General features: G+C 51.6%; 32 protein-coding genes, 1 tRNA gene and 1 pseudogene. 17 read left to right on the top strand and 17 right to left on the bottom strand.

The features are described from left to right. The first annotated feature begins 232 nt into the window (after window positions 1-232). The 11 genes from JW953_21675 (at window position 233) to JW953_21625 (ending at window position 16,922) form a co-directional block, all read left to right on the top strand. Complete coding sequence (locus tag JW953_21675; GenBank protein MBN1995313.1) at window positions 233-1,075, top strand: toll/interleukin-1 receptor domain-containing protein; 843 nt, start codon at window positions 233-235, stop codon at window positions 1,073-1,075. A 4-nt stretch (window positions 1,076-1,079) separates the two neighbouring features. Continuing rightward, window positions 1,080-2,111, top strand: a complete 1,032-nt coding sequence (locus JW953_21670) for a hypothetical protein (GenBank protein ID MBN1995312.1) — start codon at window positions 1,080-1,082, stop codon at window positions 2,109-2,111. Beyond that, window positions 2,108-5,482, top strand: a complete 3,375-nt coding sequence (locus JW953_21665) for a hypothetical protein (protein MBN1995311.1) — start codon at window positions 2,108-2,110, stop codon at window positions 5,480-5,482. The genes JW953_21670 and JW953_21665 overlap by 4 nt, the downstream gene beginning before the upstream one ends. Next, window positions 5,463-6,776 carry a winged helix-turn-helix domain-containing protein gene (locus JW953_21660; protein MBN1995310.1) on the top strand — a complete coding sequence of 438 codons (1,314 nt, stop codon included), beginning with the start codon at window positions 5,463-5,465 and terminating at the stop codon, window positions 6,774-6,776. Before JW953_21665 ends, JW953_21660 begins: the two co-directional genes overlap by 20 nt. 428 nt (window positions 6,777-7,204) lie before the next feature. Next, a complete protein-coding gene (locus JW953_21655) occupies window positions 7,205-8,470 on the top strand; it encodes a DEAD/DEAH box helicase family protein (protein ID MBN1995309.1) in 1,266 nt (421 codons plus the stop codon). Window positions 8,471-8,688: 218 nt separating this feature from the next. Further along, the gene (locus tag JW953_21650; GenBank protein MBN1995308.1) at window positions 8,689-9,759 is read left to right on the top strand and encodes a hypothetical protein; all 1,071 of its coding nucleotides are present in this window, start codon (window positions 8,689-8,691) and stop codon (window positions 9,757-9,759) included. Continuing rightward, entirely contained in the window at window positions 9,756-13,187 is a 3,432-nt protein-coding gene (locus JW953_21645; GenBank protein MBN1995307.1) for a hypothetical protein, read from the top strand. Before JW953_21650 ends, JW953_21645 begins: the two co-directional genes overlap by 4 nt. Continuing rightward, a complete protein-coding gene (locus JW953_21640; protein MBN1995306.1) occupies window positions 13,184-14,734 on the top strand; it encodes a radical SAM protein in 1,551 nt (516 codons plus the stop codon). The genes JW953_21645 and JW953_21640 overlap by 4 nt, the downstream gene beginning before the upstream one ends. Before the next feature lie 683 nt (window positions 14,735-15,417). Continuing rightward, the gene (locus JW953_21635; GenBank protein ID MBN1995305.1) at window positions 15,418-15,642 is read left to right on the top strand and encodes a hypothetical protein; all 225 of its coding nucleotides are present in this window, start codon (window positions 15,418-15,420) and stop codon (window positions 15,640-15,642) included. A 266-nt stretch (window positions 15,643-15,908) separates the two neighbouring features. Then, window positions 15,909-16,145: a hypothetical protein gene (locus JW953_21630; protein MBN1995304.1), complete on the top strand. Its 237-nt coding sequence runs from the start codon at window positions 15,909-15,911 to the stop codon at window positions 16,143-16,145. A gap of 30 nt (window positions 16,146-16,175) precedes the next feature. Beyond that, window positions 16,176-16,922, top strand: a complete 747-nt coding sequence (locus JW953_21625; GenBank protein ID MBN1995303.1) for a hypothetical protein — start codon at window positions 16,176-16,178, stop codon at window positions 16,920-16,922. Between the two features lie 109 nt (window positions 16,923-17,031). On the opposite strand, the gene JW953_21620 is transcribed toward JW953_21625, so the two are convergent. The 5 genes and pseudogenes from JW953_21620 to JW953_21600 form a co-directional block, all read right to left on the bottom strand. Next, on the bottom strand, window positions 17,032-20,265 hold the full coding sequence (locus JW953_21620) for a cyclic nucleotide-binding domain-containing protein (protein ID MBN1995302.1): 3,234 nt from the start codon (window positions 20,263-20,265) through the stop codon (window positions 17,032-17,034). Between the two features lie 376 nt (window positions 20,266-20,641). Beyond that, window positions 20,642-20,872: pseudogene (locus JW953_21615) on the bottom strand (hypothetical protein). Between the two features lie 762 nt (window positions 20,873-21,634). Next, a complete protein-coding gene (locus JW953_21610; GenBank protein MBN1995301.1) occupies window positions 21,635-22,657 on the bottom strand; it encodes a hypothetical protein in 1,023 nt (340 codons plus the stop codon). Window positions 22,658-22,660: 3 nt separating this feature from the next. Further along, window positions 22,661-23,764, bottom strand: a complete 1,104-nt coding sequence (locus JW953_21605) for a hypothetical protein (GenBank protein MBN1995300.1) — start codon at window positions 23,762-23,764, stop codon at window positions 22,661-22,663. A 126-nt stretch (window positions 23,765-23,890) separates the two neighbouring features. Continuing rightward, window positions 23,891-23,973, bottom strand: a tRNA-Leu gene (locus JW953_21600). 102 nt (window positions 23,974-24,075) lie between these two features. Here JW953_21600 and JW953_21595 point away from each other — a divergent pair. The 3 genes from JW953_21595 to JW953_21585 all read left to right on the top strand — a co-directional run bounded on the left by JW953_21595 (window position 24,076) and on the right by JW953_21585 (window position 26,951). Further along, a complete protein-coding gene (locus tag JW953_21595; GenBank protein ID MBN1995299.1) occupies window positions 24,076-24,660 on the top strand; it encodes a sigma-70 family RNA polymerase sigma factor in 585 nt (194 codons plus the stop codon). Window positions 24,661-24,686: 26 nt separating this feature from the next. After that, window positions 24,687-25,862 carry a zf-HC2 domain-containing protein gene (locus JW953_21590; protein MBN1995298.1) on the top strand — a complete coding sequence of 392 codons (1,176 nt, stop codon included), beginning with the start codon at window positions 24,687-24,689 and terminating at the stop codon, window positions 25,860-25,862. Window positions 25,863-26,033: 171 nt separating this feature from the next. Beyond that, window positions 26,034-26,951 (top strand): response regulator, encoded by a 918-nt coding sequence (locus JW953_21585; protein MBN1995297.1) that lies wholly within the window; start codon window positions 26,034-26,036, stop codon window positions 26,949-26,951. Between the two features lie 6 nt (window positions 26,952-26,957). Here the strand turns inward: JW953_21585 and JW953_21580 are convergent, their stop codons facing one another. The 5 genes from JW953_21580 to dnaA all read right to left on the bottom strand — a co-directional run bounded on the left by JW953_21580 (window position 26,958) and on the right by dnaA (window position 32,345). Further along, window positions 26,958-27,251 carry a hypothetical protein gene (locus tag JW953_21580; GenBank protein ID MBN1995296.1) on the bottom strand — a complete coding sequence of 98 codons (294 nt, stop codon included), beginning with the start codon at window positions 27,249-27,251 and terminating at the stop codon, window positions 26,958-26,960. Between the two features lie 51 nt (window positions 27,252-27,302). Then, the gene (locus JW953_21575; protein MBN1995295.1) at window positions 27,303-28,496 is read right to left on the bottom strand and encodes an SAM-dependent methyltransferase; all 1,194 of its coding nucleotides are present in this window, start codon (window positions 28,494-28,496) and stop codon (window positions 27,303-27,305) included. A 3-nt stretch (window positions 28,497-28,499) separates the two neighbouring features. Next, complete coding sequence (locus tag JW953_21570) at window positions 28,500-29,885, bottom strand: L-seryl-tRNA(Sec) selenium transferase (protein MBN1995294.1); 1,386 nt, start codon at window positions 29,883-29,885, stop codon at window positions 28,500-28,502. Between the two features lie 3 nt (window positions 29,886-29,888). Further along, window positions 29,889-30,266: a hypothetical protein gene (locus tag JW953_21565; protein MBN1995293.1), complete on the bottom strand. Its 378-nt coding sequence runs from the start codon at window positions 30,264-30,266 to the stop codon at window positions 29,889-29,891. Window positions 30,267-30,980: 714 nt separating this feature from the next. Further along, entirely contained in the window at window positions 30,981-32,345 is a 1,365-nt protein-coding gene (gene dnaA, locus JW953_21560; GenBank protein ID MBN1995292.1) for a chromosomal replication initiator protein DnaA, read from the bottom strand. Between the two features lie 689 nt (window positions 32,346-33,034). Between dnaA and JW953_21555 the strand changes: the two genes are divergently transcribed. Next, window positions 33,035-35,557 carry a hypothetical protein gene (locus JW953_21555; protein MBN1995291.1) on the top strand — a complete coding sequence of 841 codons (2,523 nt, stop codon included), beginning with the start codon at window positions 33,035-33,037 and terminating at the stop codon, window positions 35,555-35,557. A gap of 74 nt (window positions 35,558-35,631) precedes the next feature. On the opposite strand, the gene lon is transcribed toward JW953_21555, so the two are convergent. The 7 genes from lon to JW953_21520 form a co-directional block, all read right to left on the bottom strand. Next, entirely contained in the window at window positions 35,632-38,112 is a 2,481-nt protein-coding gene (gene lon / locus JW953_21550) for an endopeptidase La (protein MBN1995290.1), read from the bottom strand. 102 nt (window positions 38,113-38,214) lie between these two features. Beyond that, entirely contained in the window at window positions 38,215-39,303 is a 1,089-nt protein-coding gene (gene ychF / locus JW953_21545) for a redox-regulated ATPase YchF (protein MBN1995289.1), read from the bottom strand. Between the two features lie 212 nt (window positions 39,304-39,515). Next, window positions 39,516-39,728 carry a cold shock domain-containing protein gene (locus tag JW953_21540; GenBank protein MBN1995288.1) on the bottom strand — a complete coding sequence of 71 codons (213 nt, stop codon included), beginning with the start codon at window positions 39,726-39,728 and terminating at the stop codon, window positions 39,516-39,518. Window positions 39,729-39,868: 140 nt separating this feature from the next. After that, window positions 39,869-41,086 (bottom strand): GNAT family N-acetyltransferase, encoded by a 1,218-nt coding sequence (locus JW953_21535; GenBank protein ID MBN1995287.1) that lies wholly within the window; start codon window positions 41,084-41,086, stop codon window positions 39,869-39,871. 39 nt (window positions 41,087-41,125) lie between these two features. After that, window positions 41,126-41,683 (bottom strand): LOG family protein, encoded by a 558-nt coding sequence (locus tag JW953_21530; protein MBN1995286.1) that lies wholly within the window; start codon window positions 41,681-41,683, stop codon window positions 41,126-41,128. 49 nt (window positions 41,684-41,732) lie between these two features. After that, complete coding sequence (gene pheA / locus JW953_21525; protein MBN1995285.1) at window positions 41,733-42,566, bottom strand: prephenate dehydratase; 834 nt, start codon at window positions 42,564-42,566, stop codon at window positions 41,733-41,735. Further along, the gene (locus JW953_21520) at window positions 42,563-43,198 is read right to left on the bottom strand and encodes a metallophosphoesterase (GenBank protein MBN1995284.1); all 636 of its coding nucleotides are present in this window, start codon (window positions 43,196-43,198) and stop codon (window positions 42,563-42,565) included. Before JW953_21520 ends, pheA begins: the two co-directional genes overlap by 4 nt. Before the next feature lie 233 nt (window positions 43,199-43,431). Between JW953_21520 and JW953_21515 the strand changes: the two genes are divergently transcribed. Next, entirely contained in the window at window positions 43,432-43,686 is a 255-nt protein-coding gene (locus JW953_21515) for a Trm112 family protein (protein MBN1995283.1), read from the top strand. 208 nt (window positions 43,687-43,894) lie between these two features. Next, window positions 43,895-45,325, top strand: a complete 1,431-nt coding sequence (locus JW953_21510) for a hypothetical protein (protein MBN1995282.1) — start codon at window positions 43,895-43,897, stop codon at window positions 45,323-45,325. Window positions 45,326-45,434 lie beyond the last annotated feature (109 nt).

Below are 45,434 nucleotides of genomic sequence, written 5' to 3'. Positions count from 1 at the left end.
GTACCCGATCTCGCAAATCCCGTCTTTATAATTCTCGTAGTCCTTGATGAATCTTATTACTGAACATAATAATCTAACATTGTCAAAATAGGATCTAAATAGGATGCACTATCAGGAAAGGGCTTGTTTTGCCCACGGCGGTTGTAGAAAAAGTGGCGATCTTGAATTTACTGTTTTGATATTGACAAGTTATCGAGTGTAGCTGACTGCAATATTCTTGGAGAAAAAGACTATGCTTAAGATTTTTTTATCGTATGCTCGCGCGGATGGTAACCCTGCCGCTACTCGCCTTCGTACCGAATTGGAACGCGCTAATTTTTCTATTTGGCGAGACATAGAAGATATGCAAGGCGGATTGGGGTGGAAAGAGCAACTTCGCGCAGCGCTGCGAGAAATAGATGTCGTTTTGGTTTTGCTGACCCCGGCATCGGCAGCATCTCCCTACGTGACCTGGGAATGGGAGAATGCGTTGACCTTACAAAAGCGTGTCATCCCCTTGCTCATTTCGCCCTGCGAAGTTCCATCTGATTTGAAGCGTTTACACTATCATAACCTCAACCAGCCTGACAATTACGCATTAGGGCTAATGGCTCTGGTGCGTGACTTGAACAATGTCTCGGCGGTTATAGAGCCTGATATACCTGATGAAGTAGTTCCTGTTGATCCAACGGTGAATATGCAAGGTGGTTTTTATCAGCCAAACTGGAAAGTTGAAAGGGATGTGATTCAGGCTCAAAGGGATGTCATTATAGTTGGTCGAGATATTTCTCAAGAGAATGAAGCTTTGGCTCAAGTATTCGCCGACCTGATGAAAAATATTAAATTGCTGCCGGCTGACGACCAGGCAGCAATTACCCCAATAGCCGAGCAGGCTCGCACTCAGGCAGAGAAAATCCAAAAAGGCGACGAAAGTCCTGAAACACAAACAGCTTTGGAAAAACGACTAAAAAACCTGGCGGCAATGGCCCCAGATATAGGCGAGGTCATCATTGCCGCCCTGGCCAGTCCGGCCGCCGGCATTGCCTTGACTATTCAAAAAATAGCCCAAAAAGTGCAGGAACAATTAAAGAATTAAGCTTATGACATCTCAAGACTCCTGGTCAGAAATCAAGAAACGTTTGTCACAACTTCATGCAGATAGTTCCCTAATTCCCTTTTATCCCTTCCTGGACAAGTTACAAGTTTGGGTAGAGGCACAGGTCTATCCTGAAAATATTTTTAATGCCCTTATATGGCTTATCCAGGAAATGAGTGTTCAAGTTGAACATGGTCTCTCTATACATGATGTACTGGACCAGGTTATTTCTGGTGGATTTACACAACCAGATTGGAGTCCAGAAAATGTACATCAATATCAGACCAATGGCCATATTTTCCAGTTTGTATTTAGCAATTTTCGTGATGAAATTGAACCACACAAGCCTGACCCCGGCATTCCGGTGCCGATTGTATTGTTAGTAATGAATGACTCCGATATTGAAGATTTGGTTACGGAAAAAACTTTGTTCAAGCAACTGCAAAAGGTACTGAACAAGAACGGCATAACTGACTGGACACAACGTTATCGAGACAAACCTGAAGCCTGGCAGCCTTTCAGCGGAACTGATGGCGCGGAAAGCATTACTCACCTGGTGGCCGAGTCGCTTGAGCAGGCCGGGAATAAGATGCACCCCTTCATTCCCGTTTTTCACGATATCCGCAAACTCAATGATACCGGTAACCGGCATTATCTCAGAACGTTACGACAGGAAGGGTGCATAGTGATTATGGATAGCATCTCGATACGCCACCCGGCGATTTTTGAAGCATTTCAACAATCAATGCTCGATGCTTACCCAAAAACCTCTGTGGTAACTATAGCTCCCTTCCATACCATGTTTGAGGTAGTGCGCAGCATGACCGTCGTTTTTCGGTTACGTATTTCAGATATGGAATTTGTCAAACGCAACAGGGATTACGCCGAAGATTTTAGTGCGTGCCGGGAGATTTGCGAGAAGGAAGAATTTCAACATTGGTTGGCGGACCGATTGAGAATAATGTATCCGGAAATAGTTGGGCCAACGGGTATTCGGGCGTATATGCATGAAGGATTGACCGGAGTAGGTCAATGATTTATACGTTTTACTCCTTCAAAGGCGGCGTAGGACGTTCCATGGCCTTGGCCAATGTGGCTGAGTTGTTGTATCGTCGAGGTTTCAAAGTCTTGATGGTAGACTTTGACCTGGAAGCGCCCGGCCTGGAAGGTTATTTTGAGGTGCCAGAAGCGCAGAACAAACCCGGTGATATTCTAACGCGGCGCGGCGTTATTGACATGCTGGTTTCTTATAAAGAGTTGCGTTTATTATCATCCCCCCTGCCCCTCTCCCAAACATTGGAACCGCCAACTCCCCAAAGGCAAAAAGATTTTCCTTTTCCGGTTGAACCCATTACCAATTTTATTACGCCTATTTATCAAGAAAACGAAATTGGCGGGAGGCTATCTATAATTCCGGCCGGTCGTCGCGCCGGCTCTGAATTTACCAATTACGCTCAACGGGTGCGTTCTTTTGATTGGGACGACTTTTATACGAATTGGGATGGCGAGCAATTCTTTGAATGGTTTCGGCGCGAAACGGAAAGGCAGGCCAATGTGGTGCTGATTGACAGCCGCACCGGCGTCACCGAAATGAGCGGCGTTTGCGCTTACCAGCTTGCGGATGTGGTGATTATGTTTGTCACCCCCAATCAACAAAATCTCGACGGCACGTTGATGATGGCCCGCAGCCTGGCCAACCCGCAACTGGTCAGCGAGGGACGCCAGGGAAGACCCCTTTCACTACTATTTGTGCCGAGCCGGGTGGAACAAGGCGAGAAACTTTTACTCGATGAGTTTGAAGAACAATTCAACCGCGTCCTGAACAGTTTTATCGCGCCCCGGTTCAAGTTTGAAAAGAGCGCATTTATTGACTTGAAAATACCCTATGTGCCATACTATGCTTACAAAGAGAGCGTGGCCACGCGTGAACCTGAACGAGCCAGTGAGTCAGGCCTGGTTGAGGCCTTTGAAAAACTGGCCTCTATTCTCCTGCCATTTACTCCTGAAACTTTTTCGCCAAGTTTATTTGCTGGACGCCAGCGAGAATTGGATGACCTGATTCGTTGGGTGACAGATCCCTCCGGCGTCCGCCGGTTAAGGACTATTGCCGCTCCCCCTGGTTATGGTAAGACTTGGCTGCTGCGTGAGCTAGAAAGACGGCTTATAAACAGACGTGATTTATTTATTATCAGTGTCCCTGTCCCTGCCTCCAAATTAATATCCAGAGTACAGATGGTTGAGTGGTTATCATTTGTGGTTAGAAATGCGCAAATAGTTTATCCTACGGTGCGTGACATTGGTCAATTTTCCCCAGAAATTATAATTTCTAACCTGCTTGAAGATTTAACCCAAGCCAGTCCCCCTTTACATCCTATTCTGCTAGTGGATGGGTTCGATGAATTACAATACAACGAGCGTCGAGAATTGGAAAAGTGTTTGTTAGATCAGTTCTGGCTTAATCCCGCAGCGCGGATAATTGTTTCCCTCAGAGATGAATCCGTCCTGGCCAGCACTAATCTCCGGCGTGGCGAAGAGCGAGTGCTTTTAAGGCCATTTTCTGAAAAAGAGGGGCATCAACAACTTGAAGAACTTCTGGACCTAAAAGTCAAAGACTCTAAATATCAAGAAATCCTTAAACTTATTGCTCCTTATACCCTCAATATTCCGGGGCTTAATGCCATCTTAGTCGAGAGAATTCAAGAAAATATAAAAAACAATCGCCAGCCAATATTAACTGCCGCCGATTTAAGGGCATGTTGGCATGAACTTATTGGCCCGGAATTGAACCGTCAGCCGGAAGCTATTGAATTCATTGAACGAGATATACAGGCCATTATCGCCCTACCACAAGATTCCTGGACTTTCGAAACCTTTGCTGTGCAAGGTAAATACCTCCAACGTGACGCGCTCAATCATATACAAATGCTGATGGCTCTAGGTATTGTTTGTCACGCTGGCGGTCAAAAATATACGGTCATTGACGGGCTAAGACAAATACTTCAGGCTGAACAAAGGCTCAAGGAAACCGAGAGAGAATACGATTTAGATAATATTCGCGTTCTATTAACTGAGAATTTCACAGATATAGAATTAGGCCGTTTCTGTCTTGAGAGACCTGAATTCAGGATTTTCTATAATGAATCCTGGCCGGAAAAATACAAACTCGCGTCAACCGATGTTGTTGACTCGGAGGCAATTTCCTCATCTAGGGGTATGAGCAAAACCGAGTTTGCCGATACTATTGACCAGCTTATAAAACATGCCAGCCGCAAAGACTACTTGGACATTCTCCTTGACTGGGCCAAAAAACCTAAACCGGATATATCAGCTATTTCACCTTTACGTCTGCCGCAACTATCCTGGAAACTTGACCTGTTTAAACCCCGGCCTATTCTACCAGATTGTCAGATTAGCCGGACACTTAAAGGTTATGACCCCTTTCCCAACCACCAAGCCGAACACGAATTAGCCTTTTTGTTTGGCGAAGTGGGTGGCTTTTGGAGCGACCGCGGCCACCCGGCCTATGCGGCGATTTCGGCCAACTTTTCGCCCGAATTAATTCTGGGGGAAAGCGGCAGCGGCAAAACCGCTTGCGCTTACGCTCTGTCCCAGTTGGGCGACGTTGAAGGCAAACCATTGGCCAAAACCTTACCCATTTATCTGAGGGGGGAACAGGTTGCCCTGCGCGATATCCACAAAGAAGTAGCCCTGGCCCTGTTCAATTTTGGCCGGGCCAATCCCGCCATTTTGTTGGATTTGTCCCCAGACGAGCAAAAACTCCTGGCTCGTTTCTGGCTGAATAGCCTGGAAGCAGAAATCGTCAAGCCGCGCTTAACGCAACTTTTTGCAGCGGACCGGAATGTGACCAGAGCCATCCAGCGGATGAAAGCGGCCTCCTGGAAAAATCAAAAACAATGGTTGTTAGCGGTTCAGGATATGCTGAGGTTATTTCATTTTGACCGGGCTGTATTGGCCGTTGACTTTAATGAAGCAAAGCCCGAAGAGACATTGGTTTATCTCCAGAATATGCCGGGCTGGGCGGCGCATGCCCTTATTATCAAATTATTTCTGCCCGCCGGCCTGGCCCCGGAGATAAAGAATTTTTCCGGCAATGTGAGAATATCGCGGTTGACCTGGACCGACGATTTATTGGCCGAAATGGCCCGCTGGCGTTATGATAGCCTGGCCCGGTTGGCCGGTATTCATGGCGGCCCCGACTTGCTTTTTGACGAGGGCGTTTATGTGCAATTCATCCAACAGGCCAAAGGTAATCCACGTTGTTTGGCCCAGTTGTGGCGATTCTTATTTGACGACCATCTTGCACATAGCCCGGAGCGGCCCACTTTCTCGGCCGAAAATTTGGCGCAGGCCGTGGAGAAACTGAACAATGAGTCTGACCGTCGCTGAATGGCCGTTTTTATCCGAAGAACAACGCACCTCGGCACAAAATGAGCGCTGGTGGGCGGAGTGTTACGTTCCCTCGCCGGCCGACGTGACCTTGCGAGGCGTGGCCCATGTTATCGCCTTTGGCGGGCCGGGCAGCGGCAAATCGGCGGCCATAAAAGCCCTGGAAAGAACAGAGACACCCCGCCTGCTCATTGTGCGTTATCCCATTGACCGGTGGCCGGGCGGAGAGCATGCCTGGTCAAGCGACTATAACCACCTGGGACAAATGATGGCCTGCATTTCAATGGTTATCAAAAAGTTTTTAACTGCCCACCCCCACCAACTTGACCAACCCCAACTTTCTATCACTAACCGGGTATATCTGCGTTGGCTAATTGAAAAATATGGCGGCCCGCGCGCTTTTGAGCGCTGGGCCGATGAACTGAATCAGCAAGCTTTATTGAAATTACTGGAACATCCTTTTAAGGACCTATACCCAACCGACACCGAATTGCTTGACGTGCAGGGCCAAATTGAAGAGTTAGTGACCTTGAGCCGGCGAGTGGGGTTTGAGGATGGAGTGGCCGTTCTGGTGGACGTCAACGAAGCCGACCTTGACGAACCCATTTTGGCAAAGATGGCCGATTTATTTGGCTGGTTGACGCCCCTGCAATTTGAAGGATTTGCCATTAAGGCGGCCATTCCAGAGCATGCCATTGACCAGGCTAAACTGATTGATAAATCTCGCGGCCGGATTACTTTCACCTCCCTGCGCTGGCCGGCTGAAGATTGCCGGGAACTTAGTAATCGTTATGTGCAAGCCGCCACCGATAACCGCCGGCGCGCCTTAACCGACATTGCCGCGCCAGAGTTGTTAACTGCCCTGGAACATAAAATCCAGCCCATCTATGGCGGGCCTACCCCTCGCGCCTGGGTTGGGTTGACCGCCACCCTGCTCAACCAATACGCCCACAACGGCCAAAAATTAACCGGCCAAAACTATAACGACCTCGTCCACGCCTACTTTGCCAACCATGTCCATCTCAAATTGGATAGAACATGCCGGGGCGTCTGGCTGGGCGCGCAGTTTATTTCCCTGGATGAGCAGCCCTTTGCTTTTCTGGAAGTCTTATGGCAATACCGCCAGAGCGGGGACGCTAATCCTGCGTTGCTGAAGATAGCTGGCACCCAGGGCAACCTCAATACCATTGCCAGCCGTTTACGCAAAAAAATTGAGCCGGTGCCCGATAAGCCGGTCTACGTCCAAAATACGCGCAGCCAGGGTTATTGGCTGGAAAATGCTGCCGATACATAGCCTGCCAGCCCGGCGTTAGACAGATGATAGCTTGATGCCAGTTAAATGTAAGATAATGTTATGTTTGCGTATGCTAAAATAGATGATTACGTTAGACTTACGTTTTATAATGGAGATGAGAAAAATTGCGCAAAAAATATTAACCTAAAAAGCATACGCGGGCGTATGGCGCTATATCTTAACCGACACAGACCTTAATGGAAATAGGAGGTTGGAGGCAATCTATCCTCCTATTTTCTGTGTTTTATAGTCACCCAATTTATTTGGCTCATTTGTCAAATATGCGCAGTTGCTGCGAGGGCTCCAGACCCTAAAGGTCTCAGAGACCTTTAGGGTCTTTGTGATATGCCCGCACACTTCTTACACATGTGCCTTTGTTATACCATAGGTGCGTCTCTGTAAGAGTCTTCCGAGGAGGAGGAGAGGAATTGGCCAACAATAGTCTATCGGAATATGCTGCGTCCATGAAAAAGTCTAACAACCCCCGGCTCACTTATCTCTTGGATACCCTGGAGTTATCGCATGACCCCTTTGCCGGCCCGGTGGCAGAGCAGGAGTTGCGCAGCAGCGAAAAACAGCCCCATTTTTTTGCTTATTATACAGACCCCCACGATCCAAAATTCAACAAACCCCTCCCCCAGGCTTTACGCGAAGCGCGAAACGGCCTGATATTTGGCCGGCCCGGCAGCGGCAAAACCACCCTTCGCTACACCCTGGAGGCCGAGTGTCGCTCCGTATATGACCGGACCCTGGTAGTTACCTATGAATTGAGCCACAAACCAACGCAACAACTGACGGCTGAACAACATTGGACGAACATAGCCAAGGAATTGGCGCTGGACCTGTTTATTCAGGTTCTTGAGCAGCTTGACGCCCTTGAGCCGCCCACCGAGACCCAAAAAAAACAATGGCAGGCGCAACTGGCCCTGGTTTGGTCGCGCCTATGGCGGACGGCCGAACTCATTTTGACCGATGATTTTACCGACCGGGAAAACGGCCTGGCCAGCCTGTGGTCCCGTTTGAATCGTCCGGCGGTGCGCTACATCAAGCCATCTCTCAAAATTGTTAACTTGCTTAAAGATTGTTGGCTGCCGGAAACCGAAACTGTCTCCCCACCTCCAGGTTCTGATGCTTCCCTTACAGGGGCAGAGTTGCTCCAAACCGGCTTGCTGGCGGCAAAAAGTTGGGGGTTCAGGCAGATTTTTGTTCTGGTTGACGGCGTGGATGCTTATGAGCGCGAAATTGATAAAATATTGGGCTTGATCACGCCCCTGTTTGACCACCTGGCTCGCTGGCAAAGCCAGGGTTTGTTTTTTTATTTCTTTTTACCTGAAGAGATGCAAACACCCATCTTTAAAACCTATGAAAATATTTTCAACAGTTTATCCTATCCCCCCCTTTCTTACCTCATTCATTGGGATGATGCCGCTCTGGCCGAATTGCTGCGCCAACGCCTGCGCGCGGCGGGCAGCCATATCCCCGGCTTTAATTATCTGGCTGCGGCTGAACTGGCCGGCACACTGGAAGAAAAATTAATTCAGGCGGCCCAACATTCGCCCCGGCATTTGCTCCGTCTGGTGAGCGCCCTGATAGACGCCCATGCCCAACACGCCCCCGACCAACCCCTGCTCACCGCCGCCGATTGGCGCAGAATGAAACAATTTTGGAGCTATGACTCTCCTTTACCTGAATAACCGGGCCTATTCACGCCTCAAGGTTCGAGTCTCAGTACAAATTGGATAATGTTGAGAGAAAGTCGAGAGACTCAGAGAGGTTTTTTTGTGGTATAATAACCAGGGCGTTGTGAAAAACAATCAAGTTACAAATAAATAGGGGGAACAGACAACACAGGCCGGTGCTGACTTACTGAAGTTAGTCTAGTGTGACTGGCTTCGATTACCAGGGAGTCAAAATGTCAGAAAAATTTCGCTCTGAACTATTTGTGGGACGGGAGCGAGAACTGGAAGATCTGGTCCGGTGGGCGACGGATATCGCTGTCCCCTCCCGCCGATTAAGGACTATTGCCGCTCCACCAGGTTATGGCAAAACCTGGCTGCTCAAGCAATTGGTTTGTCGCCTGGCTGAATGGCGCGACCTGTTTATCATAACAGCCCCCACGTTGACCTTAACCTCGTATGCGGCAATCACCAAATGGCTGCTAACGGTGATAGAACAAGCCGGAACTGTTTGCGCCAAAATGAGCGCCGTCCCCCCCGATGAATCTCTGGAAGCCTGGGTTCGTCATTTGCTCGAAAATCTGACCCAAAATAGCCCCTCGTTACGCCCCATTTTAATTGTAGACGGCCTGAATGAATTAGCAGATAATGAGCGGCGAGAACTGGAAAAGTATTTGCTGGACCAGTTTTGGCTCAATCCAGAAGTACGGATTATCGTTTCCTTTAGAGAGGAATCCTATCTAATTCCCTCTAATCCCCGGCGCGGCGAAAAGCGAATTTCTCTGGAGACTTTTTCCAAAATAGAAAATAAAATATCAGCAGATGGTCACCAACAACTGCACAAACGGGCTACGATTATACCGGAAAAACTTGAAGCCCCGCTGGAGGAATTTCTTGAAATCGTAGCCCCTTATGCCCTCACTGTCCCCGGTTTGAATACCATTTTATTCCGCCGGGCCCGAGAAAATGAAGCCAATCATCGCCGTCCCATTTTAAACGCCAATGATTTAAAGGAAAGCCGGTATGAACTCATTGGCCCGGAATTGCGCCAAAAGCCAGAAACTGTGAAAACCATAGAGGATGCTTTAAGGCAGATTGTAGCCCTTCAAGAAAACTCATGGATATTGGAGAACTTTGCCGGGAATAAATATACCCAACGAGAGGCCCTCAATCATATCCAAACGCTAATGGTGTTAAGTATCGTCACCCACATCGGCGGACAACGTTATCAAATTGTTGACGGGTTGCGTGAACTGCTTTATGCCGAAAATCGCCTGAGAGAGAAGGAAAAGGAGAACAAACAATGATCACCCCCACATTCGCGGTTGCTCGCCGCACCGAGCGCATTGTTAACCGGATTGCCGAATTAAAAAAGCTGGAACAGGCTATTTGTCAACCCGGACTCGACACCCGGGTTGTGATTATCAAAGCGCCGGGCGGCCTGGGCAAAACCCGTTTATTGCTTGAAACCCTGTGGCGGATCGGCCATCACCAGAGTTTTCTATATTTATCTCCGCCCAATATTGACGAAATTTGGACAACTACAACGCCCGTTATTATCTCAAATATTGTGGACTTCAGCGATGTGCGGTTGCACACCTTTGAGCATTTTCTGCAAATCCTCCGGGATAGTTTCTCCTGGCATGAACAGGCCCAATTTCAGGCTTATGACGACGCCGTGGTTGAGTACAAGCGAAAACGTAGAGATCAAGCCGACTATTCGTCGGTGGAAGCAGCGGCGGCAAAGGCGGAGGGGGCCTTTTTTGAAGATTACCGGCAACTGGCCGGTGAATATCGTTTGGTGTGGGCGCTTGACACGGCCGAACAATTAAGTTATGCCGGCGCGTCTTGGCTATGGGAAACAGGGCTGCTCAGCCCCAAAGACATCGGTTTCAGCACCCAACAACGTTTGCTGGAATTGTTGCAACAGGGAAAGTTGCCCAATACCACTATTCTCCTGGCCGGCCGGCCTGAAGCAGAGGCTTATTTTGAGCAATTAATTGAGGCCGCCCATCATCCAGATAGCCGGTTCAGCCTGGAAACCATTGAGTTAGACGTTTTTAATGTGGAAGATGTGCAAACCTATTTAAACCAATTGGCCCAGGATTATCAGGCTCAACCCGGCTCGGACGAAGCCATTGCGGCGCATTTGCAAAACATTGCCCAAGACCAGGACCGCATCAAAGTGCTCCACCTCTATACCGCCGGACAGCCGGTGCGCCTGGCCTTGTTTGTGGACATCTTGATTGAAGGCAAAAAAGAGCCGGTGGCCTTACAAGATACCTTTGCCCAGGCCAAAGAACGGATACAAAAGGAAGGATTAGAAAAGATACAGTTTGAAATTGAAGCGGAGTTCATCCGTTTGCTTTTTGCCACAACAGATGACCTTCGTCCCCGGATAATGACCGCCCTGGTGCGCGCCCGGCACGGCCTGGATGCCAAACGATTAAACTTTATCCTGGGCAGTTTGCCCAACGCTGACCCTGCCGCCTGGAAGACTGACCCCATCTTAAACCATGAGATTGAACAGGAATTAGCCTTCGACAATCCTTATTCGTTACACCGCCTCTCTGTGGTCAAAACCAGGGCCGATGGCCGGTTGATTCTGCAGGATGAACTTTATCGCATTTATGCCGAAAATATGGCCGCTAATGAGATTGACCGGAAAGACGAAGCTCAGGCTCGTTTGCAACTTTACCGGAAATTGCAAAAATTTGCGGATTGGGAAATTGACCAATTAAATGAAATACGAACGCAAATTCGTAAGGAGGATGAACGTTCCCTGCACTGGGAATCGCCGGCCCGGGCGTTATCTATGAAACTCCGCTCTTTGGGTATAACAGAAGAACATGAACGTTTTGCTTTAGAAGAACATGTTTTGGCTGCCCGGCTAGAAAGATTACATTACGAGCTAAGGATTGACCCGGATGCGGGCTTTAATGACACTTATTACGACATAGCCGAACAAATGTCGCGGGCGAATGATTTGGAAGCCGACGTGCAGATTCAAATTGAACTATGGCGATTTCTCACAGACCCCTATACCCGCGCATTTATCAACCTGCCCCCCCGGCCAAGTATGGTCAATGACACCTCCTGGGATACCCTTGAGCGAGCCGCGATACAGGATGATGTGACCCGCTGGATCAAAAGGTTTTTCCTCACCAAACAGTATCACCGCGCCATTGAGTTTGCCGACCAGGTGGAACAAATTATTCCCGCCCTGCCGGAACCCTTGCAAAAAACCCTGGCCCACACCTTTTCCAGGGGCGAACGCATTTGTTGGCAAGAGTTTTCCCGTGTCTATCTGGGGGAGAACATTCCAGACGCTATCGCCAGACTGGAAACAACAGCCAAGCAATTGGAACGACTCTTGTCCCATAAGGGCATTCCTGAACAGGAAGAATTTAGTTTGCTAGAACACCCAGCTGAAATTCGTTTACGGCGAGTGATAGGATTAAACTATAACTTCCTCGGTTATGGCCATGTCACCCAGGGACATTATCGCCAGGCCGGCCAGTATTATGCTACAGCTTTGCGCTATTTGCGGGATACCGGGTTTTGGGCTCGACAAGCAATTACGCGCAATAACCTGTCGCGTGTGCTTTCAGAAATGGGTTTGATTAACCGGGCGGGTCGGATTTGCCGGGACGCGCTGGAACTAAGAGAAGAGTTAGGGTTTGAAAATCCTATTGCCTTTTCTCATAACACTTTGGCGGTTATTTATAACAATGGCCGGCAGCCGGAAAATGCCTGGCCGGAAGCGGCCAGAGCCGTTGTTTATTTTCGCAAATTAGAGGACCCGCGCGGGCTTGGTTTGGCGCTTACGGAGTTGTGTGAAGCTTTACGCCGCCTAACCACGTCAAAGGTGCCAAAGGTAGTGGACACGCCCGAAGAACTGTTGGATACCGCGGCTACAGCTATCGCCGAGGCAGTTGAAATTTTTGAACAATATAGCCCGGAGGTGATGCGCCGGATCGAGGCTTTGATTGAACAGGGGTGTTTATATCGTGATTACATGTATTATCTTAAAACCCACCACCCTGACCAAAGCAGCCGAATTACACAATACCGAAATCGGGCTATCAGCTTACTTAAAACAGCGCTGGAGTTGTCTACGGAGAGAGGTTTTGCCCGGCATCAACTTGATGCCCAAAATGACCTGGCCTGGACGTACTACTATGCCGGCGAAACTGAGGCAGCCGAGCAAGCAATTGAAGATACCCTGAAATTAGTTCCACCAGAGAGTCTATTGAAAAAAGATAGTTCTCCACCTTGTCCCACCGATGCTGAATCCTATATTTTTATGCAATTGGGTAAAGTATGGGCAGTAAGGGGCCGCCTAAGATTAGATCGCTTTATCAAAATAGCCGCGGCCATTAGAGCTTCGTTGGAAAATAAACAGGCCGGCCGTTTAGCGGTACGCAATGACCCACAGGCTACTAAAATGCTCGAGCAAGCGGCCGAAGCGTTTGTTTTGAGTTTGGGTTATAATCAATTATACTCAACCCGGTCTACGGTTATTTCGGTCAGTCTTGACATTTTGTACGATTATCTCAAAAAATTTAACCGGTTTGAGATGACAGATTTCTTTAAATACCAACGCCAGGCCCGGGCGGAGTATCGGATTGATGAGATAGAACCTGAAGACCCAACGGATTTGGAAGTTTTCTTACTACAGTCCTTTGGCGATTACTTTGAACCTGTTCCGGGTAGTCCCGAAGAGGTAAAATGATGAGTAAAATCGAACCGATCATCATTGTCAATCATCCTTCAACCAGGTTAGAAAATGACTGCGCCTGCCCGGATGTGCCTTTTGTGCTGAGCAGTTCCCTGACCGATAAAGTAGAAGAGGATTGTGCTTGCCCTGACACCCCTTTTAGCAGTAACCGGTTCGGATTGTCCCTGTCGGTGGATGATACCCGCAGAGGCCAGGCGCATCCAACCATTAACCAAAAACCTGTCAGGTCTGATAGGCCTGACAGGTTTAGAATTGCCCCCCAACTTTACACCGCCCCCCTGCCTCACAATTTTACCCTGGCTTTTAGCCCTTTCTCCCCGTCTGGGCCAACCGTACTGAATCAGCCAGCGCTGAAGCGACTCCAAGAATTCAGCCTGCCCCAACTGCTGGAACAAGCGGTTGATTATACGCTGGCTGAAGGCAATTTACTTATTCTGGCCGGGTCAAAGCCGGTGATGAAGTGGGGCCGCCCCACCACATTAACCGCCTGGCTACACATAACCAACGCCTGCAACCTGGATTGTGCGTATTGTTATGTGCGTAAATCCAATAGCCGCATGCCTGATGAGATTGGCCTAAAAACAATTGAGCGAATTACGCAAACAGCCGTCAAAAATAATTTTGAAACCGTTAAACTCAAATATGCCGGGGGCGAACCGGCCCTTCAGTTCCGACTGGTACAAAAACTCCATGCTTATGCTCAAGAGCTTACCACAGTTAAAAAACTTGGTTTTCGGGCTGTCGTGCTTAGTAATGGAACGCTCTGGACGCCTGAGATGGCCCGCTGGCTGGCCGATGCCGGGGTCAAGTTGATGATTTCTCTAGATGGCATCGGCGCAGCTCACGACGCGCAGCGGCCTACCCGCAATGGCCAAGGCAGCTTTGCCCAAATAGAGCATGCGGTTGACCATATTCTACTGCCGGCCGGCATTCACCCCGATATTTCTATCACCATCACTAAACGTAATGCTCTGACTGCCGCCGAGACTGTTGCCTGGGCTATCAAACGAAGTTTGCCTTTTAGTCTCAATTTTTACCGGGAAAATTTACTGTCAGCCAATAAGGCAGATTTAAGCCTGGAGGAACAACAGATAATTGAAGGCTTGCGGCGGGCTTATCAGGTAGTTGAACACTATTTGCCTGCCCGCCCGTTTTTAGGCGGCTTGCTGGACCGAGTGCAAGCTGAAGCTCATGCGCATGCCTGCGGCGTGGGTCAGAGTTATCTGGTTTTTAACCATGCCGGCCGGTTAGCGCAGTGCCAGATGCGCCTGGACGAGGGAGTTACTCTGGCCGATACAGATGACGCTTTGAAACTCGCGGCTCGCGGTCCCATTCCGGCGGTCAGCGTTGATGACAAAGCCGGCTGTCGAGATTGTCTGTGGCGGTATCGCTGCGCCGGCGGCTGCCCGTTGGAAACCTATCGAACCATGGGCAGGTTTGATGGGCCAAATCCAAATTGCCGCATCTACACCACGTTATTTCCAGAAGCGTTGCGGCTGGAAGGGTTGAGGTTGATGAAAATGGCCGGCTATTTAACCTGATGTAAGCCTTGTGTCAGCTTGACGAAATCATCAGGCCAGAGAACGGGATGGTAATGATACCATCCCGTTTTTATTTGGCCTTGATAGCGTTAGATATAACCTCTATTATAAAGGTAGGCAAAGAAATACAAAATCAACGATTATGCACGGAGGATTACCTATAAAAAATAAACCAACTAAAAAGCATCTGCACTCGATTACCACTATCTTACATAATTTTTGAGCAGACGAAAGGAGGTAAATCTACATAAAATAATCAACTATGGTTGCGCCAAAGAAAGGAGGGTAACATTTGGATCGGCTAACGCCAATTGCTTCTTAAAAGACTTGATAAGCACCTCCCCAGCAGTTTAATAGAACACAACATTTCATCAGGCAATTGGCCTCAACTACACTTAACAACCAAATAATCAAATTCCAAACCGGCGCAAGCCGGGACAAACACGCAAAAGCGTGTCGCGCACAGATACATCAAGTGCATCTCAGAAGGTGGGGGTAATGAGTTACCCCCACCTGATCGTCAAAAACTTATAAAAATTAAGTGGAGGAAAACAATGACTATAATATTACTTTCAACTATCTTAGCCCTATTTTTAGGTTTATTGGCACTCAGTTTGGTAGCGCGCCAGATAGTTGGCGAATAGCGACGATAACAGTCATCGCCGGTAATCAGGTAGTGCAATATGAGCAATTACAAAATTTTTAACAAAGGCAACAAAAAATCAAAAGCGCTGTTAGGCCGAATAGCTATCAGCAACGGTGATAGAGCACGTAAGGATAATGCCTGCCGGTTGTTAGGTGCTCTGGATTATTCTCAAGTCACCAATTGGAATAACTATCTTTATACTGAAATTCTGCGGAAAATCCGACATGCTACCCTGTCGGATCAATCCCAACTTTACGGATAGAGGAGGACAAATATGAATTGGCTTTTAAATTCAATGTTTGAGATAGTATTATTTTTAGCCGTCATTGATACCCTGATTCTACTGATGGTTTGCATAGGCATCTATTTTGTTAAACCACGATGGCCTGAATGGTGGGAAAACAATATCTGCGCTCCCTATCCCGAAACGTTTTGATTTGTCACCTTACCTAAATCCTCCCTCTACCACGCTTGATTTATTATTATCAAATAATTTTACTAACAGCCAGTTTATCAGGAGAGTGAAAAATGATAGAAAAAATCTGTGACCTTTTGAATTTAGACATAAAAGCAGGGCTTGGGCGGCGCTTATTGGAGACAGAGATCAGGCAGGATGTCAAAGACCCAACCCTTTTCTACATTCACTCTAAAGAAGATATTTCAGAGGCGTTCTCTCTGGCACACGCGCTATCGGTCCTGGCAGAAAAAGTATTAAATTTAGAAAATGTGCACTTTAAAGCAGAACGCATTCTGGCCTGTCACTAAATATTAAGGAAGTGAAAAGGAAAGAGGAAAATGAAAACCTTTATAAAGCCTAATACTCAGGTTGTTATCGGCAACAAGGATTTACCCCAGCGGGTTGTTAACGGGCCCTGTCGTATTTTTCTTGTGGGCAAACGAGTGTATAGCCAGATGAGTATCATCCCCCAAACACTTACCTTTACCAGCCAGGAGTTACCTACTGCTACCCAGATTCCAGTCATTGTCCAAATAACTTGTGATTGGTCTCGCAACCTCGCCAATCTTACCGACCAGCAACTGTACAATGCAGTAAATTTGCCCAATGAAAAACTGGAACCAGTATTACGGCAAAATCTGGAAATAGCAGCAAAACGTTATGTCAGTTCTTATCCTGTAGACGAATTGATAGCTACCCCCGAAGTGGATAAGTGGCAATTAACATTTATCAAACACAACCATCGCCATCTAACTCATTGCATGTTGGATGAAATCAATAAACGATTAGGTGGTCTTGGTTTGATTGTTAACGAGTTAAGCATTAACATTACCCTCCCAACGTACTTGCAACGAGAAATGGAAGATATATGGCGATTACAAAAACATCAGGACCATATCCCTGGCTTAACTGACCTGAAATTAGCTCAAGCCATTGCCAACAGTCAACCTATCATAAAGTTAATCATGGGTAGTCTGCTTGAAGAAAAGTTAGATGATTACGATATGTCTGGCCCCATCATCGAAGCCGCATCTATTTATCGAGAAGGGTTTAAGGGAAATGGGCATAGTAAAAAGAATCTATGAAGTTATTGCTAACCAGAATATCATAAGACTGAATACTCTACTACCCAAATCAAAACGCTGAAGCCCTTATTGACTTCAGCGTTTTGATTTTCTCCTGTTTTAAGCTGCCTTAAAAAGTCCGCTCAAAAATAACCTCAAAAGAGATGTGATAAAGAGAATTTGCCACCGGATTATCGTTGTCCGGGCAGGTCTCATTGACCCCAAAATCCGGGGTAATGCCCGTGGCAACCTCGCTGGTGCCGCCCTGTATGGAAACCTCGTAAGTGCCTTTGAACATGGCAAAATCAATGCGCCCCGGATCAAGGCTGCCTTTCAGGTCTGTTTTGGTTTCGGTTTGGCTCACAATAAAATCTGTGGCCCAGGCAATTTTAACCGGCACGCCGTTGATCCCCTGGCCGCCGGGGTCTTGCACTTTGATAAAGATGTGGTGCTTTCCCTGGTTTTCACAAGGGGTCAGTTGGCGCACGCTGACCAGCCGGAAGTCAACATCGGGCGTAGGGGTAGGTTCTGGAGTCGGAGTTTCGGTGGGCGGGCCGGGGGTGTTGGTAAAAAGCGGCCGGGGTGTATTGGTTGGTGTTGGCGTAAAAATCGGGGTCGGGGTTTCGGTAGGGGTGGGCGTATTCGTTGGGGTGGGCGTGAGGGTAGGCAGGGGAGTTTCGGTGGGGGTGGCGGAAGGGGTGGGGGTGAGGGTAGGAGTAGGCGTTTCGGTGGGGGTGGGGGTGGCCGTTTCCACAAAGGGTAGGGCGGCCATGGCTCCCACAGCCCCCTCTTGACGCATTTGATTCATAATGCTGCGCTTATCCCCGGGCAGAGCGCCTTCATCTTCAAATGTTGCGGCCAGCGAGTTGATGATCAACGACGGGGCGGAAATGCCGCACAACCAGGTCAATAGAATCAGTATCCCCAGGATGCCTATTTTGGCCAGCAGGCTGCGTTTGGCAAACCAAACCGACAAACTGGTGTTGTACCGTTTGAGTCTGCGGTTGGAGGTGACGCGAGGCTGCGACATAGCCTGAGAAGTAGAGCGGCGACTTCGCTCCACTTTTTGCGCCGGAGAGACAGACGGCGCATCCAATCTCTGCCCCGTCTGCGCCCCCGCAGATTTTTCCCGTACCGGATCGGTTCCCCGGGATACGGGCGCGGCTTCTGCGTAAGCGCCAACCGGCGCCGGCCGCGATGCTGCGCCCGGCCCTTTCCGTTTTGGTTTGGGCGGCTTACGGGCCGGTTTTGATTTGGCTTCGGTTGGCGCGGCCTCTGTAGAGAAAGGATGCGGCATGCCCCGGGTGGGATCGCCGGGCCGGGCCGGGGATTTTTTGACCTTCCGGCCGGGCTTACTTTTACGCTGCGGCTGAACTGGCCGCGAAGGTTCGGCGCGGACCGGTGGCATGGCGGCGGTATGTTGGGAGTGAACCGCTGAACCAGGTGGCCGAACCGGTGGCATAGCGGTGGTATGTTGAGAATGAACCGACGGGCCGGACGGGCGTATCGGCGGCATAGCGGTGGTATGTTGGGAGTGAACCGATGGCCCCGGGGCCGGATAGGTCCGCGACGGTAGCGCCGGTACAGGCCGCGACGGTTGAAAGCCGGCCGAAGGCCCCACCGGGCGCACCGGCACCGGCGGCATCATCACCGGCCCCCGGGTGGGGGTCATAGGCCGCGACGGAGGCGCGCCGGTTGTGGCGGGCAAAGCCCTTTGGGGAGCAGCGCCCCGCATGCGGCGCATGGTTTCTTCCAAACGTTCGCCCAGCAGGCGATTGAAAACCAGGGCCAGATTGGGGTAACGCTGCACAAAATCTTCAAATTCGGCCTTGGTCAGCACCCAAACGTTGCTATCAACCAATACGTGGGCCGTATCGGGGTGGGCTTTGCCGGAAAGCAGGGCTATTTCGCCAAAAAAGTCGCCCTGCTCGTGCATTTCCAATAAAACAGGCCCCTGCATGGTGGTTACCCAGCGTTCAATCTGGCCCTGGCCCACAAAATACATTTCATCGTTGGCCTGGCCTTCGTAATAGATGATGCTGCCGCCTTGATAACGACGCGCCTGCAAGCGCGTGGAAAGTTCATCGAGCTGCCGGCGAGACAGGCCGCCCAGCAGGGCAATTTTCTTTAAATGAGGCTCCATGGCGTAACCGCCCGAAGCGTCAAGCTGCTCCCGCACCACCCGGCCCAGGGCCACGCTTAGTTGAGGATATTTGACCAGCAAGTTGTCAAAATCGGTGCGGTATAGGCCCCACAGATTGGCGTCGGTGGCGGCATAGGTGGTAAAGGAACGAGTTTTGCCGGTGAGCAGGGCGTTTTCGCCAAAAAAATCTCCGGCCACAAACCGGCCCACCAATTCTTGGGGTTTATCCGGGCTGTCGGAAATAGCTTCAACGGTACCGCTGTCAACAATATACAGGGCTTCGCCGGGATCGCCCTGGTTGAACACAAATTCGCCGGCCGGAATGTGCCGCAGCAGCAACAGGCGGGCCACATCTTTGAGCGCGTCTTCGGCTAAATCCTCAAATAAAGGGAGCCGCTGGAGAATGGTCAGGGCATATTCCTGGTCGGCCAGGGTCAGGCTGGCGCGTAAATTTCGGCCAAGTTTGGTTTTGATGGAAGGGTTGGATTCGGCCAGCGCGGCAAAATCGGCCGGGCTGAGCTGCCAGAGCACCACCTCATTGGCGGCCTGGGCCGTATTGGAATGGGGTTTGCCGGAGATGACGGCCATCTCGCCAAAGGCGTCGCCGGAGGCAAGTTCGGTATAATCGTCATCGGTATCGCCCAAAAGCCGGACCATGCCTTTTTCCAGGAAAAAGATGCCGGTGGGGGCGTCGCCGCTGCGGTAAATGGCGTCGTTGGCAAAATAACGCTGCGGAGAGAGATGCTGGGCCAGCACGGCCCGCTCTCTATCTGATAATTCTTGTAAAAAGGGGATTTCGGCCAGTTGGCCGGTGAGGCGCGGTTGATATTGAATGATGCCCGCGCCAAAGGCAAGCCCCAGGTTGAGGCCGATTGCGGGGCGTTCGGCGATAACTTCAGCCAGGTCGGCGTTATTTAGCGACCAGACGATGACGCCGCCGGAGGCGCGAGCCGTCATGGCGTGGGTTTGGCCCAAAAAGAAATCGGTTTCGCCCACCAGGCTGCCGGGGCCAAGATTAGCCACTCCCGGCTGGTTTTCACCGGCCGAGAGTTTGACCCAACCTTCTTTTATCAGGTACAGCACGTCACTCTCGCCGCCCTTAAAAAAGAGGGTTTCGCCGGGTTTGTAGTTTTCTAAACGCATCCGTTTGCCCAGGGCGCGTTGTTCGCTGTCGGTCAGTTCGGCAAACAGGGGCGTATTTTTTATTGCTTCTTCTTTCAAGGCAAATCCTTCCTTCTACCTACGGTCCACCGGCTCCCTGCTGGAAGACAATTTGCCAGGAGGGAATAACGCCGGGGGGTAAATTGCGGCAAAGATCATTACCACTTATCGTTATTTCAGGGATCGGGCCGGCGGTTCCCACGCCAACCGGTTCTATTTGATAAGTTTCGTCCGGCTCCATTTGAAAATCGGCGTAGCCAGGGTCTATTTCGGGTTTGAAGCCGGTAAACACATTATCTTTGCCCCCGGGCCAGTTGATGGCTATTTCTACACCCGCTACACCTGCCCCTACTCTATCACGAATATAGATTCTAAGCAATCCACCAGTGGTATTATCGCACAAAACCACAGATTGCGCTACCCCAAAGGGGGCGTTGGGGCCGGGGGTGGGGGTTTGGGTGGGGGTAGCGGTGCGTGTAGGTCGGGGAGTGCGGGTAAAGGTTGGGCTGGCGGTGGCGGTTGGCGGGCGGGTGGGGGTTGGGGTGGGAGTTTTGCTTGGCGTGGGGGTTGAGGTGGGCGGGGGGGTGCAGGGAGTAGGGGTATGGGTAGGGCGCGGGGTTGGGGTGGGGGCTTGAGTGGGGGTTGAGGTGGGCACCGGGGTAGGCGTTGCCAGAAAAACAACCATGGTGCTGGATGTTTGGCCCAGGGCGTCAGCTAAAGTGACCAGGGCTATGATGTCTCTAATATCTCCGTTTTGGGCAATATACAACTCGGCTAAATGAGCCACGGCGTTGGGCGGGTCAGGATATTCAAGGGCGGCTAACCTGGCCCTGGCCTGCGCTTCATCTTGCTCATGAAAATAAGCCGCCGCAATCAAACGAAGATAAACGTCTTTGTCCTGTTGAACCAAGTCTGCCGGGCCAAGGGGCAACGGACGCGGGTCCAGCACCCAGCCGTAAGTGAGCGATAGAACCAGGCCCACCACAAAACCAAAAAGAAAGCCGCCTATCCACCACCCCCTATCATGTTTCTTTTGGGTTGAGGCCCGCTTTCTTCCGGGGAGGTTGGGCGGGGCAGCAGAGGGAGACCCCAACGTCTCGGCTTTTTCTGATATTGATTCCGCTGACGCGCTTTTTTGTTGTTTTTTTAAGTCTACATTGTCCTCCAATGGCCGGGCGTTTTAACCGATGTATCTTATGCAGAGGGTTCAATAATGTCAAATGATCTTAGTCATCAAATCAGGTGATGATTCGGTAATTCAACATGTCATTCTGAACGGAGATTGGAAGCGAAGCGGCTGAAGCGGAGTGAAGAATCTCCTTCCGGTGTTACATCAGCAAGGTAAAGGGACGCCATAAAGAGATTCTTCGGCCTACGGCCTCAGAGCATAATCAAACAATTACCGAATCGTTTCAATCAGTTCTATTTTTTAATAGGTCTTTTGAAAAGTGACTGCATACGAGTAATGCCCCGCACAAAGTTGATTGGTGTTTTTACGGGCCGTACAATCCGCGTCGTCGCCGCAGTAACCGCCCTGGCTGAGCCAGGGGTTGGGAATATCATGGTCCACTGAACTCAGTTTTTCGGTAACCTGGCTGGTGGCCGGAGAGCCGTCTTCCTTGGCGGTGACTTCCAGGGAAAAGCCGTTTTTCCACAAATCGTATTCCAATTTGCCCGGGCCTTTTTCACCGCTTTTGTGAGGAGGCACGGCCTTGAATGTGTCTTCAACCGTAACCCCATCCAGCGGGTTACCGTTAACATCCAGAATCGTGACAAAAATATTATGACTGCCCATACAGCCGCCATTTTCGTCCCGGCTTAACATTCTTTGTTCAACAATAATAAAATCAACCGGCGGTTGAGTAGGTTCCGGGGTAGCGGTCGGTTCGGGGGTATTGGTGGGGGGGCCAGGGGTGGGGGTGGGTGGTTCAGGCGTGTCGGCGGGAACGGGCGTGTCGGTGGGGGGGGCTTCGGTTGGTATCTCGGTGGGGGCTGCGGTAGGCAAGGGCGTGTCGGTAGGCAGGGGCGTGGCCGTGGGCGGAAGGGTGGGCGTGGGCAGGGGCGTGGGGCTAGATAGAGCAGCCACTACTGAAACCGTAGTTACGCCCAGGGCATCGGCCAACCGGTAGAGGTTCATGGCGTCGGCATCGTCGGCCCCGCGACCTTCTTGAATGTAACGATCCAACATAAAAGAGAGATATTGTTCTGCGTTGGGCAAGCCCAAGGTGTGAAGCTGTTGTTGGGCCAATTCCAGGTTGTTACTGCTGGCATATTCAGCAGCAATGGCTAACATTTGGGCTTCCAATTCTTGGCCGCTGATCTCCGGGGCAGAGCTATTGGCCGCAGTGGTTGAGATCAGGCTATAACCCAGGGCACCGGCGACCACCGCCACCACACAAAACAGGGGTATCACCAGGGCTATAATCAGGAGGAGAATCTTAGAATTTTTCATACATTACCACGTCCTCTGGAAGGTTACTTCCCAGGAATAATGCCCCCAACAAAGCGAGTTGTTGCCTTCACCGTACACGCCGCTGTTCCATAAAACCCGGCAGGTTGCCTCGTCCGGGCAATAACCGGCCTCAATGAGGCGCGGAATGCCGATTTCCCAATCGTTTGAACTGAGCAGTTCGGTTTGTTCGCTGGTAACGGGACGGCCGGCGGTGGGGTCATTTTTTACAAAGATCATGTAGCCATTTTTGTACAGGTCGTACACGGCCAGGCCGGGCTGGTCATCGCCCTTGTGGCCGGTGACAACCCCGGGCACAGCATTCCAGGCATCGCCCAGTTCCACCCCCTTAATCGGGTTTCCGGCGGCGTCAACCACGTTTACAAAAATGCTGTGCATGCCCAAACAGCCGCCATTTTCATCTTTGCTCAACAATCTCTGTTGGGTGATGACAAAGTCAACGGCGGGGGTGGGGGTGGGTTCCGGGGTAGGGGTATCGGTAGGGGGGGCCGGGGTATGGGTGGCCACAGGTTCAGGGAGGGCGGTTTCGGTGGGGGGTGGCTCTTCCGTAGGCGGGATGTTCTCAGCCGAAGCGCCGGCGGCGGCCTGAACCACCAGGGTTGGCGTTGCAGTTGGCACCACGGGTGTATTGGTGGGCGTGGACGTGGGCAGCGGCGTTTCGGTGGGGGTGGCGGTGGGCGTGGAAACATAGGCAATCATAGAAATGGTGCTCACCCCCAGGGCCTCGGCCAAATTGACCACATTTTTTATCTCTTCATCTACCGGGCCGCGATTGGTGCGGATCATGCGCTCGGCCACCAAAGAAACGTATTGGGCCGTATTGGGCACTTGTAATTCGGCCAAAAAGGTTTTTGCTCGCTCTACGTCTTGATGTTCGGCAAAATCGGCGGCGGTCATAACCACAATTTCTTGGGCCTGGTCCTCGGACAATTCTGAAATTTGGGCGTCAACAAAACGGGTGGGAAACAAATACCAGGTTATAATTAGCCCCACAAAAATGGCCAACAGGCAACCAACCGGCGTGATGGCAAAGAGGATAAGCAAACGGCGGTCTATTTTTACGCCGCGCTTTTTCCTGCTTCTTTTCATAAAACACCCCTATTCAAAATGAATGGCCGCTCCCCAATTTTAACACTACGCGGGAAGTGGCCTCACGGATAACCAGAGGGTGAACTAATGTTTTGGCCTGGCATATTACTATAAAAAATGCTATAATGCCGGAGGTGGGAATCGAACCCACAAGGGACTAGCCCACACGAGTTTGAGTCGTGCGCGTCTGCCAATTCCGCCACTCCGGCTCAAAGCAGAGGTAAGTATAAACCAAGCGGTCATATCCGTCAAATTGCCTAGGCCATCCGGTAGATTTAGATAAACCCAAGCCATAACAACCATTCCCTTTTATGGACGAAGCTCAGATTATCAAAGAGGCGCAACAGGGCAGCGTGCCTGCCTTTAATAAATTGGTGATGGCCTACCAGGGCACAGCCTACAACGTGGCCTACCGGGTGATCGGCAATCAAGAGGCTGCGGCAGATGCCTGCCAGGATGCTTTTCTGAAAGCTTATAAGGCCATCAAACAATACCAGGGCGGCTCATTTAAAAGCTGGCTACTGCGCATTGTCACCAACACCTGTTACGATCAGATTCGCTACCAACGCCGCCGGCCCGCCTCCTCTTTAGATGACCTGTCTGACAATCCCAACGAGCACAATCCTAAATTGACCAACGGCGGCGAGCGTCCTGAAGAGCGCGTGTTGCGGGGCGAATTGGGCGAAATGATTCAAACCGGGATAGCCCAATTGCCCGAAGACCAGCGCGTGGTCCTGGTTTTAAGCGACGTGCAGGGATTTTCTTATCAGGAGATTGCCGACATCATCGGCCAACCCCTGGGCACGGTCAAATCGCGCCTGAACCGGGGCCGCCGCCGCCTGCGCGATTTCTTGATAACGCAAAAGGAACTTTTGCCCGGCCAATACCGTCTGTAATAATAAAGTAATAGAGTTTTTAGCCAATGCCAGAGTATACTAACCACCAACCAAATATTGAAGACGCGCGTGATTTGCTTTCGCCATATTTGGATGGTGAAGTAACCGGCGAGGAGCGCGCCCTGGTTGAGCAGGCCCTGGCTACATCGCCTGAATTACGCGACGACCTGGATACGCTGCGCCAAACAATAGCGCTGGTAGCAGACCTTCCCCCCGTGGCGGCGCACCGTCCTTTTACGCTTTCTAAAGCCAGCGCGCTGGCCACATCGTCTATCCCCAGAAAATCTTTTAACTTGCCGGCCTGGCTGGGTGGTTTGGCTGCCGCTGCCGCCGTGCTGGTGTGCGTGCTGGCCGTTGGCGGGCTTTTCTTGCGTGGGCAACTCGGCGGGAACATACAACCTGCCGCAGAGATAGCGCAGTATGCGGCTGAAGAACAAGCCGCCGAGGAAGAGCCAGCAGCGGAGGAACCATCTGACCAGAACACCCCGGCCGAAGAGATTTGGGAAACGGGAGAGATTGAAAAGGAAGTTGCGGTAGAGAAGGAGGCCGAAAAGGCGGTTGAGGCTGAAGCGCCAGCTCCCCCGGCCGCAGAAGCACCCCCCGCCGAGTTACCGGCTGAAGAACCGGCTGCAGAAGAAGCTGTTGAAGCCGCCCCCGCCACAGTTGGGAAAGTGATCAAGACGGAAGAATCTCTGGTTGATGAAGCTACCCAAGATATGGCTTCAGCCGTAGGCGAGGTAGAAACATCTCCTGAAGCCAACGTGACCAGGGAGGCAGATAACGCCGAACTTATTGCCCCTGCTGTTCAGACTACGGCTACGCCTCACGCCATGCCTACGCCTACTGTCACCACTGCTGCCCTGGCCGCCGAACTGGCCGAGGAGAAAGCCGGCGACGTAGCCGAAGGGGGCGTCGAACAACCAACAGGGACCGGCAGAGCAACGACACCCCCTGCCCCCGAGTCCCAACAAGAGCAAAAAGTGTCCTTGCCTACGCCCACCCTCGCGGCCAGCCCTACGGCGCCGACCCGCCTGACGGCCATCCCGTCGGATACACCGTTGGCAAAAGTCACTGGTGTGGCAACATTTGCCCCTGAAGACACCTCCATAAAAACCCGGCCCTGGATTGCGGGTTTGGTGGTGGCGCTGGGCGTGATCTTCATCGGCTTCATCGTCTGGCTGGTCATTCGCCGGCGAAGGTGAATCATCATCCCTAAATAGTACCTCTTGTAAAATTTGTTGTGGAATTTCTACGCTTCGTCATCGTTCCCCATCAACGTTGACTTTTCTCAAGAATAACATTAAAATGGTTGATGCCCCTAAGAGGGGAAGAGCTGAGATTTAGAAAACCGCTTAGACACTCATGGAAAGAAAATGGCTGCACCAAATATCCTTGTAATTGATAGCGACGAAGGTTTTGGCAACATGCTCAAGGAGGGGCTACAAAACAGCGGGCATTACCGGGCCAAGTGCGTGCATACCGGCAGCAATGCCCTGGAAGCGGTCATAGAAGAACCCTTTGACCTGGTCATCATAGACATGGATCTGGCCGATATGTCGCCGCTAACCCTGGTGCAGGCCATCCGTGAGGCTAAAAGCGGGATGCGCATTATGATGATCCCCCTGATGGGCCAAGACTTGCCCGACCAGGTCAAATCGCTGGACATTAATGGGGTGCTAACCAAACCCTTTTTTGTGGGCGATTTACCCGATTTGATAAACCAGGCTCTTGGCCGGCGCCCCCCCCCTCCACCCATTTTTCCCGGCGCGCCCGGTTCGCCCGCAACGCAGACCCCACCCCCGCCCACCAAAGCGCCGCAAACGGCTGGAGAAAAGGAAGATCCACCGCCAGCCATTGCGGATGAGGAGGGATCAATGCCGGCCATTGCCGCTGTGCCCCAAGAAACCATTCGCTTTTTGCGGGCCAACGAAAGTGAAATTTTGCGGCTGTTGGATGACTTAAACGTGGAGGTTCGGGCCGAGGCCATTTTGCTCATTGCCGGGCGGGAATTGATTGCCCAGGCCGGAATGTTAGACCGCGACCACTGTGAGGAATTGACGCTGCTGGTCGCCCAAAGCTCGCAAGCAGCGGCCCAGGCCGCTCGCTTTTTGGGCGAACAGGGTGGTTCTTTTATCCAAAGTTTGCACGAAGGTGAGGCGTACCGCCTTTATACCTTAACTTTGGGCGAGAGAATTTTGTTATCCCTGGCGCTCAGTTCCAATGTGCCGTTGGGGATGATTCGCCATCAGTGCCGGCAGGTGGCGGAGCAACTCTCCCGGTTCATTATTTAACCCCCTCTACTCTCCCCGCAATCTGGCCCGGGCCTCGGCGCAGTGAGGACAATTATCTCCCGTGTAATCCCGGCCACAGGTGTAACAAATTTTCACCTCGCTTTCAATAAAAATCTTGCCGATAGGGGCGACAATTAGCATCAACTCCTCATGGGCGTATTGGGTCAGCCAGGCCAAAATATCGGTTTCGCCAATTTTGGCGCCCTCCGGGCCAACGGTCAGCACCCCCCGCAGAACGTGAGCGCCTATTTCCGTAGCTTCCTTGGTCAAGCGACGGGCATCACTTTTTGAGACGGGCATTTGATTGCTCCTTATTAATCCACCTTTTCAGGCTTATGGTTGCTTATGGTCTCAGAATATGGGTTTTTCTCCGGCCAAAAGTTGCTCAAGATAAGGTTCAACGCCCCAAAACTGTTTTAGGGCTTTATATTCCTGAACAAATCTGGCCTCGCCAGAGGCGGCCACTTTTACCGCCCGGATCATCAGGTTTTTAGAGGTATGCTCAGGGGAAACAAACTCCACCACCTCGGTGCGATAGCCCCTTATCCGCAAAATCAGAGCGCGGAAGGTATCGGTTAAAATGTCCCCTTGCCGCTCTTTTAAAATGCCATGCCGCATCACGGGCTTAAACGGCGCGGGCGCAGGCTGTTGGTTGAGTTGTTGTTGTAGATGGTGGTGGCAACACGGGGCGCAAAAAATGAGTTTGCTCTGCCAGGTTATCGCCCGGGCCAGGGCTTCATCTGTGGCGGTATCACAGGCGTGCAGGGCCAAAACAAGGTCAGGCGGAGTCTCAGGTTCAAAGTCCATGATGCTTGTTGTTTGAAAGGTTAAATTTGTCCAACCCAGGGCCTGGACCTGCTCAGCCTGCTTTTTCAAAAGGTCCGCTTTTAGGTCAACGCCGGTGACTTGAGTTGGCAGCCCCACCATATGATTCAGGTAATGGTAGATGGCAAAGGTTAAATAGGCGCTGCCACACCCAAAATCCACCAGATAAAGCGGGGTTTTATCAAACTTCTCTAATTCTCCTGTTTGCTGAACCAGCTTCAAAAATTCGTTGATTTGTTTAAGCTTGCCCTGCATCCCGGCCTTAATTTTACCATCTTTGGTCATCAACCCGATGGTTTGCAAAAAAGGGTTGGGCGCGGTGGCCGGCAGCAACAGCTCTTTTTGACGATCGTGCGCCAGGTCCGGCCCTTTTTGTGGGGCAGGAGCGGTTGTTTTATGAACAATGGCTTTGCCTTTTTTGGTGAACTGCACATGCAGATTGCCTGTTTTTGTTTTCAGATTGATCCCCTTAAAGGGTAAGGCCAGTAGTTGGTCCAGTTTTTCTTTTACCTCGTCGCCCGTGTAGTTTTTAGTAATATCTTTATCCGGCTCAAAGTAAGAAAACTGGAGGTATCTTTTGCCCTTTAGCTCCACCGGCCGAATAACAACTTTCAGCCAGGGAAGCGTATGCTTTCGTTGGTGGCCGGTGAAGGTCGCGTTTATAAAAAATTCTTCATCAAGCACGTTGTCCCTGACCAGTTGTTTATAATCGCTCGCCATAACCTAACCGGCCCCCAACACCTTTTTCAGCGTGTCAACTAATATCTGATCCTGCTCCGGCAACACTGTGCGCGGGTCTAGCAAAAGCCGATCATCTTCAATGCGGGCAATAATGGGGGGGCGGGCACCGCGCAATTTTTCGGCCAGAGCGTCAACAGAGAGCGCAGAAATAGCCAGAGCCTGGGTAGGCAGGGTTTGGCCGGGCAAACTGCCGCCCCCCACCGTGGAGGCGCTGTTAACAATTTGCAAAGATATCCCGGCCAGCAATGGCTCACGACGCAAAGCGGTTTGCCATTTTTTAGCCCGCCGGGCCAACTGCGGCCCGCCGGCAGAAATCATACGCCAGACCGGAATTTCAGTGTAAGCCTTGTTTTCAAGGTAAGCCAGCAGGGTGGCTTGCAAAGCGGCCAGGGTGGTTTTGTCAACCCGCAAGGCCCGGATAAGGGGATGCTTTTTGAGTTTTTCGATGAGCGCGGCCCGGCCCAAAATCAAGCCGGCTTGCGGGCCGCCCAACAATTTATCCCCACTGGCAGTTACAATATCTGCTCCGGCGGCCAGACTTTCCTGGATGGTGGGTTCGTGCGCCAGGCCAAAAGGGGTTGTATCTAACAGCGTGCCGGAGCCGAGGTCTTCCATCAAAGGCAGGTTGTAGCGATGGGCCAGGCCAACCAGCTCAGCCAGGGAGGGTTGGGCGGTGAAGCCCGTAAGCTGATAATTGCTGTGGTGCACCGCCAGGAGCAGGCCGGTACATGCTGAATCAATGGCCTGCTCATAATCTTGAATATAGGTGCGATTGGTAGTGCCCACTTCCACCAACCTGGCCCCGGATTGAGCCATAATATCGGGGATACGAAAGCCGCCCCCAATTTCAACCAGTTGGCCGCGGCTGATAATCACCTGACGGTCTTTGGCCAGGGCGGTGAGGGTCAACATAACCGCGCCGGCGTTATTGTTGACCACCACGGCCGCTTCCGCGCCGGTTAAACGACATAATAAATCGGCGGCATGCACATAACGCGAACCACGCGCTCCCGCGGCCAGGTTGTATTCTAAGTTGGAATAAGCTGAAGCGGCCTGCTGTAGGGCCATTTGCGCCCGTTGACTCAATAGCGCCCGGCCCAGGTTGGTATGGATGATCACGCCGGTGGCGTTGATCACCGGCTGCAACGAAGGACGGATGCCGGCGGCCAGGCGGGCAGTGATTGCCTGCGCCAAGCTATCCGGCGCAGGGGCAGGTTGGCCAGCTCCAATTTGTTGGCGGGCCGCCGCCAACTCCAGCCGAATGGCGTCAATAACAAGCTGGCGACCATGCACCTCAACCAACGCCGCCACTTCAGGATGCTGGAGCAGTTTATCAACGCCGGGCAATTTACGTAGTTCGGATGGCACGTTTTACTCCCTGGTTAAAAAAAATGTTTCAATCAACACAAAAACGCCGGCCAACACCGCCACAATGGTCCAATTGAGCGCCTTAATTAACTGGAGATAAGCCAGCAAAACTCCCAAAAAACCAACCCAGGTCCCCTGCCGCACCAGCCGAATTTTATCCCGTTCAAACCAATCCGATTGGGCAAAACGGTTATTCAAAAAAGTGCTGATCGGTACGGCGCCGGCGCTTAAGCCCAAAAACATAAAGGCAAACAGCAGCAACTGCGGCCTGGCCCAAATTACATCGGGATCAGGCCAAAGGTTGTTTATAACGTAACGTAAGCCAACAAAACTTAGAGTGGCAATAACAATGGAGCCAAACACCCACCATCTCTGGCGCATAATCTACCCGGGTCACGTAATTTAGATAAATTGTATTATACCCCAACAAACCATAAAAACCACTTTAAAAACGTTATAACAACAAGGTGAAGAGTTATTCACAGTAATTATGGTTATTATATTATTAATTTAGTTGTATGTAGTAGGTGCTGTGGATATGTGGATGGCCGTAACCTGACCGGCATCTACCCCTATATCTGGACGGGGAGGTTAAAAAAGTCCACATATAGGTTGGGGCTGGCTGTGGGGCTAAACAAATAGATGTGGATAACACCGGGAAAAGAAAGCGATAATCATGTGGATAAGGTTTTTATAATTTGTCAAATGAGCCTGAATCTATATCTTGGGCCGGGGGATAGGCTGTCCCCTATATGTTGGGGGTTTTGGCGCAAATCAAAAAAAATTAAGAAAGATGGGACAAAAGTTATCCCCAAGTTAAGGCACTTATCCACAGTTATATGCGGGTTATCCACAGAAATGGGGGTAAAGTGAAGAAAAATACAGGGTTTGAGGCAAAATAAGGGGGCTATACTAAAGAAAGCTTATGCTTTTATAAAGGAGAGTTATGCCGGTGCCGGCGTTAGTTATCCACATGGTCTGGGCACAACTTTATCCCCAAAACAGGCCACTTATCCACAGTTATACATAGGTTATCCACAAATAACCCTCATTATTTATTAAATGACCTAATTTTTAACGAGCAAAAACGGCGGGTCAGAGAATTTGCTGGTAGATGATTTCTCTGATCGAGAGCATTTCTCGGCGGAGTTTGTTATTCTGTTCAATTTGGGAGGCGATTTTTTCCCAACCGTGCATCACCGTAGTATGGTCTCGCCCGCCAAGAGCCTCACCTATTTGCGGCAGCGAGGCCCCGGTTTCTTCTCGGGCCAGGTACATGGCCATTTGCCGGGCGGCGGCAACGTCTTTGCTGCGACCCCGCTCAATCAATACTTCGGTGTCCATTTGATAATAGTTGGCTACGGCAGCAATGATTTGCTCCACAGACAATTCGGCCTGCCGGGAAACAATATCTTGCAGGGCCACGGTGGCCAGTTCCATACTAATTGACTGGCGCATCATGGCTGCATGGGCAATTACTTTGTTGAGCGCGCCTTCCAATTCTCTAATATTGCTCTGGGCGCGGCGGGCAATAAATTCCATCACGTCATCGGGGACATACACTTGCTGAGAGTCGGCCTTAAAACGGAGAATGGCGATTCTGGTCTCCAGGTCTGGCGGTTGCACATCGGCCAGCAAGCCCCATTCAAAACGAGAGCGGAGCCTATCTTCCAGGGTGGTGATGGCTTTGGGGGGGCGGTCGCTGGAGAGCACAATCTGACCGCCGGAGGAGTGCAGCGTGTTAAACGTGTGGAAAAACTCTTCCTGGGTGCTTTCTTTGCCGGCGATGAATTGAATATCGTCAATCAGCAGAAAATCCGTAGTGCGATATTTTTCCCGGAACGCTTCCGTAGACTGGGAGCGGATGGCATTAATCAGATCATTGGTAAAGGTTTCGGAGGAGCTATAGATAACTTGTTTGCCCCGGGCCACGGCGTATTGGGCAATGGCCTGCAAAAGGTGGGTTTTGCCCAGGCCAACGCCCCCGTATAAAAATAAGGGATTATAGGCTTCAGCCGGATTTTCGGCTACGGCCAGAGAAGCGGCGTGGGCCAGCCGATTTGAAGCGCCCACAATGAATTGGTCAAAGGTATATTTGTGATTTAACATGGGCCGCTCTTTTGCGCCCGGAATTTGTCCATTCCCGTTTGGTGAGGGGTGGGGAGGCCCAGGCTCTTCTGGGAGCAACGGCAGCGTCACCTGTTCGGCGCCGCCTTCTGCATCTACAATAAATTTTATATCCACAGGATAACCCATAATCCCGGTGACGGTGCGGTTAATTGTAGCCAATAAACGGTTTTCTAGCCAATCCTTGGCAAAGGCGCTCTTGGTGCCAACCGTCAAAATATCTTTATCTTGTGCTACAATGTGTGTATTTTTTACCCAAGTATCAAAGGTCGCCTGGGTCATCTGCATTTGAAGCTGACCTAAAGCGGTTTGCCAAACCTGGTCTGCGTTCATTTTTCTTTTCTCCCCAGAAGATTTGTTGATTTTTTACCAAAGCCCAACTTTATTTTATAAATAAAATCCCGATTTTAGGGACAAAAAAACCTTCTCTGAGCAATTTGATTCAAATTGCTGGTAAATATTGCCTGACTATCTTCAGGCAACCTTTATTTTGATGTAAGGATGATGACTGTGGAAGACTATTTGAGGAGAACTACTAATCCATATAAGAGAGTAGTCTGCCGCTGCTTTTTTCATGAAAAAGCAAACCGGCCACTATCAAGTTGTAAGATAATCTAGCGCTCACCCTTCCCTGGTTGGGGAGATCTAAACTCCCCGGGGTGAAATTTTGGGGCAGAATTGAGTCCTCACGTCCAGTCGAATTGCATTGTACCAAATCTGAAAATGGCTGGCAATACCCCTACCTTAAAAAAGAAATGCCCAAATTCTTTTTTAAGAAATTTTATGGTGAGTTAAATCCGGCTTGTGGATAAGATGTTGATAAGCTCAAAAAAAAGGCCGATAACTTTGGGGATAACATGGGGATAATAAAAATGGGTTTCTCAATTATCCCTTTAACCGGCTTGTGCTATAATTTAAATCTTATGAAGAATCGTCTAAACCGTTTCTCTATATTATTCTTATTTCTTCTCCTGTTGGGCTGTATCGGTTCTGCCGTTTATCTCCATGTTAGAGATAAGGATGTGCTGGTTACCGTTCTTGACCGCCAGACCGGCCAACCCCTGGCCCAAGCCGTGGTTGAAGCAGGCGGCGCGCCGGCGGCCCAGGCTGCCGTTGTCCCCGCTGCCGGAACTTTCGCCATCAAGTTGACGGGATACTCGTTGGGCCTCATTCCCCGGATATGCCTAAAGGCTGCCGCGCCGGGTTTCCTGCCAACGGAAGTGTCCGCCTTTGTGCCCTGGTGGCAAAAACAAACCAAAGTCATCATCAGGCTGGAGCCTACCCGCATAGAAGGGCAGGTTGTTGACGCCTCAACCGGGATCCCTGTAGCGGCTGCTATTTATGCCGGCAAATCCGCCGCGCTTTCCGCACCGGCCCAACCAACCCCCACCGACGGTCAAGGATACTTTGAACTATTTTATTTAGAACCGCCGGTTTTGCTGCAAGTGGAAGCAGCAGGTTATAAAGCCTGGCAAACTCGGCTTGAGGCTGAAACCCTCTACGCCAATCCGCCACCGCTGGTTGTTGATCTGGTTTCCCAGGATTTAGTAGGCGTGGTCAGCGATGCCTGGACCGGCTCGCCGGTGCCGGCCATAATTTATTTAACCGACAATGCCGCCTCGCCAAAAGGATTAAGGCAGATTACGGCCAACAACCAGGGGCACTTTGAGGCCACCCGCTTGGAGCCGCCGCTGACGGTGCAGGTGGAAGCGCCCGGCTACGAAACCTGGCAAACCGAAGTAGCGGCAATGGCCTTAACAACGGGTAATCCCGCTCACAAATTGGCCGTCAGCTTGGTGCCGCGGACTACCGCCGGCATCCTCCACGCCGCCGACACTAATGAGCCGCTGGCCGGGCTTGGCCTGAGCGCGGGCGCCGATGACCGGCGACAAACCGCTACCACCGATGCCGCCGGCCGTTTTGAATTTTACCGCCTCCAGCCCGGCGACTCTATCATGGTTGAGGGGGCAGAAGGGTATCTGCCCCTGGAGACGGTTTTTAACAATGAAACCGAACTCAATCTCAGCCTACAACCACGCCAGGCAATGGTGTTAGTGCAAGATAGTTTTGCCAACCAACCGGTGGCCGGCGCAACGGTAACCTTTGATCAAACCCTGACCGCCACCACCAATGCCCAAGGACAGGCTGTTTTGGCCCGAATTCCGGCTGCCGGGCAAATTTCGGTTGCGCCAACCGGCTACCGGCCGGCGACGGTTGATTATCAAGGGACAGAGTCAATTAACGTGGTCATCAGCCCTACCGCCTTGCAAGGCGTGGTCCGCGGCAGCGATACCGGCCAGCCGTTGCCCCAGGCCACGCTGTACCTGGGCCAGACCATTCTTCGCGCCAACGACCAGGGTCATTTTAGGCTTGACCTACCGGACGCGCCAGCGTCGTTGATGGTCAAAAGCGCCGGCTACCATCGCGCTTACGGCCAACTGAGCCAAACCGGCGTTTTTACCGACGGCCCGCCGCCTTTCTCCGGCGTGGAGGGGCATTGGTTGGTCGCTGTTCCCTGCGCCGAAGCGCCGGCGCAACCCGGCCCGCCATGCCTGGATTTTGTTTTGAACCCCTTTCAGGTCAAAGCCATCTACGTGCCCCTGCACTACCTGCGCAGCCGGGAGGCCATGCTGCGTTACCTTGACTTTATCCAGGCTACCGAACTCAATGCGCTTGTGGTGGATGTTAAAGGTGATTTTGGGTTCATCGGCTGGCGGAGCCAGGTGGAAATGGTGGCCACTGTTGGCGCCGACGAATGGTGGACGAACACCTGGATGCCCCTGGACGAATTGATAGCCGAGGCCCAAAAACGCAATATTTATACCATTGCCCGGTTTGTTGTTTTTAAAGACAACCCCCTGGCCCACGGCAAACCTGAATGGGCCGCTGTGCTGGAAGATGGCGCCGTCTGGCTGGATGGCGAAGAGTTAGGTTGGGCCAATCCCTTTAAAGAAGAGGTTTGGGATTACAATATTGCCCTGGCCCAAGAAATAGCCGCTTTTGGCTTTGATGAACTCAACTTTGATTACCTGCGTTTTCCCTCCGATGGCGATGTAGGCGCGATTGTGTACGAAGAGGAGAATACGCTCGAAACCCGCACAGCGGCCATTAAAGAATTTGTGCAGCGTTTAACCGAGGCCCTTCGCCCCTCCGGTGTTTTTGTTTCGGCCGATGTATTTGGTTTGACCATCTGGGTGAAACCGGAGAGTGATATGAAAATTGGCCAGCGGGTGATGGATATTGCGCCCTACGTGGATTACCTGGCCCCCATGGTTTATCCCTCTACCTTCATCCCCGGCAATCTGGGCTACGACAATCCCTCTGCCGAGCCGTATGGCATTGTTTATCGCAGCCAGCGCCAGGCCGAAGAACGGGTTCCGCCCTACGTTAAGGTGCGGCCCTGGCTGCAAGGCTACTGGTATTCGCTAGAGGAAATGCGACTGCTGAAACAGGCGGCCATTGACGCCCCCTCCACCGGCTGGTCCTGGTGGAACGCGGGGGGTAAGTATGATAACGAGTTGTTTGAGCCGGCTATCGAAGAATAGACTCCAATTCCGGTGTTAAAAAGCCGCTCTATTTAGAGCGGCTTTTTTAGTATTGGCCCCAAAGGGCAGGATTATTAATTCAGCGCCATCTCAACGGCCGGCAGGTCAACCGTTTCCAAATCCTCAACCAGGGGTGTGACCGGACTCAGGGCGTTGATCAAGACCTCGTCAAGACATTCAACCGAGTGGAAGGTCATTTCCTCACGGATATCTTCGGGCACGTCGTCCAGGTCGGCTTCGTTGCGTTTGGGAAAAATAACGGTTTTTAGCCCGGCCCGGTGCGCGGCCAAAATCTTTTGTTTTAGACCGCCAATGGGCAGCACTTGGCCCTGCAAACTGATTTCGCCCGTCATGCCCACGTCGGAACGAACCGGACGTTGGGTGAGCAACGAAACCAGGGCCGTTACCATTGTCACCCCGGCCGACGGCCCGTCTTTGGGAATAGCCCCGGCCGGCACGTGCAGGTGAATGTCTACATTGTTGAATTTGTTTGTTTCAATTTTCAGTTCGTGCGCGTGGGCGCGAATGTAACTGCGGGCAATTTGAGCGCTCTCTTTCATCACGTCGCCCAATTGGCCCGTCAGCGTGAGTTGGTCTTTGCCCGGCATGCTGGCCGCCTCAACAAAGAGAACGTCGCCGCCTGCCGGGGTTACGGCCAGGCCGGTGGCCACCCCGGCCCTCTCGGTGCGCATAGCCGCCTCAAAATAGAATTTTGGCTTGCCCAGATAGACTCGCACTGCTTCGGCGTCAATCGTCACCGCCCGGGTTTGCTCCGATCCGGCTTCAGTTTGAACGGTCAATTCGCCGCCGGTTAGCTTGGTGGCCACTTTGCGAGCAATACGGCCAATTTCCCGTTCCAGGTTGCGCACCCCGGACTCGCGGGTATAGTCGCGGATAATTTGGCGGATACCTTCTTCCGCATATTCAATTTCGGTTTCCAGCAGGCCGTTGGCCTTAACTTGCCGCGGTACCAGGTAATTTTTGGCAATTTCCAGTTTTTCATACTCGGTGTAACCATCCAGCCGGATGGTCTCCATGCGGTCGCGGAGCGGCGGCGGAATGGTGTCCAGGGTGTTGGCCGTGGCAATAAACATCACCTGGCTTAGATCAAAATCGACATCCAGATAATGATCGCGGAAAGCATAGTTCTGCTGCGGGTCCAGCACTTCCAGTAAGGCGCTACTGGGATCGCCGCGCCAGTCGGAGCCAATTTTGTCAACCTCGTCCAGCATAAAAACGGGATTGCGGGTTTTCACCCGTTTGATGGCCTGGATGATGCGGCCCGGCATGGCTCCAATGTAAGTGCGGCGATGGCCGCGAATTTCGGCCTCATCGCGCACGCCGCCCAGGCTCATGCGGGTAAACTCGCGCCCCAAGGCGCGGGCGATGCTGCGCCCCAGGCTGGTTTTCCCCACGCCGGGCGGGCCAACAAAGAGCAAGATGGAGCCCCCGGCCCGATCTTGTTCGCGGCCCGGCTCCACCGGCTCATCGTCCAGCTTGCGTTCCAGGCGCAATTTGCGCACGGCCAGAAATTCCAGGATGCGCTCTTTGACGTCGGTGATGTCGTAATGGTCGGTATCAAGCACCTGCCGGGCGTGGGGAATGTCCAGGTTGTCTTCGGTCAAGTTGCTCCAGGGTAGTTCCACCATCCAATCAAGATAGGCCTGGATAACGCCGTATTCGGCTGATTGGGGTTGCAGTTTTTCCAGCCGGCTCAATTCGCGTAGAGCCTCTTTTTTGGCCTCTTCAGGAATGCCGGCTGCTTCAATTTTCTCTCGATACTCGGCCACAATAGCCTGGTCGTCATCTTCGCCCAACTCTTTTTGAATGGCTTTGAGTTGTTGGCGCAAATAGAATTCACGTTGAGTTTTGTCCAGTTCTTCCTGGGTGTCTGAGCGAATCTTTTGGCCAATTTCCAACACTTCCAGTTCGTGGTTCATCAATCGCACCAGGTGCGACATCTTTTCCCGCAGGGTGTCTTCCAGCAAAACTTTTAGCCGGTCCTGAAAATCCATGCGCATATTGGAGGTGATAGTGTAAACGATGATGCGCGGGTCTTCCACCTGGTCCAGAAACTCGGTGATCTCATTGGGCACTTGTGGTAAATACTCAACAATAGTGCTTGACAATTCCAGGATGCGGCGGCGGAGCGCTTCAATTTCCATTTCCTGGTCTTCTTCAATTATGTCGGGCGCAACGGAAATTTTGGCCGTCAGGAAAGGTTCGGTTTGAACCCAGCTATCAATTTTGAAGCGCTCGATGCCCTGCACAATCACCTGTAGTGAATCTTTATCGCCGCGCACCACCCGATGAATACGAGCAATAACGCCGGTTTCGTATAATTCATCCGGTTCCGGTTCATCAACCTCCGGTTTTTTAGAAACAACCAGCCCGATCATAGTGTTATTTTGCACTGCCCATTTAATCAACTTGGTTGAACGAGGCACGCCAATGCTCAAGGGCATAATGATAAAGGGAAAAGCCACCGTGCCCCGGAGCGGCAGAATGGGTAGCTCTTCGGGCAGGGAGTCTTTGATATCAAATTGGCTTGACATTTCGTCGAATAGATTGAACATAGTTCACTCCTTTGAGTTAACTATTATAGCCGTTTACTGTTAGATTAGCGTTAGAATGTTTGGCCAAAAAGATGCCCCTTTTTAGATATTGAACCTGACGGTAATAATATCGCCATCGTGGATAACGTGATCTTTGCCCTCCAACCGAACCTTGCCCATTGATTTTGCTGCCGTATGAGAGCCGGCGGCCACTAAATCCTGGTAATTGACCACCTCGGCCCGAATGAAACCACGGGCCATATCACTGTGGATGATGCCCGCACATTCCAGGGCGGTAGCGCCGCGATGCGCTTCCCAGGCCCGCACTTCATCCTGGCCCACGGTGAAAAAGTTCATTCGCCCCAACAAATCATAACTGCGGCGGATGATGCGTCCGGCGCTCAGTTCGGCCAGGCCGTATTCCGCCATAAATAGGGCCTGTTCTTCCTCGTTGTCAAGTTGGGCTATGTCCATCTCCAGCCGCCCGCGCACGGCGATGATGGCGCTTTTTTGGTGGGGATAAGCCAGGGTCGGCGCTGCCTCTTCATCGCCCAGATTTAGAACCAGCAGCACCGGCTTGGCGCTGAGAAATTGAAAGCCGCGCAAGCGTTTCTCTTCTGCGGCGGCCAGGTCAATATCTCGCAGGGGCAGCCCTCGCTCAACGTGGGCCTTGAGCCGGGTGAGAATTTCAAATTCTTGCTGGTCGTCGGCAAAGGTAGGCAGAGATTTGCCCTTTTTTAGATTATCTGCCAGCCGTTCCAGCCGGTTTTCTATTTTGCTCAGGTCCGACAAGAGGAGTTCTGCATCCAGGTGGTCAATATCGCGGGCCGGGTCAATGGTTTCCAGGGGGTGAGGCACGGCGTTGTCGGCAAATAGCCGCACCACGTGCAGCAGGGCGTCGTTGTTGGCGATGGCGTTCATCAGTTCACCGCTCAGGCCCAGGCTGTGTTCATGACTCGTTGCGCCGCCCACTCCCGCAATATCGGCATACTCAATGCGCGCGTAGGTGGTTTTTTGCGGCCGGTACATTTGGCGCAGGGTGTCTACCCGCGCGTCGGGCACATCTACTACGGCGGTGTTCACCTGAAACGCGCCCCCGGCATAAGCCGTGGTAGGGGCGCTGCCGCCGGTAAGAACGTTAAAAATGGTGGTTTTGCCGCTATTGGGCAAACCAATGATGCCAATTCGCATAACCGCTCCCTGGTTTGACAAAAATGCCCACCGGTTGCGCGATGGGCACAATAGGCGATTTTATTCTATTTTACCCATATTCCGAGAGAATTGTCAATGTGAGCCTCAATTCTTCAATTTTTGTTGAGGCGTTACCTTTTGATTGAAGCGAGTGAAGAATAAAAAACCCCGGAAAACCGGGGCTGGCCAAATAAACTTGACGAGATAAGTGATTATATAACGCGAGTAACTTCTGAAGCCACCATGCCGCTTGGTTTATGGGTGACGGCAAATTCAACCCGGTCGCCGGCAATCAAATTTTTAAGGCCCTTATCTACAATATTCTGGTAATAGACAAATACTTCCTGGCCGTTGCCGAGTTCGATGTAGCCGTATCCTTTGGACATGTCAAACCACTTGACCGTTCCGGTAGTGCGCTGATTCAAGGCGGGTACCTCCTTTGGTGAGAGTGTTGGGAAACAATAAAAAAAGCCGCCGGGTTTGGCCTCACCCTTGCGGCTGTTTTTTCTTTTAGAAAATTAATTGAGCTAACTATACAGGCTTAAGTTGATATTGTCAAATTTGTTCAGAACCAATCCCCGGCCTGAATATAAAGGGGACTATCTACCATAGCCTGATCCAACCAGGAGCAGGTATCTTCATTGGCTTGCAAGCGGCCCAGGCGGCGGGCGTCCATAGCCGAAAGGTAGCCGCACAGCATCTGCGAGAGGGTGCAAACATCGGTTTCCAGGTGGGGTTTGCCGTCGGCGGGTTGGGTTTCGGCCCGGCCATCTACCAGGCGAAATCTGAGCGGTTCTTCGTTGGTAGGGATGAGCGCATCGTGGATTTTGAGCACGCGCTCGCCGCTCAGATGGCGGGCGTAAAAGCGGGCAGTTAGCGCTTTGGGCAAGTTGATAATCCGCCCCATGGGGCCAGGCGTAACGTGGCACAAGTCATTGAATATCCAACCCCGGTTCTGGGCGTCGTCGGCGATGGGTTGGTGCAGCACGTGGCGTAAGGGGGTATCCGGCGGGGCCAGGTATTCTATCACGTCGGCTTCGTTTTGAGCGGCCAGGTAGCCAATCAGGCCGCGATAGGCGGCGTCTTCGGCGGCAAAAAATTCGCGGAGGTGTAACTCGCGTTCGCCCTTGCTGCCCGTTCTCATTTCGTAAGAATAGTAGCCTTCAATCACGCCGTCATGGTCAAACACCATAATCTTGGACCAGCGCTCAACAATTTTGTCCCACCATTCATTGCTGCGGGTAAACCAGCCGTTGTGCCAGGTAAGTTGACCTTTATACATGGCCCGCAGCATATTCAAATCTTTGGCTTGGAAAGGCCGGACTTTATGGCCCTCGGCAAAAATAGTCAGGTTGCCGGGATTGAGGCGATAGGCATGCAGGTCGCCAATCACGCCGTAGCCAAATTTTTGATAGTAACGATGGGAGAAGGGAAAGAGCACCGACAGCGCCTGCCCTTCGGCAAACATGCGCACGATGGAGAATTTCATCATTTTGGTCGCAATGCCCTGCTGCCGATACTCCGGCAGTACAGCCACCCCGGCCACTGCGCCAACGTTGACTGGCACGCCGCTCAACCACATTTGGGCCGGAAAAACCGTGGCCGTGCCAATAATTTTGCCTTGATATTCGGCCACAATGATATGGGAAAAATTATAGCGAGGGGTTTCGTGCAACGCCGCCAGCGCTTTTTCCGGGGCGCCGCCAAAGCCGGCGCTGCGCACGTAGGCTACCGGCTCCAGTTCGTCGGGTAAGATCGGTCTGATAGTAACGGCGTCAATCATGGCTGCGTTCTTAGAGCAAGAGGGAAAAAGAATACAAATTTATGGCTTATGAGCAAAATAATTGAGAATTTTTTTGACCGCTTCATCCGGGGTCCGGGCAATCGTGAGCATCTCTTGGTGGCTGGGACGAACGTAAGCCTCGTCAATAAAAGCGGCCAAGGTCCGCTGCCACAGGCCGCCCACCAGCACAATGGGTCGGGGCGAGATTTCGCCGACCTGCACCAGACTCCACATCATGGCCATTTCAGCCAGGGTGCCAATGCCGCCGGGCAATACCACGGCCCCGTCACAGCAACTCACCAGGTGAGATTGGCGTTCGCGCAGCGTTTGGCATTTGATTTCTTCCCTTACCCATTGGTTGGGCGGGATAGGCCGGAATTGCTCAATCTGGGCGCTGGTAACACCGATCACGTGGCCGCCGGCCTCGCTGGCGCCCTGGCTGGCGGCGGCCATCACCCCGGAGTACGCGCCGGTTTGCACGGCAAAACCGGCCCGGGCCAGCAATCGCCCCACGGTTCGGGCTGCTTCGTAGTCTGCCGAGCCGGGTTGGGGGGAACTACTGCCAAAGACGCTGATGACCTTCTTATTATCTTCCATTTGTACGGTTTATGAATTTGATGTTCACGTGGGGATTGGCGTTTTTTAGTTACACTCCCCGCGGATATGTGCCCAACACCTTAAAAAAGGTGGTGATTTCCTGGAGATGATGCAAAGCATTGCGGCTGCGTTCTTCGTATTGGCTGCCGATAAAGTCAATGTAGAAAAAGTATTGCCAGCGTTTGCCCTGGAGAGGTCTGGACTCTAATTTGGTCAGGTCAATATCGCGCAGGGCAAACACGGCCAGGCTTTTGAAAAGGGAGCCAGGTTCATTTTTCATTGAAAAGACAATAGAGGTTTTGGCCTGGCCGGTGGGCATGATGGGTTCCCGGGCGACCACCACAAAACGGGTATAATTTTCACTATCATCCTGCATGTCGGGCTGAAGAATGTGCATGCCGTAAATTGTTGCTGCTCTGGCGCTGGCCAGCCCGGCCCCATCGGTAATGTTTTTTTCTTTGATCATTTTGATACTGCCGGCGGTATCATACGTGGGCACCCGTTCCGCATGGGGAAGCAATTTATTGAGCGAGTGTTCGCATTGGGCCAGGGCCGGCGGCTGCGAGTAGACCTTTTTTACATCGGCCAGGGTAACGCCGGGCAGGGCAATTAATTGGTGGGCAATAGGGATCTGCACTTCGCCCACAATGGATAGCTCGTAGCGGAGCAGTAAGTCGTAATTTCGATGAATACTGCCCATCAGCGAGTTTTCCACCGGCAAGATACCCCGCTCAACTTCATTGTTGGTAACGGCTTCAAAAACGCTGTCAAAATCATTATGCGGCACCGGCTCCACCGAGTCGCCAAAAAAGGCTACGGCTGCGGCTTCGCCGTAAGCGCCGCGTTCTCCTTGAAAAGCAACATGTAAATTAGAATTGCTCATGCCGGGGGTTCTATCTCCAATATTTTGAAAGGATAAATGTTAATCACTTTGGTTTCCCGATATTGCGTTTCGGTGACTTCGCAGGGGTTGTAAACGTGGCGATGGCCGTGAATCAGGTAGCGGGGTTTGAAGGTTTTCATCAACCACAAAAACGCCTCAAAGCCAATGTGGGTATGGTCTTCCCCATTATGGATGCCGTAGGGCGGCGAGTGAGCCACCAGGATATCCAGGTAGCGGCCATAACGCAGTTTGTTAAGGTAGAGCTTGGGCGCAAGGGAGAATACGTTCAACCACATTTCGGTTTGGGTATATTGAAACTTGCCTCTTTTATAACGGATGGAGCCTTCCAGTCCGGCCAACAGTAGATTTTTTTCAAGCCGGGTGACGCTGTGCAAGTTTATGCCGCCGCCGGGTCCGGCAATGGAGGTGCCGTCGGGCAGGTATTCCCGTTCGGGGTCGTGGTTGCCATGCACGTAAACCAGTTGCACGTTAAGCATGGACACAATATATTCCAGATAATAGTAGGGTAAATCGCCACAGCCGACAATTAAATCTATATCGTGGTAACGTTCGGTAATTTTGGGGCTGTATAAACGATTGACGACTCTGTCGCTGACAAAAAGGATCTTCACTGCGTCCCGTCTTGGGAGATAGAATTTATCTTGTCACTGCTATGCCCCCAGCGCATGACAGCCGCGCATAGCAGCCAAAGCTTAATATAACATAAGATGCGGCCATTGTACCACGAAACCTCCAATTTTCAAATAGTTGTGGCCCCCCGGCTTAAAATTGCCCGGATTTTTGTATTTGTTTTGATTGTGACTATACTATTGTCAATCACTATTCCCAGAAAGGGAGGTTGCTCATGGCAGTTTCTCAAGACTTGTTAGTAATTCTTAGATGTCCTTATTGTGTTAGTGGGGAAACCCGCAAACCCGGTGATGACCCTGGCCGGCTTGAATTGGTGCGGGCCGGCGCCTGGTTGGTGTGCCAGGAGCCGGATTGTGGCCGCAAATACCCCATCAAAGAAGATATCCCGGTGATGTTGATTGACGAAGGCGATAAGTGGGTCAATACGGCGGTTGAAGATCTGCCGGAGCCTGGTAAGTTGGTTGAATAATTTGAGCGTAGCAAGTTGTTAGGGTAAGGGAGTAGACAGTAGGGCGTTTGATGGAAAAATCCCCTACTTTCTAACTCTTTATTTTTGCTTATTACTTATCGGTTAAGCTTAATGGCTCTGTCCGACGAAGGACCAAATTCGTAATTTATTGGTCGTTTGTCTGGAGTAACATTTTTTGATAAATTTTGTCCGGGGGAGAAATGGACAGATGAAACAAATTTACCGTAAAAAATTAAACCTGGCCTTGGTTATCCTTGGGTTTGTAATGCTTCTGATTATCTGGTCTGGCCAGGCGATGGCCCAAAATGGGGGAATCAAAGTTTCTGACCAGGCCTTGGATACCAGTTTTCGGGAACACGTTACCTTTACCCTTAGCGCCGCAAGCAAGGCTGAAATTGTTGATATAGATTTACTCTATAAGATTGCGGGCCAAATTGCTACCTCGCGCAATGCGGCTGATTTTGTCCCCGGCACAACGGTTGAAGCCGAGTTTGTGATTGACCAGACTGAACCCGGCAATTACTTTCCGCCGGGCACCGAATTGCAATATTGGTGGGAAATTACCGACGCCGGCGGCAATACCCTGACCACCAAAAAAGAGTCGTTCCTATATCTGGATGACCGCTACGATTGGACCTCGCTGCAAAACGACCGGCTGACCCTCTCCTGGTATAAAGGCAGCGATGCCTTTGGCCAAAATCTATTTGACCGGGCCAACGACTCCCTGGACACCCTGGAAACCGACCTGGGCGTAACCCTGGAAGAACCCATCAAAATCTTTATCTACGCCAACCACGACGATTTTTTGAACGCCTACTTTGCCGCGGCTCAGGAATGGGCCGGTGGGGCCGCCTTTAATGAATCTGGCGTGGTGATGATGACGGTTGAACCCCAGCAGCCGGAGTGGGGCACCATCATTACCACCCATGAAATGACCCACCTGGTAATCCACCGGGCCACGGATAATTTTTACACCGGAGACCTAACCCTGCCCCGCTGGCTGGATGAAGGAATTGCCGTTTATACCTCCGGTGAAATTTACACCCGCCCGGATTTTCAACAGGCCCTCAATCAGGCCGTCAAAAACAACAAACTGTTGACCCTCCGCACCCTCTCCAGCCCTTTCTCCTCCGATACGGACGAAGCGGTATTGTCTTATGCCCAGAGCGGCGCGGTGGTTAAATTTATTATTGACACCTATGGCGCAGAAACCATGTCTGCGCTGCTCAAGGCCCTCTCTGAAGGCGCTCTTTACGACGAAGCCCTGGAGCAGACCCTGGGCCTGGATACCGATGGCCTGGATAACGCTTTTCGGGAAAGCATAGACTTGCCTCCGCTGCCCACTCATGCTGTTGTTGAAGAACCCGAACCGGCCCGGGAGATGGTCCCCACCCAAACCGCCGAAGAGGTGGGTGAAGAAACGGTTGAACAGTCAGAACAGCTTGACAATACCGGGGAGAATATTGGGGAGAGTGTTGGTAGTAATACCGATGAGGGCGCTACCAGTGAAGGGATTTCTGCTCCACCGGCCGAAGGAGAACAGAGCGCCCCCAATCCCTGGGGGGCAATGTGTTGTTTATCAGGCCTGATACCTCTGGTTCTTTTGGGATTAGCCTTTTACGCTTCTCGCTTTATGTAAGGTTGCAAAGTAACAGGGTAGCAAAGTAACAAAGTAACAAGGTAGCAAAAGTCTACTCCTGCTACCTTGTTACCCTGCTACCTTGTTACCCTGCTACCTTGTTACCCTG

This window comes from Anaerolineae bacterium (assembly GCA_016931895.1).
Taxonomy (GTDB): domain Bacteria; phylum Chloroflexota; class Anaerolineae; order 4572-78; family J111; genus JAFGNV01.
This window is presented reverse-complemented; position numbering and strand designations above follow the sequence as displayed.

Excerpts from the sequence above, each read along its gene's own strand:
- lon (MBN1995290.1), bottom strand. The coding sequence starts at position 38,112 with ATGTCAAGCCAATTTGATATCAAAGACTCCCTGCCCGAAGAGCTACCC.
- JW953_21625 (MBN1995303.1), top strand. The coding sequence starts at position 16,176 with ATGAAAACCTTTATAAAGCCTAATACTCAGGTTGTTATCGGCAACAAG.
- JW953_21645 (MBN1995307.1), top strand. The coding sequence starts at position 9,756 with ATGATCACCCCCACATTCGCGGTTGCTCGCCGCACCGAGCGCATTGTT.
- JW953_21610 (MBN1995301.1), bottom strand. The coding sequence starts at position 22,657 with ATGAAAAATTCTAAGATTCTCCTCCTGATTATAGCCCTGGTGATACCC.
- JW953_21630 (MBN1995304.1), top strand. The coding sequence starts at position 15,909 with ATGATAGAAAAAATCTGTGACCTTTTGAATTTAGACATAAAAGCAGGG.
- pheA (MBN1995285.1), bottom strand. The coding sequence starts at position 42,566 with ATGAGCAATTCTAATTTACATGTTGCTTTTCAAGGAGAACGCGGCGCT.
- JW953_21515 (MBN1995283.1), top strand. The coding sequence starts at position 43,432 with ATGGCAGTTTCTCAAGACTTGTTAGTAATTCTTAGATGTCCTTATTGT.
- JW953_21580 (MBN1995296.1), bottom strand. The coding sequence starts at position 27,251 with ATGCCCGTCTCAAAAAGTGATGCCCGTCGCTTGACCAAGGAAGCTACG.
- JW953_21585 (MBN1995297.1), top strand. The coding sequence starts at position 26,034 with ATGGCTGCACCAAATATCCTTGTAATTGATAGCGACGAAGGTTTTGGC.
- JW953_21635 (MBN1995305.1), top strand. The coding sequence starts at position 15,418 with ATGAGCAATTACAAAATTTTTAACAAAGGCAACAAAAAATCAAAAGCG.
- JW953_21660 (MBN1995310.1), top strand. The coding sequence starts at position 5,463 with ATGAGTCTGACCGTCGCTGAATGGCCGTTTTTATCCGAAGAACAACGC.
- JW953_21510 (MBN1995282.1), top strand. The coding sequence starts at position 43,895 with ATGAAACAAATTTACCGTAAAAAATTAAACCTGGCCTTGGTTATCCTT.
- JW953_21595 (MBN1995299.1), top strand. The coding sequence starts at position 24,076 with ATGGACGAAGCTCAGATTATCAAAGAGGCGCAACAGGGCAGCGTGCCT.
- JW953_21605 (MBN1995300.1), bottom strand. The coding sequence starts at position 23,764 with ATGAAAAGAAGCAGGAAAAAGCGCGGCGTAAAAATAGACCGCCGTTTG.
- JW953_21665 (MBN1995311.1), top strand. The coding sequence starts at position 2,108 with ATGATTTATACGTTTTACTCCTTCAAAGGCGGCGTAGGACGTTCCATG.
- dnaA (MBN1995292.1), bottom strand. The coding sequence starts at position 32,345 with ATGAACGCAGACCAGGTTTGGCAAACCGCTTTAGGTCAGCTTCAAATG.
- JW953_21535 (MBN1995287.1), bottom strand. The coding sequence starts at position 41,086 with ATGATTGACGCCGTTACTATCAGACCGATCTTACCCGACGAACTGGAG.
- ychF (MBN1995289.1), bottom strand. The coding sequence starts at position 39,303 with ATGCGAATTGGCATCATTGGTTTGCCCAATAGCGGCAAAACCACCATT.
- JW953_21590 (MBN1995298.1), top strand. The coding sequence starts at position 24,687 with ATGCCAGAGTATACTAACCACCAACCAAATATTGAAGACGCGCGTGAT.
- JW953_21565 (MBN1995293.1), bottom strand. The coding sequence starts at position 30,266 with ATGCGCCAGAGATGGTGGGTGTTTGGCTCCATTGTTATTGCCACTCTA.
- JW953_21650 (MBN1995308.1), top strand. The coding sequence starts at position 8,689 with ATGTCAGAAAAATTTCGCTCTGAACTATTTGTGGGACGGGAGCGAGAA.
- JW953_21530 (MBN1995286.1), bottom strand. The coding sequence starts at position 41,683 with ATGGAAGATAATAAGAAGGTCATCAGCGTCTTTGGCAGTAGTTCCCCC.
- JW953_21575 (MBN1995295.1), bottom strand. The coding sequence starts at position 28,496 with ATGGCGAGCGATTATAAACAACTGGTCAGGGACAACGTGCTTGATGAA.
- JW953_21640 (MBN1995306.1), top strand. The coding sequence starts at position 13,184 with ATGATGAGTAAAATCGAACCGATCATCATTGTCAATCATCCTTCAACC.
- JW953_21670 (MBN1995312.1), top strand. The coding sequence starts at position 1,080 with ATGACATCTCAAGACTCCTGGTCAGAAATCAAGAAACGTTTGTCACAA.
- JW953_21675 (MBN1995313.1), top strand. The coding sequence starts at position 233 with ATGCTTAAGATTTTTTTATCGTATGCTCGCGCGGATGGTAACCCTGCC.